This is a genomic window from Corynebacterium sp. HMSC075D04 (assembly GCF_001815635.1).
In the GTDB taxonomy this organism is placed as follows: Bacteria; Actinomycetota; Actinomycetes; order Mycobacteriales; family Mycobacteriaceae; genus Corynebacterium; species Corynebacterium coyleae.
In genome coordinates this window covers 1-54,491 of the sequence record NZ_KV821342.1, presented here as the reverse complement: position 1 = coordinate 54,491, position 54,491 = coordinate 1, and the positions used below count along the sequence as shown (strand labels likewise).

Below are 54,491 nucleotides of genomic sequence, written 5' to 3'. Positions count from 1 at the left end.
CGGTGACCCACAAGGGGGCGAAGATCGGAGAGCGTGCCTCGGCACCCCCGAAGCGGCGCGGGCGCAGCATAACGGAGGCGCTGGGAGAGCTAGACGGTGCGGAGGGACCGGAAGGCGGGTCTGATTTGGGTGGCCCAGCGGATGGGCTCACCTTTGACGACTAGGGTCCAGGCTTTAGGGCCGTAGCGGCACGCGGGGTACCGGCCGGTGGGTGGTCCCCGGCGGTTGCCCCGCCATCCGGGTCCGTTTCGCCCGGATTCGGTTGACCGCCGAGTGCATGGCGGGGTCTGTGGTGTTTACGTGACGGGTGCCGTCGGCCTTGACCAGCACGGCGGTGCCGGTTGTGGGGTCGTAATCCATGTAGCCCTTGTTAAAGGAGCCGTCCCGGTGGTCATTGTTGCACCGGTGATGGGTGGGGCACAGGCCGGTGAGGTTGGTGATGTCGGTGCTGCCGTACCGCAGCCAGGAGATGATGTGGTGGGCTTCGCACTCGCTCATGGCGGTGGTGCAGCCGGCCCATGAGCACACGCCTTGGATGGCGAACATGGCGATGCGTTGCGCAACAGACGCGAGCCGTTTCGACCTGCCCAGGTGCAGCGGCACTCCGGTGAGGCCGTCGACGGTGAGTAAGAAGTCGGAGGTGCCGTCCATGCCGAGGCGTACCAGGTCGAAGGCGTTGAGTTCCACGCCGACGTTGGTTTGGAACAGGGTGGTGGCGTCGGCGTCGGCAAGATCGTCCAGCGTCACCGAGACCACCACGGAGGCGGCACCGCCGTTGGCGGCCTGCTCGCCGTGTTCGTATTGGCGCATGATGTCCATGAACTGGTCGTATCGGCGCTGGCCGCGGGTGCGGGGGTCGCGGTCCTGCTGGTGTTCAGCCGGGATGTTGGAGTTTGGTGCGAGCCCCTTGTCGGTGAGTGCTTTGTAGAGGGCGTAGTCGCCTGCGGTCATGTGAAGGCGCACGTCGTAGGTGCCGTCGGAGTTTTCCTTGCCCAGGGTAGCCTCGCGCTTTTCAAAGCCAGCGTTGGGGTTCTTCTTTGCGTGTGGCTTGTTCGCCTTGTCCACGAGGCGCTTCACAAATAGCCGCAGGTCCTTTTCGCTGCGTGTCTTCGCTTCCTCCATGGCGCGGGCGTAGATGCTCATGCGTTCGCCCTCGGCGGCCTTGAGCAGTTTGTCGAGTTCTCGCCGGATGATGTCCTGCTTGGCGGCGGGGACCTCGCCGGCGCGACGGCGGGCGTCCTCCTGGTCTTTGCGGCGACGCTCGGCTTCCTCGTCGGCGGCCTTGCGGGCGGCTTCTTCGGCGGCGGCGCGCTCCTCATCGGTCGGCTCATCGCCGGTGCCAAACAGGTCCCCGAGGAAATCGTCCAGGTCGGGCTCGGGCGGCGGGGGCGGGGCGAACATGGCTTTGGCTCGGGCGAGCCGGTTGTAGGCCTCGCCCTTGGAGATGCCCAACGTCTCCATGAGGTAGGCGTCCGGGTAGTTCGCCCCGACGAGTTTGCCGGCGTCGGCGAGCACGCAGGCGTGGGCGAAGGAGGCGTCGACGTAGGCCTTCTTATCCATAGCTTGTTCGAGGCGTGCGATGTCGCGGGCGATGGTAGTGAAGGGGAGGGACGTGGGGTCGTCGAAAAGCAGGCGCAATTGCGTCAGGCTGTCTACGACCTGGTCAACGAGCCGAGACACGTTGTTCATGTTCCCTCCTTCAAGTAGTTGAGGGTCAATCTATCAACGCGCTCGATGTGACAATCAAACGTTCGAACACCCGTTCTATTGCAACTGCTTGACCAGGTGCGCTGCCGCCGCAAGTCCGAGTCGCGGATTCGCCTCGCGCACGTCCTTCACCGCGCGCACATACTCGGCCTCTGGGGCGGTGCCGGTCTCCGCGAGCACCCCGCGCGCCCACTCGATTGCGGCGTCCATGTCGGGGAAGAAGCCGACGAGCGACTCCTCCGGGGTCGGCCCGGCATTGACCACACTGTTGAAAATGTTTCGTAAAAAGCGGAACATGGGCTCCACTATGCCTGAAGGTGATTCGGTCTATCAGCTGTCTAAGCGCCTGCAGTGGATGCAAAACCGCGAAGTAACATCCACGAGCATCCGCGTCCCGCGCTATGCCACCGTCGATTTCACGGGCATGATCTGCGAGCGCGTTTGGCCCCGCGGCAAGCACCTCTTCATGCAGTTCGCCAAAGACGGTCACCAGGCGCAGATCCTGCACACGCATCTCAAAATGGAGGGCACGTGGTCGATACATCGCGCCGGAACACGCTGGAAGAAGCCCGCTCATGCGGCTCGCGTGGTGCTTTCGCTTAGCGACGACCCCCAGCCCGACATCGAACTCGTCGGCTTTTGGCTCGGCCTCGTTCGGGTGTTCCCAGCCCGCCAATACGAGCAGGAGATGGGGTATCTCGGTCCGGATTTGCTCGATCCGGATTTCGACCTGGCGGAGGCAGTCAGGCGCATCGAGGCACAGCCGAACCTCGAAATCGGACGTGCCCTGCTGGATCAGCGCAATCTTGCCGGCATTGGGAACGAGTACCGCGCGGAGATCAACTTCCTCGCGGGTACGCACCCGAGGGAACGGGTGGGGGAGGTGGACGTCGAAAAGCATGTGCGTCTTGCGCGACGGCTGATGTGGGCGAATAAAGACGCCCCCGTCCGCGTGACCACTGGGATCAAGCGGGCGGGGGAGACGAGTTACGTGTTCGGCCGCAACAACAAGCCGTGTAGGCGCTGCGGCACGCTCATTGAGAAGGGATTTCTCGGCGGCGACGGCGACCTCGAGCGGGTTATTTGGTGGTGTCCGCGGTGTCAGCCGGAGCCCTGATATATTCCATTTCTGGAAAAGGGGGGCGAGATATGGACTTTGAATTTTTGAGAGAAAAACGTCCGTGGGAGAAGCGAGAAATCGGCCGGCTCGGAGAATATTTCGCTGGTAGTGCCAGTGTTCCTGCGGAAGCCGCGGAGATGATTATCTGGCACGACGAGTTAGCTCGACGGACTGCTGCTGCCTGTGCAGGTTTTGCGCAGGAACTTTTTGGCCAGGAAAACCAAAGTCCGGACATTGTCAGTGCTTATCGAGTGAAATCGCAGGCGACTATTGGTGACAAAATCAGACGGTCGAATGAGGACAAAACGAAGAAGGTTCAACTCGGCCGGATGTGGGATTTCGCCGGGGCTCGAATTACGGCCAACGTGTTGCACGACGATTTGCGCCATCTCTCATGGGAGCTGCAGCAGGTGCTGCGGGCAGAGGGGCATCGTGTGATTGAGCGTGACTATATCGCCCGTGCGCAGCCCGGGGGTTACCGGGCTATTCATCTGGTGGTTCAGTCGGCTGCGGGTAATGTCGAACTCCAAATGCGAACCTTGCTCCAGTCGGAGTGGGCGAACACCTTTGAAAAGTTAGCGGACAAAACTGGGCGAAAGATCCGATACGAAAGCGATGCGCGGCCAGGGAATAAAGAGCGAGCCAGGGTTTTTGATGCGCTAGTTGCGATTGCGCGTGATATTCACCATATGGAACGGCAACGAGCAGCGACGCGTCGGAGTAGTTCGAACTCGATGAAGCAGTTAGCGAATATCCCGATGGGTCTGCCATTGAACTCGAGGCTGCATGAATTGCGGGCGGAAGCTTTTCGAGCATTGTCGTACTCGGAGACTGCTACGAGTCAGCATGCCTCGAGTATTCTGAGCCTCATTGAATCTTTGCGAGCCCTATCGCAACGTCTCAGTTCGTACGAGGTAGAAGAGTGAGGGGGAGACGATGAAGCACTTCCTTATGGTGTTCAACCGCAAGACCGGCGCGCTTCGGATGAAAGAGTATGCGGATGTACGTGATGCGATCCTGCAGCGGCTTGAGGAAGAACAGGCCAACGACAATCCAGATGTCGAGATTGTTGTGATCGGGGCGCCGTCCTTAGAAGACTTGAAGGTTACGCACTCCCGATACTTCGCGGTCGATGAACTTCCCGATGTTGCTTCGTATTGGGCGCAAGGCGAGAAGGTTTCTTAAAGGGGAGAGGGCGACCGTCACTTTCGTGATCGGTCGCCCTCGAGCGGGTTATTTGGTGGTGTCCGCAGTGTCAGCCTTTTTCGCCTCCCAGTCGCTGAGCGCGCGGCGGATGAAGAACACCAGGAATCCGAGGATGATCAGGATGAGCACGACGTAGATGACGTTGGAGTAGGTGTCCGCGTACTCGGTGGCCTTTTCCCAGTTGTCGCCGAGGATGTAGCCCAGGTAGATCAGGATGGCGTTCCAGATGCCGGAGCCAAGCGTGGTCCACAGGCCGAAGGTGAGAAGGTTCATGTTGCCTAGGCCTGCTGGGATGGAGATCAGGGAACGCACACCCGGGATGAGGCGACCGATGAACACGCTGGGTTTGCCGTATTTGTTGAAGAAGTCCATCGATGCGTCCACGTCGGAGGCGCGCACGAGCCACATCCAATCGGCGATCTTGCGCAGGCGCTCCAGGCCGAGCCAGGCGCCGACGCCGTAGAGAATGTATGCGCCGATGACGGAGCCGAGCACGGACCAGATGAACACGCTGACCATGTTCAGGGATCCCTGCGCGACGGTGAAGCCTGCCAGCGGCAGTACGACCTCGGACGGAATGGGTGGGAAGAGGTTCTCCAAGAGGATCGCAATGCCGACACCGGGGGCGCCAAGGGTTTCCATTAGGCCGACGATCCAGTCGATGATGCTCTGCATTGGGCCTATCTTGCCTTATTCGACCTCAAGGTTCCAAGTGTGCACCGGCGCGTCTGCCTGGGAGTTTTTGATGTACTGCCGCAAAACCCGTGCGAGGCCTTCGGCGCGTTCGCTGGTGGCGGGTTTGGATCCGGCGGCGGCGCGGCTCAGGGCGTCGAGTTGCCAGGTCGCCCCGTTTTGGCCGGTGCGCACGCGGCCCTCGATGATGCCGAGGTATTCGTCTGCGCAGGATTGGTCCACGTCAAGGGCTCGCAGCCCCTCGTAGGCGAGGTCGAGCAGATGCTTCTCGACGAGCTCACGTACCGGAACCGAACCCAACGTCGGCCATTCCATCTCGGCGTTGATGCCGTGCTTGGCGCCGGCGAGGAAGTTACGGTTTGCGGCGTCGAAGGTGAGGCGCGACCACACAGGTCGGGTCTGGTTGCTTAGGGCTTTGACCAGGCCGTAGTAGAGCGCAGCGTCGGCAACGATGTCCTTGACGGTCGGGCCAGCGGGAAGCAGGCGGTTTTCCACGCGGATGTGGCTGAGTTCGCCCGCCGGATCGTAGATGGGCCGGTTCCAGCGCCAGATCGTGCCGTTGTGCAGGTTGAGGTAGTGCAGGCCGGGGTTGTCGCCGTTCATGAACGGGGTGCCTGCGTCGGCGCGGCCCTCGGGCAGCAGCGGGGAGAAGTAGCGCACGTTTTCTTCAAACAGGTCGAAGACGCTGGTGATCCAGCGTTCGCCGAACCACACACGCGGGCGCACGCCTTGGTTGATCAGTTCTTTGGTGCGTGTATCGATGGACTGTTTGAACACCGGGATGCGCGACTCGTGCCACACCTTGTGGCCGAGGAACAGCGGTGAGTTTGCTGAGAGCGCGACCTGCACACCCGCGATGGCTTGGGAAGCGTTCCACGCTTCCGCGAACCGGTCTGGTGCCACCTGGAGGTGTAGCTGCATGGATGTGCAGGTGGATTCGGGGGCGATGGTCTCAAAGTAGTGGGTGTATTTCTCGTCACCCCGCAGGTCAATCTTGACCAGTTCACCGCGCGATTCCAGGATCGAGTTGTTCAGTCCGGCGTAGCGGTTTTCCTGCGTCATCCACTCGTCGCTGTCGAGAAACTGCGAGGTCATCGTGGGCAGTGTGCCGATCATCGCAAGGTGCGACCCAGCTTGCTGCGCTGCCTCGCGCACGCGGGCAAGTCGCTTCTCCACGCCACTAGCCAGCTCCGCTAGCCCTTGGCCCTGAATATCCAAGGGTGGGTGGTTCATCTCCACGTTGTAGGCGCCGATTTCGGCCTGGTACTCGCTATCAAGTAGCGCGAGCACGGCTTGGTTGTTGGGGTGGGGGAGCATGGTGTCGTCGACAAGATTGAGCTCCAACTCCAGCCCGATCGTGCCGTGATCGACGAACTCGGCGCCCTGGAGGTGCCGGTCGAAGCGCTCCAGCTCATCCTCGAGCCGACGGCGGTACGTGGTGCGCTGGCGTGGCGTGTAGGACTCGGATGAGATGGCGTCGCCCATTAGCGGTGCTCCCTGTACCAGGTGATGAGGTTGTCGGTGGATTGGTCGCCGGAGGCGGGCTCTTCCTCGCCCGCAACGGCAGCGGCGAGGTCATTGGCCTGAGCCTTGCCCAACTCCACGCCCCACTGGTCGAAGGCGTTGATGCCCCAGATGGCGGCCTCCACGAACACGATGTGTTCGTACAACGCAATCAACGCGCCGAGGGAGTGCGGGGAGAGTTCCTCCGCCAGGATCGTGGTGGTGGGGCGGTTGCCAGGCATAACCTTGTGCGGCGCAAGTGCATGCGGGACACCTTCTGCTTCGATTTCCTGCTGGGTTTTGCCAAACGCCAGCACCTTCGTCTGCGCGAAGAAATTACCCATGAGCAGGTCGTGCATGGAGCCTTCGCCGGTGGCGGTGGGCAGATCAGCGCGTGGTTTGGCAAAGCCGATGAAGTCCGCCGGAATCAGTGTGGTGCCCTGGTGGATCAATTGGAAAAAGGCGTGTTGGCCGTTGGTGCCGGGCTCGCCGAAGAAGATTTCGCCGGTGTCATAGGTGACCGGGGTGCCGTCGATACGCGTGCGCTTGCCGTTGGACTCCATGGTCAACTGCTGCAGATACGCCGGGAAGCGGGCGAGGTCCTGCGCGTACGGCAACACCGCATGGGTCTGGGCCTGGTAGAAGTTGCGGTACCACACGTTGAGCAGCCCCATGAGTACAGGCACGTTGCGCTCGAAATCGGTGGTGCGGAAGTGCTCATCCATCGCGTGGAACCCGGCGAGGAACTCGCGGAAACGCTCCGGGCCGATGACCACCATCAGCGACAGGCCGATTGCGGAATCCACCGAGTAGCGGCCGCCAACCCAGTCCCAGAAGCCGAACATGTTGTTCGTGTCAATGCCGAACTCGGCGACCTTCTCCGCGTTGGTGGACACGGCCACGAAGTGCTTCGCAATCGCGGTGTCGTCGCCATCGAAAGCCTCGAGCAGCCAGCGCTTCGCCGCATGCGCGTTAGACAGTGTTTCCTGCGTAGTAAACGTTTTGGAGGCGACGATAAATAGCGTCTGCTCCGGGTCAGCGTCAGCGAGCACCCGGGTCATATCGGCCGGATCCACGTTGGAGACGAACTCCGCGCTCACCCCAGCATCCGCGTAGGTACGCAACGCCTGAGCAGCCATGGCTGGCCCCAGGTCGGAGCCGCCGATGCCGATGTTGACCACCTTGGTAATCGGCTTGCCCGTGTGGCCGAGCCAATCGCCAGAGCGCACCGACTCCGCAAACGCACTCATGCGCTCCAGCACATCGTGCACGTCAGCGGTGACATCCTGGCCGTCGACGATCAGCGCCCGATCCGCCGGGGCGCGCAGCGCGGTGTGCAGCACAGCCCGGTCCTCGGTGGTGTTGAGGTGCTCGCCCGAAAACATTGCAGTGATGCGTTCGGTCAGGTCGGCGTCGTCGGCAAGTGCAATCAGCGCCTCCATGACACGCCCGTTGAACAGGTTCTTCGACAGATCCACGTGCAAACCGGCGGCGTCGAAAGTGAAGCGCTCGGCGCGCTGCGCGTCGGCCCGAAACAGATCACGCAGCGTCGTGCGAGACGTTTCAGCATGGAGTTTTTCGAGCTTTTTCCAGCTCGGTGCGGACGTAATGTCGTGCATTGCAGCCTCCCAGGCGGCGGTGATCATCTCCAGCGTTCAATGCAAACTACGGTAGTCAAAACCTGTCGTGCCTTCCGGGTAACACCCCACCACCCGGCAAATCTGGATAATGGCGCCCATGAGCATCGTCAAGATCAACGCGATTACTGTCCCCGAAGGCGCCGGCGAGGAACTCGAGCGCCGCTTCGCTGCCCGCAAGCACGCCATCGACTCCCAGCCCGGCTTCGAAGGCTTCCAGCTTCTGCGCCCGGTCAAGGGGGAGGAGCGCTACTTCGTGGTCACCCGCTGGGCCGACGAGGAGTCCTACAACGCCTGGTGGGAAGGCGCAGGCCGCGCCGGGCACGCTGAAAGCGACAAGGGCGGCGATAACGGTGAGGCCCCGCGCAAGCCGGTGTCACAGTCTGCTGAACTGCTGGAATTTGAGGTCGTGCTCGATTCCACCGAGCAGGACTAGCCGTCCGGAGCGCTAGCCCCAAGTGCGTTAACCCAACTTGCCCCGGCCGAGCCGCAGCAGGATCTGTGCCAGGCCGGGGCCTTCCTCGCCCAACTCGTCCTGGAACTGGTTAATGATGGCCACCTCGCGAGTGTGGACAAGACGCGTGCCGCCCGAGCCCATGCGTGTCTTACCAATCGCGGCGGAAATCTGGCTGCGGCGCTTCACTGCGTCGAGGATGACGCGGTCAAGTCGGTCGATTTCCTTGCGGTATTCCTGGATCTCCGCGTCCGAAAGGGGATCGTCGGTGCCGGATGGCATGCGGATTTCAAGCTCACTCATGGCAGTAGATTATGCCAGTTCGAACACACGGTCAGGGTCGTGTCGGCGGCGTTAGTACAGTGACTGCCATGACTGATGTGACCCTTGGCCTGAACCCGCAGCAACAGGCGGCCGTCGTGCACGAAGGTAGCCCGCTGCTTATCGTCGCCGGCGCTGGTTCCGGCAAAACTGCGGTGCTGACCCGCCGCATTGCCTATTTGCTGCAAAACCGTGGGGTGGCGCCGTGGCAGATCCTTGCCATCACCTTTACTAATAAGGCCGCAGCGGAGATGAAGGAGCGCGTCGGCCAACTCGTCGGACCTGAGGCGGAACGCATGTGGGTGGCCACGTTCCACTCGGTGTGCGTGCGTATTCTGCGCCAGCAGGCTCAGTTGGTGCCGGGGCTAAACACCAACTTCACTATTTATGATTCGGACGATTCACGTCGCCTGCTCGGCATGATCGGCAAAGACATGAACTTGGATCTGAAGAAGTTCTCGCCGCGCGTGCTGGCCAACGCGATTTCGAATCTGAAAAACGAGTTGGTGGATCCGGACCAGGCGCAAGCACAGGCGCAACGCACCCACAACCCGTTCGAGACCACGGTGGCGAACGTGTTCGCGGAATATCAGCGCCGCCTGCGTCAATCCAACGCGCTCGATTTCGACGATCTGATCGGCGAGGTAGTCCGCATCTTCAAGACGCATCCGCAGGTTACGGAGTACTACCGGCGTCGCTTCAGGCATGTGCTTGTCGACGAATACCAGGACACCAACCACGCTCAATACGAACTCATCCACACCCTGGTGGGCGACGGCCCCGACGCGCCCGAGCTGGCGGTGGTGGGCGATTCTGACCAGTCCATTTACGCCTTCCGTGGCGCGACGATCCGCAACATCGAGGAGTTCGAGCGCGACTACCCCGATGCGGAGACGATCATGCTGGAGCAGAACTACCGCTCCACGCAGAACATCTTGAGTGCCGCGAACGCTGTCATCGCGCAGAACGAGGGCCGCCGCCCGAAGAAGCTGTGGACTGACCACGGCACGGGGGAGAAGATCGTCGGCTATGTCGCGGACAACGAGCACGACGAGGCCCGCTTCATCGCCACGGAAATCGATGCCCTGTCGGATCGCGGCGTGCCGTACTCGGATATCGCAGTGATGTATCGCACCAACAACGCCTCGCGCGCGTTGGAAGACATTTTCATCCGCTCGGGTATTCCGTACAAGGTAGTCGGCGGGACCCGCTTCTACGAGCGCCGCGAGATCCGCGACATCGTTGCTTACCTGAAGGTGCTAGAAAACCCGGACGACACGGTGAGCATGCGGCGCATTGTCAACGTGCCAAAACGCGGCATTGGCGACAAGGCGCAAGCCATGGTGGCGCTGCACTCGGAGCAAAACAATCAAAGCTTTGGGCGTTCGCTTATCGACGCCACTGAGGGCAACGTGGACATGCTGGCCAAGGCCGCCACGAACTCCATTACCCGCTTCGTGGACATGATGAGGGGGCTCCGCCAGGACATGCCGAACATGGTCAATGAGGTCACCGGCATGCCAGACCTCGGGCAACTGGTCGCCCAGGTGCTTGATGCCACCGGCTACAAGGCAGAGCTTGAAGCCTCCAACGACCCGCAGGACGGGGCGCGCCTGGACAACCTCAACGAGTTGGTCTCTGTCGCCCGTGAGTTCTCCTCGGACGCTGCGAACCAGATGGCGTACATGACCGATGAAGAAATCGACGAGGTTATGCAGGAAGGCGAACCCGCGCCGGGATCACTGCAGGCGTTTTTGGAGAAGGTTTCGCTCGTCGCTGATGCGGATCAGTTGCCGGACAACGAGCAGGGCGTGGTCACGTTGATGACGTTGCACACTGCAAAGGGCCTGGAGTTCCCGGTGGTGTTTGTTACCGGCTGGGAGGACGGACAGTTCCCACACCTGCGTGCGTTGGGGGATCCAGCGGAGCTCGCCGAGGAACGTCGCCTGGCGTATGTGGGGATTACGCGCGCCCGCGAGCGGCTATATCTGACGCGTGCGATGCTGCGCTCATCGTGGGGCTCTCCGGTAACCAACCCGGCCAGTCGCTTCCTCGCAGAGGTCCCGGAGGACCTCATCGACTGGCGCAGGTTGGAACCGGAGCGCTCCTTCAACGCGGATGCGTGGGGCTCGCCCTCGCGTCCACGCACGCAGATGCGCTCTGCGCGCCGTGCACCGAAACAGACGGTGCACAAGAATTTGAACTTAGTGGCCGGAGACCGCGTCAACCACGCGAAGTACGGGTTGGGCACGGTCCTCACCGTGGAAGGTTCCGGCGTGAGGGAGACGGTGACAATCGATTTCGGGTCGTCTGGCACCGTCAGGCTGATGACCATCGGCGGGGTGCCGATGGAAAAGCTTTAGATCCGGATACCCTGCTGGGCCAGCCAGACCTCGGGGTCGGCGTGGTTCACACCGTCCGGCTTGACCTCGAAGTGGAGGTGCGGGCCCGTGGAGTAGCCCTCGTTGCCGATGGAGGCGATCTTCTGGCCCGCCTTGACGCGCTGGCCGACCTGCACGTCGTAGTAACGCATGTGGCCGTAGACGGTCTCTTCGCCACCGTCGTGCTTGATCACGACCCAGTTGCCAAAGCCCTGCGCCGGACCTGCTGCGGTGACGGTGCCGTCCATTGCCGCGTAGATCGGGGTGCCTTCCGTGTTGGCAATGTCGATGCCACGGTGGAACGTGCCCCAGCGTGGACCGTAACCGGAGGTGTAGCGGCCAGACGCCGGCATGACCACGGTGCGGCCATCTGCGGTGCGGCCGCGCTGCGGTGCGACCCAGTCCGTGCCATCGGCAGGAGCGAACGCGGCCGACAGCGGCGCATCGAGGGCGCGCGGGTCGTACACGATCTTGTAGCCGCCGGCGGTCACGGTTGCACCGTTGTCCAGGATGGCGTCTGCAGCCTTTGCAAGGGCGCCCAAGGCGTCGCCCTGGTTGCCGATAGGTGCGCCACCGACAGTGAGGGTCAGTGCGTGCGCTGGCGACGCTACAAGCGTCAGCGCCAATGCTGCAGCGGCTGCCACGGAGGCACCGGGGAACATACGACTGGTTTTCACAGTTTTACCTTCTCTACGCAGGTCTGGTTCGGCGCAGCTTTGGCTACGCGCACAGCAGGTCAATTTAACGTGTGTCCACCCGCGAAGCAATGGCGTGACCTGCACGTTTGTTCTAATTGGGTGTAGATATGTGGTATCGCTGCAGGCAGGTGCGATGTTACTGAAGTGAAATTTGTTGCGGATGTTAATTGCCTGTGGGGGTGGATGGTGTACCCCCGCATGCTCCGAAAAGTTGGACACCCAACAATGATAAAGCCCCGCCGAAGCGGGGCAGAAGTCTGTGTGTGGCCTAGAGCTGGATGCCGCGTGCGGCCAACCAAGGCTCCGGGTCGACAGCGGTTGCGCCGTCCGGCCAGATTTCAAAGTGCAGGTGCGAGCCGGTGGAGAAGCCCAGCGAACCCATGCCGGCGATGTCCTGGCCGGCATGGACCTGCTCGCCGACGCCTACGTACAGAGACTGCATGTGGCCGTAGACGGAAATGGAGCCGTCCTCGTGGCGGATGCGGATCCACTGGCCGTAGCCCTGGGCCGGGCCGGAGTCGATCACAGTGCCATCGGCAACTGCGCGGATCGGGGTGCCTTCCACGTTGGCGATATCGATGCCGGAGTGCATCGAACCCCAGCGCATGCCGAAGCCGGAGGTGTAAGCGCCGTCGGCCGGGCGGACGACCAGCGGGGCACGTGCTGCTTCGTCTTGGCGAGCGACCTCGTCAGAGTGCTGGACTGCCTTGTTGAGCTGGTCGGTAAGGTTCTCAACCGGCTTGTACTCCGCGATCGCCAGGATCTGCGGGGTTGCGGCGTCGCTGTCTGGGGTGCCGGCAATTTCGTCGGTATCGGCTGCGAGCTGGATGGAGTAATCCGCGTCCTGGCTCTTGTCCGAGGTGAGAGCGCCTGCGGCGAGGCCGGAGAAGCCGGCGGTGGAAACCGCGCCAGTGGCGGCGGCGACGACAGCTGCGCGACCCGTGTTCGGCGTCTGCTTACGGTGCTTGCCGCCCTGCTTCTTCGAAATGAACATGTGCCCTCTTTGAGATTTCCCGTTGGCCCGAATTCCCCCTGCTAGTGCTGTTTCCGGCAGGGGAATCGTAACCTTCCTGTTATCTACGAGTGGTTACTGTAACGAATTGGTTTCATCGGGGCAAGATGAATCTGAAAATTGTCTTAATCGTTCGCTGTCTTCGCAGTGTTACATCCCGGTTGCATCCACGTCATGTGTAGTCGTATGTGAATGGTGTGACTCTCCGGACGGGTGGGGCAAATTGGAAGATCGGGTGTCCTTCCCCAGAAGTGGGGGTGAGGAGTGGCAGAGTTGGCGGGGATGAGCACCACACCGAAACCACGCCCGGCGTCGTCGACAAGCGGGCGCCGCGCGCGCAACGCCAGCATGTCCAAGCGCAAGATCACCGGTATTAAGAAGCGGTCTGCCCCCGCAAAGGTCCCGGAGACGACCGAAGAGCGGATCAAGCACTACCTGCCGTATGTCGCTGTGCCGAATGCTGTCGTCGGGCTCGGGCTGCTTGTGGTGTGCTTTGCCGTCATCCTCATCGCAGGTTGGCGCCTGACCTACCTGCCTGCCGCGGTGGGGGAGAGCTGGTTCGTCTTCCATGGAGTGCCAGTGCGTATCGACGACATCGAGCTCGCCGCCGTACCCCTTTTGCCAGCCATCGGTGTTGTCGCACTCGTGGCGCGCCGCATCCGTGCGGCTACGGCGGGACGAGTGAGCATCCTGGACCTCCTCGTGCTGCTTGGTCTTGTCATCGGCTTTGCGCTGGTGTTCAGCGGCATCGCGTTGTTCATGGTCGCTGACGCGTCGGCCGTCTATCCGGTGGCCGCACCACACCCCGTGGCCGCGCTGCTTTGCCCGGTCATCTTGCACCTCATTGGTTACTGCATCGGAATCCGCAACGTGGTGTGGCATGCGCTCGCGAAGCGTGCGGGGGTTCCCGCGGAAACCGTTGATGCAGGTGAGGCTGCAGGCAAGATCGTTGTACGCCTGCTGAGTGCAGCCGCAGTGATCTACCTTGCGTTCCTCGTTGCAGGTTTTGGTGAGGTTCGCGAACTGCTCGGCCAGTACCCATCCCTCGGGTGGGGCGGCGGTATCGGCCTGTTCGTGCTCTGTGTGGCGTACCTGCCAAATGCGGCTATCGGGGCGCTGTCGGTCATGCTCGGCGGGTCCTTTACCTACGGTGCCGGTTCGATAAACCTCTTCGACGCAGTCCAGATCCCGTACCCACCCCTGCCCCTGTTTGGTGCGATCCCGGCGGAGGTGCCCGCGTGGGCGCCGGTGCTGTTGGTGGTGCCGGCGGCGGTGCTGGTGCATTACTTCGTCGCAAAGCAAGTGTCTCTGACTGCTATTGCAGCAACTGCCACGTGGTGCGCCCTATTCGGCGCGGCCGCAGGCGTCTTCTCCTCAGGGCAAGCAGGCGCTTATGGGGTCATCGGCGTGGACCCTTGGGTGCTGGCGCTACTGCTATTTGTATGGGTTGCCGTCACCGGTGCAACCGTGTTGGGGGTAGCTGCGCTAAGGCAACGCACACCTGCGAACACTGACAGCTAGACTGCTTCGCGTGAGTGATTCAGTGAAATCAATTGCTGTGCTCGTCTCTGGAACGGGTACGTTGCTGCGATCCATGATCGACAATGCGCAAGGTCGCTACCGCATCGACATTGTGGTGGCGGATCAAATTTGCCCAGCGATCCAACGTGCGAAGAACGCGGGTATCCGCACCGCAGTGGTGCCAATGGAAACCAACCGCAACGCGTGGAACGAAAAACTTGCCGCCACGCTTGCGTCCGTGAAGCCAGACCTTGTCGTTTCGGCAGGCTTCATGCGCATCCTGGGCAAGCCCTTCCTTGAGAAGTATGAAGGTCGAACCATCAACGCGCACCCGTCGTTGCTGCCATCATTCCCGGGCGCACACGCTGTCCGGGATGCTCTGGAATACGGTGTGAAGGTCACCGGCTGCACCGTCCACTACGTCGATTCCGGACTGGATAGCGGCGAGATCATCGCCCAGCGAGCCGTTGAGGTGCTGCCGGACGACACCACCTCCACGCTGCACGAGCGCATCAAGAAGGTCGAGCGCGAGCAGATCGTGGAACTGCTCCATAACGCCCAAGTAGTAAACGGAAAGGTCCTTTTCTCATGACGAATGCCGCGAAGCGGGAAATCAAGCGCGCGCTGATCAGCGTCTACGACAAGACGGGGCTGGAGGATCTGGCTCGCGCGTTGGGCGAAGCCGGCATAGAAATCGTCTCCACCGGTTCCACCGCGAAGCGCATTGCAGACGCAGGCGTGCCGGTGACCGAGGTCGCAGAGGTCACCGGTTTCCCGGAGGTACTCGACGGCCGTGTGAAGACGCTGCACCCGCGCGTGCACTCGGGCATCCTGGCAGACCTGCGTAAGGACGACCACAAGGCGCAGCTTGAGGAGCTGGGCATCGAGCCGTTCTCGCTCGTCATGGTCAACCTGTACCCGTTCGAGGAAACCGTCGCCTCAGGTGCCAACTTTGACGAGTGCGTCGAGCAGATCGATATCGGTGGTCCGTCGATGGTGCGCGCGGCAGCCAAGAACCACCCGTCTGTCGCGGTTGTGACCTCCCCGAAGCGCTACGCCGACGTTGTGGAGGCCGTGAAGAACGGTGGCTTTACGCTCGACGAGCGCCGCGAGCTCGCCCTCGAGGCGTTCACGCACACTGCGCGTTACGACGCCGCCGTGTCCTCCTGGCTCGCCTCCCAGCTCGAGAGCCAGGCTGCATCCCAGGCTGCGTCTGGTGCGCAGACCACGGAACTGCGCTACGGCGAGAACCCGCACCAGGCAGCCCGCCTGGAAAGCGACGGCTGGGGCATTGCCGCTGCGAAGCAGCACGGCGGCAAGGCAATGAGCTACAACAACTACCAGGACGCTGACGCCGCATGGCGTGCGGCTTGGGATCACAACCGTCCGTGCGTCGCGATTATCAAGCACGCCAATCCGTGTGGTCTCGCAGTTTCCGACGAGTCCATCGCGGATGCACACAAGAAGGCACACGCCTGCGACCCTGTCTCTGCTTACGGCGGCGTGATCGCTGCGAACCGCGAGGTTACCCTTGAGCTTGCAGAGCAGATCCACCCGATCTTCACCGAGGTGGTCATCGCCCCGTCTTTCGCGCCGGAAGCACTCGAGCTGCTGCGCACGAAGGAGAACCTGCGCCTGCTGGAGGTCACCCCGGAGCAACTCACCGAGGAACGCAAGCAGATCACCGGTGGTTGGCTGGTCCAGGAGCGCGACCAGTTCCAGGCCGACGGCGACGCCGCCGCCAACTGGAAGTTGGTTGCCGGCGACGCTGCCGACGAGCAGACCCTCGCCGATCTTGAGTTCGCGTGGCGCTCGGTGCGTTGCGTGAAGTCCAACGCCATCCTGATTGCCAACGACGGCGCATCGGTGGGCATCGGCATGGGCCAGGTCAACCGCGTCGATTCGGCCAAGCTGGCCGTTGACCGCGCGAACACACTGGACGAGGGCCGCAACCGCACCAACGGTGCCGTGGCAGCCTCCGACGCGTTCTTCCCGTTTGCCGACGGATTCCAGTTGCTTGCAGACGCCGGTGTGAAGGCCGTTGTCCAGCCCGGCGGATCCATCCGTGACGAGGAAGTCATCGCTGCAGCCAAGGAAGCCGGCGTGACCATGTATCTCACCGGCACCCGCCACTTCGCCCACTAACCCTCTGAAGGAGAGTACCTCCGTGTCCTCCAAGCTCGCCGCGCTTGCGCTCACCGCAGGTATTTCGCTTCCGGGCCTGCCGGCCATTCCCACCTACTCCGCGATTGATCAGATCCCGGTTGTAGGCCCGGCCATTGTGCAGACCTACAAGCAACTGCCGCCGCAAGTGCAGCGAGCCATCCACCTGCCGTTGCCGCTGACGGCACCGGCCGCCGCGAAGAGACAGCCGACGGGCAAGAGTGCCACGGAGGTTCAAGCGCAGCTTGATCAGCTTGTGCGCGACGTTGTTGCGCGACATGGTGGCCGCGCGACAGCATCTGTCGGTGGCATTACCGCAGGGGATAACCGCCCGGAGCCGGCATTTTCCACTATGAAGGTCCCGGTGGCTATTGGTGCGCTGCGCAAGAGCCCGGCAGCCTACCCGGATGCTGAGGTCGCCGTGACCCGCTCCGATAACCCTGCCGCGCACCGTATGTTTGGCCAGGTATCGGGCGCGGAACTCGACGGCATCATCGCCGAGGCAGGATCGCGGACCACCAACTCCGCGGGATACCAGATGGGCACGCTGTGGACCACCAGCGACCAGGCGGCGTTTGCATCGGGCCTGCGCTGCGTGAAGGGGCATGAGCCGGTGCTGGACATGATGGGGCGCGTCGTCGATTATCAGCGCTGGGGTGTAGGGCGCATCCCTGGTGCACGCTTCAAGGGCGGCTGGAACTACTACGAGAACGGGCACCTCGCCCGCCAGTTTGGCCTCATCCCTGGGCCGAACGGGGATATCGCAGTGGCGATCACCGTGCACAGCCCGAAGGGGCACGAGGGTAGTTTCGCCATGCTCAACGAGCTGGCGGACGGCATCGCAGCAATGCGCGGCGATCTGCCGACGGCCCGCTGCTAAACATGACGCCGCGACTGAGGTTTGCTGCAGCGCTGGTCGCCGCTGGGCTTGCGCTCAGCGCGTGCGGGGCAGGGGAGCGGGCCTCAGAACCAGCGACGGAAACTGTGACGGCAACCCACGTAATTACGCCGAGTTCACTCGCACCCTCGCCCGTCCCCGCGCCTGTTCTGGAGCAGTTGCAACCGCAGCTCCAAGCAGCAGTCGATGCCGTGGTTGCTCAATACGGGGGAACGGCAGAGCTCGCGGTGTCTGACGGCCGGGACGCAGTAGGATCGCCGGAACAAGATCCGCAGGTAGCGTGGTCAACTTCGAAGGTTCCGATCGCGGTCGCTGCGCTTCGCAAAGACCCTTCGCTACTTCCGGTTGCGGAGTCTGCGATTACCGCCTCAGACAACTTCGCAGCAGAAACACTGTGGGCGACGGTTGAGCCTGCGGAGGTAGAAGCAGTGCTGCGTGAAGCAGGAGTAGATCTCCCGATGAACACCGTTGTGCTCAGGCCTGGATTCACGGCTTTCGGTCAAACGCGATGGGGCACTCGTGAGCAGGCAGTGTTCGCCTCCAACCTGCGCTGTGTGGCGGGGGCCGACGAGGTACTCGACATGATGCGCAAGGTAGTGCCGGAGCAGCGCTACGGTCTGGGGGTTTTGCCGGATGTTGCCTTCAAAGGTGGCTGGGGTCCGGGGGACGACGGGAAGTACACCGTGCGCCAGCTCGGCCTGTACAACGGCTACGGCATCGCGCTGACAGTTTCGCCCGCCGACGGCACCTATGCGACGGCCCAATTGATGGCAACTGATCTCACAAACGCTGTGCTCGAGCTGCAATTGGGCTCGCCAAATCCTGACTGTTCGGAGGCTGGACGATAGACTGCGGGGACAAACACCCCCGTAGCTTGGAGATTCCACGATGTCGAACCCAAATGCCAACCCCAACGATGAGTGGGCGGCATACACCCCGAAACCATCCGAATACGACGAGTGGGGACAACCACAGCAGCATATGCCCACCCAGCAGTTCCCGGCGCAAAGTTGGGAACAGCAGCAGTGGAGCCAACCTGCGTACGCGCCGGCGCCCGGCCCACAAGAGCCGAAGTCATCGAACCGGGTGCTCTACATCATCATTGGCGTGCTCGCCGTTGCCCTCCTGGCGGTCCTTGGCGCGTTCGCCGCGTGGAGCTTTGGCGGATCGTCCAGTGGCTCCAAGGAGCCGGTGACCTCCACTGTTGTGGAAACGTCGACGCGTGCTCCAGGTGGGGTCGCGACTGACGGCGCAAAGCCATCGGCGGCACCGTCGTCGGCAAAGCCAGACACTGACCGGAAGAACCGTACCTTCGGGGTTGGCGTGCCGGAAACGTCCGTCACAACTGAGGGCTTCGCGCGTGCCGTAGGTGATGATTTCCGCGCGTACTACGCGGAGCACGGAAAGACGCCGACCTCGCTGCGTAGCCTGAGCCCGAAGACCGGCCAGTACTACATGATGTCCTGCTCGCCAGCGCAGGGCGGTTTCCGCTGCACCGGCGGCAACAACGCCTCCGTCTTCATCAGCGAGCAGTAGAAGGAAACCGGGATGCAGCATTACAACCTGTACAAGACGCTCGAACTTGATCCGTCGGCTTCGAGCGAGCTGCTTGTCGACGAGCTCACGCAACGCCTCGACAGCGGCCTCACCTCCAACCCTGGTGGCGAGGAGGAATTGCGTCTGGCTCGGGAGATTCTGGGAGACCCGACTAAGCGCCAGATGTACGACTCTCGCTTGAAGGCCGACAGTGGCATGCCCATGAACGTGCAAAGCCTTCGGTCGCTGGCCGCCATGGCGTCACCGGCTGCAACGGCTGCACCGACCGCACCCGAAGCACCAGAAGCCCCCGAAGTTTCCGAACCAGCCGTTGTTCCCGGCTCTGGCGAAGGGGACAACACACCGGAGAAGTCGTTCGATGTGAAGCGTTGGTGGCCTATTGCTGCTGTCATTGCGGGTGTGCTCATCATTGCGCTGGTAGTTCCTCAGCTGGTTGGCTCTGGAGTGGGCTCGAGCGGACCTGAGAAGCTCGCCAACGAAATCGCCCAGCTTGATGAGGACGATAGGGCCGACTGGATGAATCAGCACGCCGCTGCTGGCCGTGCAGCGTTGCTTGAAAACAAGCTTGAGAACACGAGCATCGGATCATCCGACGATGCCGAGTACGCCGCGGGGGAGAGCTACGACCTGAAGGACCTCGTCGCAAAGAAACAAGGTGACGATGCGTCGGAGAATACCGACTACCTCGACCGTCTTTACGGGTTGAGTGGGATCAAGGAGGCGCGACTCGTTGGGATCAACACGGAGGTGAAAAACAAGGACGTCCATGCGACATCGGTCAATACCCAACTGTTTCTGTTCGCTCGAGATGGCGGCGACTGGAAGCTCTACGACATCTTTGACTAACACGGCGAGAGAACGAGGAGATTGAACATGAATAAGACGAAAGCAATCGCACTTCTTGGAGCAGGGCTGTTGACAGTTTCGCTGAGTGCCTGTGGCGGCGCGGATGAAACCGAAACGGAAGTGCTTGACCCAACTAAGCACGCAACTACGGCTGCGGAATCCCTTAAGCCACAGTGGAACAACAACGCACGCATGGCCGTCGATCCGTTAGAGGCGGCGCCTGAAGCAGCACGTGACTTGCCAGAAACAAGGTCACTTGGGATCGACAACCTCGACGTGTTCAATCCGACATTCAATCAGGCGGTCCCTGCAAAACTCGCTGTCACATCCTGGGACAAAGAAACCCGTGCGCTCGATCTGGACACGGGAGCGTTGTACGACGTCTCCCCGAAGAAGTTCGATGGCTCTGAGGACAAACGTATGACCACGACGATGATGCTGGTTGCCGACGACGGGAAGACCAAAGGCGCCAGCTTTGTGAAGACTGTGGAGAGTACGCAGGGCCTACAAACGGAGAAGGTAAGCCTTTCGACGTTCCTCGACGATTTTGCATCCTTTGACGAGCCAACCCTCACGGAAGTGGATTCGAAGAACCTCGACGCTAAGTCCGCCGGAATTATCGCGGCGAGTGCGGAGAAGATCTATCTCGCGAACATTCCGGAGGCCGGCTCGAAGAAACAAATCGATGTCGTTGCGGTGGATATCGCCTCTGGCCAAGAAACAAGGCATGAGCACATCGAGACCAATAATTTCTTCCGCGTGCTCGCGCAGAGCGGGGAGCCCGTGCTGTATTACGCAAGCAACGATGGGGATTTGAGGCGCCGAAACCTAGAGTCGGGCGAGGACGTTGAGATACGTAAAGGTTTCGCACCCGAAGCCGTGTGGCGTATCGGCGACGATGCCCTTGTGTACGGCAAGGATACTGCGGAACAGGAGCGCTGTACCGATGAGCCAACGAAGCCTTGTGAAGCGAAATTCCTTTATGTCAGCGGTGGCAAGGCAGATGAGGCAATGAGTGTGGAAACCAGAACCTACAGTTCTGTACCTGTGGTGCGGCGCAGCGGTGACGTCATTACGGCTATCTTCACCTCGCGAGCCGAGGGCATAGTAAAACTTCTCGTTCTGAAGCCCGAGTCTGGAGAAGTCCTGCTCGAATTGGGTAAGGATGAACTCAAGAAGTTGGACTTCGTCGACGCGATTTCGGACGGGGAGTCGATCTTTACCTACGACGGCAATCGAACTTCCCCGCGCGTTGCTCAAAGCGATGTGAAGACTAAGGAACTTATCACCGCTGATGCGGATGTGTTCCCGATTGATTCACCGTCAGGGGCCCGGATTTGGGGCGTGAAGCGAGACGACGGGGATTGGTTCGAGGCCCGCGTCGCGGTCGAGGATCTCGACAAGTTCTAAACTACGCGTCCTCGTCGCGCGATACTTGCGCGACGAGGCTGAGCATGCGCTCGGCGCGGCGATCCGGAAGGTCCGTATGCAGCACGTCCAGGACGGCATCGGCGATGGTGACGGAGGGGGCGGGCAGGGCGTCGTCGACAAGCGGATAGGGCGCCACGCCGGTGTTGTCGCGCATCTCGATGGCGGCGAGCGTCATGTGGAACGGTAGGTCGATGCGGGGGTCGTCGTCGCCAACGATCTGCGCCGCCAGGTCGCGGAAGATACCCTCCAGGCGTTGGCGTGCCTCGTGGTACTCGTCAAACTCCTCCGACTCCAACACCGGCAATTGGTAGAGCCGGCCGACGTTCCAATTCGAGGACAACAAGATACGGGTCTCGGCGGCGACGAGCGCCCAGAGCTTCACGGCTGCAGTTTCGTCGGTCTTGGCCAAGTCTGATGCGAGATCCAGCGAGGGCTGCAGCGTCCCCATGAGCAGCGTGAGGAAGATGTCGCGCTTGGAGGGGAAGTGGTAGTACAGCGACGCCTGACGGATGCCTACGGCGTCAGCAATGTCGTGAGTGGAGGTAGTTGCGAAGCCTTTGCGTGTGAAAAGTTCGGATGCGGCATCGAGGATTTCTTCGCGGGCGGTTGCGCCTTTGCGCCGTGGGCTTTGCTTGCGTGGTCGTCCGACCGAGTTCGCCATACCCTGCCTACCTTTCTGGGATACGCCACTACTTTAGAAGAAAAACACCCGCTCTCAACCCTCGCGGGGAGGGGAGTGCGGGTGCTTAGAGCCGAAGACTCTTACGCTGTCATCGTCAACCGGCTAATTAGCGGGTGGTGAACGGCAGAAGAGCCATCTCGCGCGCGTTCTTCACAGCGGTAGCGACCTGGCGCTGCTGCTGCGGGGTCAGGCCCGTGACGCGGCGGGAACGAATCTTGTGACGGTCGGAGATAAACAGACGCAGGGTCTCAATATCCTTGTAGTCGACGGTCTCGATGCCCTTTGCCTTCAGCGGGTTCTTCTTCGGGCGACGGGACTGCTCAATGCGCGGCTTACGCGAATTGTTGCGCTTCATAATTTGAGTCCTCCTTACCACGAAGACTTACGGACGCCAGGCAGCTCACCGCGGTGAGCCATCTCGCGCATACGGACACGGGAAACACCGAACTTGCGGAGGTAGCCGCGGGGGCGGCCGTCACGCGAGTCACGGTTGCGCACGCGCACCGGGGATGCGTCGCGCGGCTGACGGTTGAGCTCAAACTGAGCGTCCAGACGATCCTCGTCAGAGGTCTCCGGGTTCTTGATGATTGCCTTGAGCTCGTTACGACGCTCCGCGTAGCGGGCGACGATCTCTTTACGCTGCTCGTTCTTAGCGATCTTAGACTTCTTCGCCATGGATTATCGCTCCTCGCGGAATTCGACGTGCTTGCGAACTACCGGATCGTACTTCTTCAGCGTGATGCGGTCCGGGTTGTTGCGCTTGTTCTTGCGGGTGACGTAGGTGAAGCCGGTGCCCGCGGTGGACTTCAGCTTGATGATCGGGCGGATATCGTTACGTGCCATTAGATCTTCTCACCTCGTGCACGGATCTGGGCTACGACGGACTCGATGCCGTCGCGGTCAATGATCTTCAGACCCTTCGTGGAAACGTTCAGGGTGATGGTACGGCCCTCGGAGGGCAGGTAAAACTTCCGCTTCTGCACGTTGGGGTTCCAACGGCGCGAGTGGCGGCGGTGCGAGTGCGAGACGGTCTTGCCGAACGACGGCTGACGTCCCGTGACCTGGCAATGTGCCGACATGGGTTTCTTCCTTACTCTTCTTACCGCCCACGACTCGATCACGATGTGAGGAAAGCGCCAGGTGAGAAGCGGTGTGAGGGTCCGCTACCGGCGCAAATGCAATCGGTTGACGTAGGCGTATATGTGTACTTCGACAACAGCGAGAGACAACCCTACCGTCTTTGCGCCATTTCTCATAATCGCGTTTTGCGTAGTATGACACCCGTGAATGAACCCACCTATCGGAGAATCGTCGCTCTCGACGTCGCTCGAGGTATCGCAATTCTGGGCACATTGGCAACGAATATCTGGATCTTTGCCACCTGGCACCAGATGGACAGCGTCATGGAGCAGTATTTCGATCCGAACTTCACGCTCTGGGATGAGGTTCGCGCCGCTTCCACGAATGGAACTGCAGCAGAGGCCGCCGACGCGTTGTTCAATGCCGCAAGCGCGTTGGTCACGGACGGCAAGTTCCTGGGACTGCTCACCATCATGTTCGGCATCGGCATGGAGATCCAGCGCCAATCTGCAGCGAAACGAAACCAGCGCTGGCCCGGGCTGTATTACTGGCGCGCAATCTTCCTTGTGGTCGAAGGGCTACTGAACTACATCTTCATCTTCGAGTTTGATGTGTTGATGGGCTACGGCCTGACCGCCCTTGCGGTCGCGCCAATCATCGCGCGAAGCGAGCGCGTGCAAAAGGTATGGATGTGGCTCGCGCTGAGCGCACATGTCCTTGTCATGGTGCTGTTCTCCGTGGGCACCTATCTGCTCAACAGCATCCCGCTCGACGAGATCGAGGGTGGCGAGGATATCCCCACGTTTGACCAGTCGTTTGCGCTCTACACCGCAACCGACAGCTATCCGGCGATGGTGCAGGCGCGTATCGACGACTTCTTCGGCGGCAGGTTCGAAATCCCAATCATGTTCGTGATGGGCATCGGTGTGTTTCTCCTCGCGGCCAGGTTGTACCGCGCTGGATTGTTCCAACCTGCCGGGGCGGGGTTGCGTCGCAAAGTGATGCTTGTTGGCCTTGGTGTTGGTATCCCGCTGGACTGGGGGCTGCGCTTGTTTGCCACCGGCGCATCTGCTTCGTTGACGCGCTACGTCACCTCGACGGTAGTGGCGTTCGGTGTCCTCGCGCTCATCGCGGCCTTCTACATCCGCCGCGACAACACGCTTGGTGTGGTGGGAACCGGTTTGGCTGCAGTCGGTCGCACCGCGCTGACGTGCTACATCCTGCAGAATGTGCTCGCCTCTGTGGTGTTCTACGACTTCGGGTTTGGTCTAGCCCGGTACGTAGAGGGGCCTGCCGGCACCTTGCTCGTGTGTGGGGTTTATCTCGCGTTGTGTGCGCTGCTTGTTGCCTTCAGCATGTTGTGGCTGAAGCGCTTCCAGCGTGGACCGTTTGAAATTGTCATGCACCGGGCTGTCGACATGGTTGCGGCTAAGCAACGGCCAGCAGTGCAGCGGTAGCGGCAGTCACGGTAGCGGGTGCCAGGAGTAGGCCCCACAGGATGAAACCGCGCCACGGTACTGGGGCCTTTGCGCGGCGGAGTTGATCTGCCCACAGCAGTGTGGCGAGCGATGCCCATGGGGTGATCACCGGGCCGACATTGACGCCGATCAGGAGAGCCAGCACGCTGGCCGGATCGCTGACTGCAGGTTCGAGCATCAAAAACGCAGGGATGTTGTTGATCGCGTTCGCTGTGGTCGCGCCAGCAGCTGCAATTGCTAAGGGGTGTGTGCCGGCGAGTTGCTGCACGGCGGACGAAATATCGCTGATCTGCAGGGCCAGTGTCGCCACCGCGGAGAAGGCAGTGGCAAGGCTGAGCGCCGACCATGGGATGAGTGGAGCAATGCCGCCGCGCCGTCCGGTCGGGCCCACCGCACACCACATTGCGGTGGCGGCGACGGTGCTCGTCAGCCAGTAGGGGATCGGGCTGAGGAGTGCGAGGACGGTGACGCCCAGTACCGCGAGGGCGCCCGTTGGGCGTGGGAGGATCGACGACGCTTCGGGCATAGGTTCGGCTGCTGCGCTGCGGTATATCGCCCGGGCTGCGTAGGACGCTGCCACTGCGACCGCCACTGCCATGGCTGCAGGGGCGGCGGCGAGTTTCACGTATTCACCGGTGGTGGAAAACGCGTCGCCGCCCACCGCCAGCAAATTCGTCAAGTTGGAAACCGGCAAAGGCATGGACGCAAAGTTGGCAATCCACACCACGGAAAGCGCCACCGCCGGCACCGGGAGGCGGAAGCGGGAGGCGAGTTGCACCGCCAGCGGCGTCAGCATGATCGCAGTGGTGTCGAGTGAGAGGAACGCCGTTGCGGCGACACACAGTGCGAGAAACCCCGCCAGAACGATCTCTCTGCGTGACGTCGTGCGCTGCAACGCGCCAACCAGCCACTCGAAGGTGTGCACACGAGCAGCGAGATTGACGACGACAGACATGCCGGCCGCGAAACCGAGTACTGGAACAAGCCGAAGGGCAACTTCAGTGGCGTCGTTCAGGGACACTGCGGCGAGCACGGCGAGACTGGCGATTGCTGCCAGCGGCAAAGAAAACGAGGAAAGATTCATGGCGGGGTTGAGGGTAAGTGGTGGATGAGCAGGGCGGAGGTCGTCGATAAGCAAGTTGCAATGATTAGGTCGCAGCGTAAGTGAGCTGTATGCTATTTCGAGTTGTCCGGCAACCGTCGGATGAAAAGACCATTTCGCACCCAACTCGGGCACGATCCTTAATGTAAGGAACCGACCCGTAGTTCAATCCTGAGGGAGACGAATACTAATGAGGAAAGACATTCACCCGGATTACCACCCGGTGATTTTCCAGGACGCGAACACGGGCCACAAGTTCCTGACGCGCTCCACCCTGACTTCCGCACGCACCGAGCAGTGGGAGGACGGCAACGAGTACCCGCTCATCGTGGTTGACGTGACCGCAGAGTCTCACCCGTTCTGGACTGGCGCTCAGCGTCTCATGGACACCGCTGGCCGTGTTGAGAAGTTCAACCAGCGTTTCGGTGGCATGGCACGCCGCAAGAAGAAGTCCGCTAACTAAAGGGCGTAAAGGAGCACAATCATGGCAACCCCTAAGTTCAAGATGTCCCGCGCTAACACGCGCATGCGCCGTTCCCAGTGGAAGGCCAACAACCCTGACTTGGTCAACGTCAAGATCGACGGCCGCGAGGTGCAGATCCCGCGTCGTCTGGTCAAGGCAGCTCAGGCTGGCCTGATCGACGTCGAGCAGTTCTAAGCTTCCGCAAGGTAAAACTCGCGCAAAAATACCGGGTTCCCACAGGTGGGGCCCGGTTTTTTAATGCCGTTTTCACTCTTAGAGGAAAACAAGTCATAATATCCGCATGAAAATTCTCGTTGCCGATGACGAACAGGCTGTGCGCGAGTCACTGCGTAGGTCGCTTCGTTTCAACGGATACGACGTTGTCCTCGCCGTAGATGGTGAGGATGCGCTCGACCAGATCCGGTTAGAACAGCCGGATCTGACCATTTTGGACCTTATGATGCCAAAGCTTGACGGCCTCGGTGTCTGCCGTACGCTGCGTTCTTCGGGCTACGATGGCCCGATTCTTATGCTGACGGCGCGCGATGGTGTCGCGGACCGTGTGGCTGGCCTCGACGCTGGTGCGGACGACTACCTGCCTAAGCCGTTTGCGCTTGAGGAGCTGCTGGCCCGTGTCGGTTCGCTGCTGCGTCGCTCCCGTGCGGAGTCGCGCCACAGTGAGCAGAAGGATTCGACCACGCTGAAGTTCGAGGACCTGACCATGGATACCTCGACGCGTGACGTGTTCCGCGATGGCCGACCGATCTCGCTGACTCGTACGGAGTTTGCGTTGCTGCACTTGCTGATGCAGAACCCACGCCACGTATTGGCCCGTCAGACCATTCTTGAGGAAGTGTGGGGCTACGACTTCCCAACCTCGGGCAACGCCCTGGAGGTTTACATCGGTTACTTGCGTCGTAAGACTGAGGCTGGCGGTGAATCTCGCCTTATCCATACTGTGCGTGGTGTGGGTTACGTGCTTCGGGAGACTGCTCCGTGATGTTGCGCGTCGCGTCTGGCGATGCCTATGAGACCCGCCTCGGGGCAGGTCATTCCTTGCGCCTGAAATTGGCGGTGTTGTCCGGCTTCATTGTCGCGGCTGCGATTGGGCTCACGACGATGCTTGGCATGTGGCTGTCTACCAAGACCCACGAAGGCGTGTTGGATACCGAACTGCGGAGCAAAACGTTGGGGTTGGCGCGCCAACTCGACGGGGCGCCGGAGGACCAGATTCGTTCTGAGATTGCGGCGTTTCGGCGTTCGAACCCGTTGACAAGCGTTGCGGTCTCGGCGGCAGACTCTAACCTGTTTTGGGGCGATCCCATTTCCATTTCGGGGCCGTATTTGCGTACGGAAAGCGGCGATGCGGTGTCCGTGCGTTCAGTCAACGGTAAGCGCGTTGTCGTGCGTCAAACACCGGATGGGATGGTGGTTGCCGCGTCCCGGACAGAGGACCCATACAACCGCATCTCTGGGAGCCGAGCGGCGGCTGGGCTGGTCGTTATCGGCGTAGGCAGCCTGGTGGCGTGGATTTCTGGTGCGCTCATATCGGCGGTGGGTCTGACTCCGGTGCGCAGGCTGCACCGCGAGCTAGACAACGCCAATGAGTCGAGCGGGCCACGCGAACTTCCGGTGGAGGGCGACGACGAATTTGCGGAGGTTACCTCTTCCATCAACTCCTTGGTGAGGTCGTTGGAGGAGTCCAAGAAGCGTCAGGCGCAATTGGTGGCGGATGCGGGCCATGAGCTCAAGACGCCGTTGACATCGATGCGCACCAACATTGAGTTGTTGATGATGTTGCATAACTCCGGCCGTCAGGACCAGATTTCGGCCGAGGACCGGGCCGATCTGGAACGTGATGTGCTTGCCCAGATGGAAGAGATGTCGATCCTGATCGGCGACCTGGTCGACCTTTCCCGCGACGAGTCGCATGAGACCGAGCCGGAGGATTTTCGCCTCGACGAGGTGCTCGAAGAGGCGCTGGACCGTGTGCGTCGTCGTCGCCCCGATGTGACGTTCTTGTTTCACGCCGACCCGTGGGTCATTCGTGGTGATCGTTTTGCCATGGGACGTGCTCCGATCAACTTGATCGATAATGCTGCGAAGTGGTCGCCGGAGGGTGGTGCAGTGCGTGTGTCGCTTAAGGCGGCGAAGCGCAACGCGGTGCTTATTGTCGACGACTCGGGCCCCGGCATCCCACCCGAGGAGCGCGAGAAAGTCTTTGAACGGTTCTACCGTTCCCCGGAGTCGCGCGCTATGCCGGGTTCTGGCCTGGGATTGGCGATTGTGAAACAGGTGATGGACCGCCACGGTGCGACAATCGTGGCGGAAGAGTCGGATGACGGTGGCGCCCGTTTCCGGGTGGTGTTCCCGGGACGTCCTCCGGAGGACGAGACGGCTGAGGATCTTATAGTCGAAGACGAGAACGAGACCCGCGTCATCCCGAAGAAAAGCTACAGCTAAACCTGTACAGAAAACGTACAGAAAACGCTACGTTCTATTTGGTGAGGTCGCAAGCACCGCCACAGCGCGGTAGGGCATACTCGCAATCCATGAGCAACACGCGTGATTTCGGAGAGCACCCCAACGAAGAAACCTCGAGCTTTCCGCACCAGACAACTGAAAACTACGCACAGGCACCATATGTGCCAAGCGGTGGCGTGTACACGGTGCCGCCACAATCCCAGGCCCCGAAGCGTCGCGCAGGCGTAGGAACCGCCTTTGCGGTTGCGTTGGTGACCGCCCTCGCGGCCGGTGCCGGTGCGGGTTACGTTGCGGGGTCGGCGGGATCGTCGCAAAGCGCAGATGCTCCGAGTGGAGAGCAGGCGCAAGAAAACGCCCTGGAGAATCCCTCTGTGTCGAATGCCGCGGAGGCTCCAGATGGATCGGTAGAGAAGGTGGCGGCGCAGGTGCTGCCGTCGGTGGTGTCCATTGAGGTGGCCACGCGCTCTGGTGGGGCGGAGGGATCCGGCTCCATCATTTCCTCTGATGGGTATGTGCTGACCAACCACCATGTGATTGCCGCAGGTGCGCAGCCGGGGACCGAAATTCAAGTCACGCTCAACGATGGTTCTCGCCACCGCGCGCAGTATGTTGCCTCCGATGTGAACACCGACATTGGCGTGCTCAAGATCGAGGGCGTAGACAACTTGCCGGTGGTGCAGTTCGGCAATTCTAACGACCTGCGCGTGGGCCAGCAGGTCGTGGCGGTCGGCTCGCCGTTGGGTCTGTCTGCGACGGTGACCTCAGGTATTGTCTCTGCGCTCAACCGGCCGGTGCGCGCGAGCCAGGGTGGCGGCGAGAGCTCGCTGATGGACGGCATCCAGACGGATGCGGCGATCAACCCCGGTAACTCGGGCGGCCCGTTGGTGGATATGAACGGCAACCTGATCGGTATGAACTCGGCGATTGCGTCGCTGTCCCAGAGCAGCTTTGGCGGAGAGAGCTCCGGCGGTTCGATCGGTCTTGGGTTCTCCATTCCGTCGAACTTTGCCAAGCGAGTGGCGGACCAGCTGATCCGTAATGGTGAGGCGACGCAACCGATGCTGGGTGTGCAGGTCAGCATCGCCCAGGCCATCACTGGCGGCGCTGTGGTTGCTGCGGTGGAGCCGGGCAGCCCCGCGGAGCAGGCGGGCCTGAAACGGGGAGATGTGATCACGCGGTTGAATGACCGACTTATAGATTCAGCCGACGCGTTGATTGCCGCTACCCGTTCACAGGACTTTGGCCAGACAGTGACGCTGCAAGTGGAGCGTCAAGGAGAAGGTGAGCCGATTCCGGTAGAGGTGACCCTCAGCACAGAGTAAGTTCTTTAGAGACTTGCAATAATTTCTCACCGCGCTGACGGACGGGAGCCCGTTTTACGATGACTGAACTGTATGACTCGGTTGATCTTGCTGATCTGGACATGAACGAGCCGGACGATGCAACCCTTCGTGCCTCTGAGCTGGAGCAGGCTGCGCCGGAATCGCCGCGTGCCATTGTTGTGCTGGTGGGGGATCGTCGATACGACGCCCCCGGCGACAACACCGACAAGATGGTGGTGGAGCTCCTTAGCGAGTTCAATTACCGGGTTGACGGTGTGGTGCGGGTGAAGTCGAAGAAGTCCGACATCCGCAAGGCGATTGAGACCGGTGTCGTCGGTGGTGTGGACTTGGTGCTCACGCTCGGCGGTACGGGTGTTGGCCCGCGCGATAAGACGCCGGAGGCGACGCGCGGCATCATCGATAAGGTGGTGCCGGGGGTGAGCCAGGCGATTCGGGCGTCGGGGCAGGCATGTGGCGCGGTTGATGCGTGCACCTCCCGCGGCATTTGCGGTGTATCCGGCTCTACGGTGGTGGTGAACCTGGCGTCGAGCCGTCAGGCGATTCGCGATGGCGTATCGACGATTGCCCCGCTGGTCACCCACCTCATCGGCGAACTCAACCAGTACTCGGTGTAGATAGCGCGCGGTGACAGTGCAGATGGAACGCAAGAGAAGAAGAGTCGTGCGTCGTGCGGATGTGGATTACGACCGCACGGCGGATAAGGCGCCGTCGCAACAACGCAAAAGCCCGGCGTTCGACGGCGAGCGCGAAGTGCTACTCGATGACGAAGAGCCGGGCTTGACTGGCCGCGCCTTCTACGAAGAGCAGCGGCCGCCGCATCACGGGGATTAGTTCAGCGGCTTCTGGGTGGAGTTCGGGTTCTGGTTGGACAGCAGGTCGCGGATTTCCGCGAGCAGCTCGGTCTCGGTCGGAGCCGGCTCCTCTGGGTCGACGCCCTTGTGACGCTTCTGTGCCTCGTCGAGCTTGTTCATCGGCATGACCAGCAGGAAGTAGATCACTGCAGCGATGAGCAGGAAGTTGATGATTGCGGTGATCAGTGCACCGAAGTCAACGAAGGTAGCCTCGTTGCCCTCACGGACGAAGAAGCCGAGGCCGGAGTAGTCCACGCCGCCGAGGGCTGCGAGGAACGGGTTGATGATGGAATCGGAAAATGCGGTGACGACAGCGGTGAAAGCTGCACCAATCACAACGCCAACGGCAAGGTCAATGACGTTGCCGCGCATGATGAAATCTTTAAAACCTTGAAGCATGTTAGGGAATACTAGGCGGTTGTATATGACGACTCAAAAGTAAGGTCAATGGGCCATCCAGCGAGGCTGCAGCAACGGCTTCCGCTTGAGACTGCCGAAATAGCACAAGAACTGTACCTTTCTCACCTGATGTGACCACGCGCCCGCCAGTTGCGACAGTGCGCGGCCCTTGTGCGATCACGTCCACCCGTGCACCGTGATGCAGCAGCGGAATGATGTCTGATTCCGCGACCGGAACTGGCACCAGAGAGAACTCTTCGCCGGGTGGTTCCTCCGCAACCAAGGTTGCGGTGAGATCCGGTCCGACAAGGCGTGTGGAGGTCACCACCTCACCAGCTGATGCCGCCGCGGCAAGAAGCTGGCCCTCCGCCAGCGCGAGATCAGACAGTGCCCCCTGCGGTACTGCGTCAGCTGGAAGTCGCCGCAGGGCTACGTCCTCGCCGGTGAGGGTCGTGCCGGGCGCAACCTCACGGGCAAAGACAACCACCGCTGGATCATTGCGTGACACACCGACGATGACGTGCAACGCCGCGGCGATGACAAGCACCACCGCAACGATGCGACGAATGATGACAGACCGGCGGTATCCGGGCGTGCGCAACTGCGCGAACTGTGCGTGAAGGTCCATAGGTATCTGACGGACCCTGCACTACCCCGGTTCCCTCAGACCCTAAAAAATCCGCTTGGGGTGATGATGTAGTCCACGGGTTGGTCGTGGTCGTCGCAAGGCACGGCGTCCACGATGTCCTCGTCGTAGACCACCGCCGCCACCGGTACGTCGAGTCCTGCAAGCGCACGGTCGTAATAGCCTTTGCCTTTACCTAGGCGCATCCCGCCTCGGTCCACCGCGAGTGCCGGCGCGACGATCAACCCGCACGAGCGCAGCACCCGGGAGGTGAATCTCGCGCCGGTGGGCTCGACGACTCCGAGCGCACCGGCTGCACCGGCGTCGTCGGCTGCGGCTGGGGACCACGCCAGCTCGCCGCTGCTGAGCGAGATTGGCAAGAACACCGTGCGGGCGGGCCCGGTAAGACGTGTCGCGAAATCGGCTGGGCCCGGCTCAGTAGCCAACGGGTTGTAGGCCGCGATGTTGGTCCCCACCGCATTCGTCTCACGCAAACACGCCAGTGTGTGCGACACAATCGCGTCGTCAAGTGACTGCTTACGTGCAGTGTCTGCGGCTAATTCGCGCCGGGTGGAGAGGTGAGCTCGTCGCAAAGCATCTTTTGCATTAACGGCTGGTGTGGATTGAGACACGGAACTCCTTGGGTCGCTCACCGGGTTTACAGGGGCGTCAGGTTAAGCTCATGACTTATGCGGAATTCTACTGACCACACTGCTGCGGCCCCGGCTGCCACGGACGGCAACGCGTTTTCGTTGAAGACGGTTGTTGTTCCTGCTGCTGGTATGGGGACGCGTTTTTTGCCGGCGACGAAGACTGTGCCGAAGGAGTTGCTGCCGGTGGTGGATACTCCGGGCATTGAGTTGATCGCCCAGGAGGCTGCGGCCTGTGGTGCGCAGCGTTTGGCGGTGGTGGTGGCGCCGAATAAGGAAGAGATCATGCGCCACTTCGGTGACTTTGCCGAGTTGCAGGATCTCATGGTCGCGCGCGGCAAGGAAGAGCAGGCTGAAAAGGTTGCTCGTGCTGGCGAGCTGATTCAGGCTGTTGCGGTTGAGCAGGATCAGCCCCTCGGCCTGGGTCATGCTGTGGGGTGTGCGGAGCAGGCGCTTGACGACGACGAAGATGCCGTGGCCGTCATGTTGCCGGATGATCTTGTGCTGCCGATGGGGGTGATGGACAAGATGGTCGAAGTGCGCAATCGCCTCGGTGGGTCTGTGCTGTGCGCGTTTAACGTCTCGCGTGAAGAGGTGTTTAACTACGGCGTGTTTGATGTTGAGGATGCGGGGGAGTCCTTTGATGGCATCGAGGTGTTGAAGGTGCGTGGCATGGTGGAAAAGCCTGCCGTGGAGGATGCGCCGTCGACGCTTGTGGCTACTGGCCGGTACTTGTTGGATCGTGGCATTTTTGATGCGTTGCGTCGTATTACCCCGGGTAAGGGTGGCGAGCTGCAGTTAACTGATGCGATTGAGTTGATGATCTCTGAAGGCCACCCGGTGCATGTGGTGGTTCATGAGGGCAAGCGCCATGACCTGGGCAACCCGGGTGGTTATATTCCGGCGAATGTGGACTTTGGTCTGCACGACGAAAAGTACGGGCCGGCGTTGTACACGGCGTTGAAGAAGATCATCACCGAATACGAAGCAGAACACCCCGAACTGACAAACTAAGGCGAAAGTAAGGCGGGTACATCCATGCGCAGCGTTGAGGAGCAGCTTGCAGCGGTGATTGATGCTGCCGTTGCGCCGGAGCCCATCCGCGTCGCACTCACTGATGCCCTCGGGCTGCGGTGCGCGGAGGAAATCGCCGCCACCCGCCAGGTTCCCGGTTTTGCTCAGGCTGCCATCGACGGGTTTGCGGTTCGCGCCGTCGACGTCGGCGGTACCGCAGGTCTGCGCAGGCGACCAGCAGCTGGCGCCGAGGATGAGTCCGAAGCGGACGCCGAAGAGCAGAAGGCCCCGCGCCCGGCGCCCGATCGTGCGCTGCCGGTCGTCGGTGAGGTGCCCGCCGGATCTCAGAAGCCGCTGCGCCTCCAACCGCGCCAGGCGGTGCGTGTGGCCACGGGCGCACCACTGCCCACCCTGGCTGATGCTGTGCTGCCGCTGGAGTGGACCGACCGCGGCCGCAAGCGCGTGACTCCGCTGCGCCCCGTGCGCACCGGTGACTTTGTGCGCAAGGCCGGCGACGATATCCAGCCCGGCGACGTTGCCGTGCGCCAGGGCACCATCTTCGGTCCCGCGCAGGTGGGACTGGCGGCTGCGGCCGGTCGTGACAAGGTGCTCGTCTACCCGCGCCCGCGAGTGACGGTGATGAGCTACGGTCTGGAACTCGTCGATTTGGAGCGCGATCCTGGTTTGGGTCAAGTCTTCGACATCGCTTCTTACGCTGTGGCTGCCGCTGCTGAAGAGGCTGGCGCTGAGGTGCAACGCGCGGGCATCATCAACGCGGAGCCGCGCCGCATGCGCGAGACCATCGCCGGTTACGTGGATAAGAGCGAGTGCATCATCATCACCGGCGCCGTCGGTGGCTCCGGTGCTGCGGCGATCCAGGAGATCCTGCGCGAGATGGGGCAGATCGACACCACCCGCGTTGCCATGCACCCTGGCTCCGTTCAGGGCTTCGGCGTGCTGGGGGAGGAGAGGATCCCGGTGTTCCTCTTGCCCTCGAATCCGGTGAGCGCTCTGGTGATTACGGAGACCATCGTCCGGCCACTCATCCGCCGTGCCCTCGGGGCGCCGACGATCACGCGTCAGACGGTGCGTGCGCGTTCGTTGCGTCCGATGGAGTCCATCGACGGTCGTCGGGGCTACATTCGCGCCCGCCTCATGCGAGACAGCGAGACCGGCGAGTACCTCGTGGAGCCGCTGAGCGTGCTCGACGCCGGCCCGACCCACTTGCTGGCTGGGTTTGCGGAGGCCAACGCCATGATCCACTTGCCAGAGGGTGCCACCCACGTGCGCCCGGGCGACGAGGTGGACGTCGAGTTCATCCGGCAGCGCAGCTAGCGTGTTTGCCATGTTTCGCCCGCCCACACCGGGCTGGCCAGAACTGACCCCTGCCGTCGGGCTGCCGGACGGTGCGCGTGTGCAGTTGCGTCCGCTGCGCGGTAGTGATGGGGCGGATTGGTGTGAGACGCGCGTCGTCGATAGGCAATGGCTCGCGCCTGTCGAGCCCACAGTGGACGGCACCTGGGAGGACGCCCACTCGCATGCAGCGTGGCGCAACTCGTGGCTCAACCTCAAACGCATGGCGCAGCAGGGCACGGTGGTGCCGATGGTCATCGAGGTCGACGGCGCGTTTGCCGGCCAAGTGACGTTGGGCAACATCCAGCACGGGATCGTCTCCGAATGCTGGATCGGCTACTGGGTGCATTCGCCATATATGGGGCGCGGGGTTGCGTCGGCGGCGTGTGCACTCGGCGTGGATCACGCCTTTGGGCGCGTGGGCCTGCACCGTGTGACGGCGACGTATCTGCCGGGCAATCCTGCCTCTGGCAAGGTGCTGCGCACCAACGGCTTTGTGGAGGAAGGCTATTTGCGACGCAACCTGCACATCGACGGGCAGTGGCGTGACCATCACTTCGTCGCCATCAATATCGACGACTATCCCACGACCGCGGTGCAACGGCTCCGCCGCGCGGGTCGGCTTGTCTAGGTTGTCTGGTTTTTGAATTCCTTTCCGCGACCACGGCGCGCCAACCCGCCGAGTATCGGTTGTGCCGATACCGTGGCGTGAAGTGTCTATTGGGTGCATATAGTTGCGGAAAGGTCTGTGATGGGCAGCTCGAGCTTATTGATCGTTTTGATCCTCATCGTGTGGGTGATCGTGCTCGCGCCGTTGGCGGTGGGGAATAACAAGCCGATTCGCCGCTCCGGTGAGGGCTACGAAGAGACGCGCGTGCTGCACAAAGGTGGCGACGCCCCCATGGCAACCCGCCGTCGCCCGAAGCTGACCCAGGCTGACATCCACCGCCACGACGACGCAGATGACGATTACGAGGTTGTCGAGGCTGTCGCCGAGGAGGAGCAGGTGCTTATCGACGACGCCCCGAACCTGCGCCTCTTCAAATCCGCACAGGCCGAAGACGCTGCCCAGGACGACAACACCGTCGATGGCGAAGTTATCGAGCACGTCGCCGACGAGGCTGACGCTGAATCCCAGGACGAGGCTGCACCCGCCGAGTCTGAGGAATCTGTCGAGACCGCTGAATCTGCTGAGACCGCCAGTGTTGTCGCCGCAGAGGCTGGCGGCTCGACCGCAATCTCCGTGCTCGTCCAGAACGAAGAGGGCGCTGAAGACACCGCTGAAGAAGCTGTCGAGGAAGAGCGCTACGAGCTCGACGAGACGTACACCTCGCCGGTGGACCTGGGCTACGCCACCGCAGACACCGTCACAGACGCAGACACGGACACAGGCGCAGAGGCTGAGGTCGCTGACGCTGAAGGTGCGGAGGGCGCAGAGGACAACGCGGACGCTGTCGAGGCCGTCGACGCTGAGGATGCTGTGGACGCAGACACAGACGCTGAAGACGCGGCCGAAAACGATGTCGTCGACGAGGCAGACATCGCATTTGCGGCGTCGCGTCGTGGCCGCGGTGGCTACGACCCACAGCGCGAGCAGGCAGCCAAGGCCACGCGCCAGCAGCGCCGCCAGCGCACGCTGCTCGGTCTGCTTGCAGCGTGTGTGATCACGTTTGTGGCCGCGTTCGTCGCCGGTGGCTGGGTGTGGGCGCTCAACATCGTCGCGCTCGGCCTGACCGCGTGGTACATGATCGCACTGCGCCACACCGTGCTGCAGGAGCGCGCACTGCACCAGCGTCGTCTCCGCCAGCTGCGTCGCGCGCGCCTGGGTGTCGCTCTGGGTGATGAGGCCAACTCGCGCGAGCGCGTTGCTCGTCGTTACTCGGGTTCGGTGATCCTGGATCTTGATGACGACAGCCCCGACTTCGACGCACTGCCCGTTTCTCGCTTCACTCCGCCAGAAGACGACCACGACCGGGCCGACTACCGCGATATCCGCGACCGCTTCGCTGCACGCGCCAGCTAGGGCTTATAACCAGGCGATTTAACCACATCGGGTTGCAGGAGTAACGTGGCAATCGCCTTCAAGAGGCGCCCTTGAGGGGCTATAGCTCAGTTGGTAGAGCGTCGCGTTCGCAATGCGAAGGTCAGGGGTTCGATTCCCCTTAGCTCCACTTTCCGCCCCGCACGATAGAACGATCGTGCGGGGCTTTCGCTATGGAAAGGATTGGTCACAGTGTCCGCGCAGTGCTCATCGTTGCGCTGCTAAACCTCGCGTACTTCTTCGTTGAGTTCGTCGCTGCGATATCGATTGGTTCCGCATCATTGTTTGCGGACTCGGCCGACTTCCTCGAAGACACCGCTATCAACCTGCTCGTGTTTGTTGCGGTTGCATGGCCTGCTTCGAGGCGACGCGCTGCCGGCAGTGTCCTCGCCGCCCTGATCTTGATCCCGGCGGTGGCAGCCGTGGTGACTGTGGTGGTCAAGATTTTGAACCCAGAGCCACCCTCACCGGAAGGGCTGACCGGTGTTGCGCTCGGCGCGCTGGCGGTCAACCTGATCTGTGCCGTGATCCTGCTGCGGCTGCGCGACGAAGGCTCGTCGCTTGCCACCGGCGCGTGGCTCGCGGCACGCAACGACGCGTTGGCCAACGTGCTCATCATCGTCGCGGGATTGCTGACCTTCGTGTGGCACACCGCGTGGTTCGACATCATCGTCGGCGCGATCATCGCTGCGGTGAACTTTTCGGCAGCGAAGGAAGTGTGGGAGGCCTCCCGTGAGGAGTACGACTCGGTCGAGGACGCCTTCGCCAAAATGGACGACGACTAGTCCCACACTCCGGATCTGCCGCGCTTCCACGTGCCGATGAGGTTCGTGTCCAAGATGCCGGTGGACTCCATCAGCGCGTACATGGTCACCGGTCCGACGAAGGTGAACCCCCGCTTCTTCAGGTCCTTCGCTAACTGCGCAGACTCGTCGGATTGTGTCGGGACTTCCGCCATCGTGCGCGGGGCAGGGGTTGTTTCCGGCTTGTAGGACCAGATGAACTCGCCCAGGTGCGTGCCCTCCTCGTGCAGGGCAAGTGTTGCCTTGGCGTTGGTCACGGCGGCTTGGAGTTTGCGACGGTTGCGGATCAAGGTGTCGTCGTCAAGCAAATGCTCAATGCTCATGCCCGCGACCACCTCCGGGTCGAAGTTTGCGAAGGCGTCGCGGAACGCATCGCGCTTTTGCAGGATCAACCGCCACGACAAACCCACCTGGAAGCCCTCGAGGCAGACGCGCTCAAACATGCCCCGCTCGTCGCGTACGGGGTCGCCCCACTCGGCGTCGTAGTAGTTGCGCAGCAGGGGATCGGTTGCCGCCCACGGCGGGCGGGCACGGCCGTCTTCGCCGACGACGGGCCATCCTGCGGTGTCTGGAAGTTGGTCAGTTTCGTTCATCTTGTTTTCACTCATAACTATTGGACTCGTTTCTACCCCGTTTGGTTCCACGGGTACGCTCGTTGGCATGAATAGGCCTGCCGTACGCGACTTTGCGCTGCTCCTTCTGCGTCTTGTCCTCGGCACCGTATTTGTCGCCCGCGGGTTTCAACACTGGTTTGACACCGGCATGGCGCAAACCGGGCGCGATTTCGCGGCACTCGGGGTGCCGCAGCCACAACTGTCCGCATACCTGACTGGTACCGCTGAACTTATCGGTGGGGCGTTTTTGGCAGTGGGGCTGCTCACCACAATCGTCGCGTCGGTGCTGGCGCTGCTCGTGCTCGCTGCGGGGTATTTCGTGCACCTGGATAACGGGTTCTTCGTGGAAAACGCCGGGATCGAGTACCCGCTGGTGCTAGCTGCGGCGTTGTTTATCATCATCGTGTTCGGCACCGGTCGTGCGAGTTTGGATGGGGTGTTAACGCGTGCTTAGCCACGAGGAAGTTCAGGCAGCGCTGTCTGCGCGTATCGACGGCGAACCGGCGGGTATCGACGACGCCGTCGTCGACGCACACCTGGCGAGCTGTGATGAGTGCCAGGCCTTCCTCGACCAGGCCCTGGTGCTCTCCCATGAGTTCGTGCCGCAGGAGCGTCCCGCGATGGCCCCGCCGCAGGATCTGTCAGAGGTGATCCTGGCAAGCGTGGACGACGAATGGCGCAAGCTCTCGCAACGGCGCGCTTTCGGCCTTGCCATCGGGCGCACTCTGCTTTTCGCCATGGCGGTGGCGTGGGTGCTGTGGGCCATCAGCCTCATCGTTGCGGGTGGGGAAGAGCCGGTGGTGGCGTCTAGCGCGTCTGTACGCCTCGGTGTGGCGCTCGCGCTGGCGTTTACGGCGTGGAAGCCGCGTCAGATCCCGGGCGTGCTGCTGATCGTGGGGTCGATGTTCACCTTCACGGTCGGCTTCGCGGTGCGCGACGCGGTCCTTGGCGCGGGTGAGTTTGAACCCGCTGCGGTACTCATCCCGTTTGTCAGCGTGATCGCGCTGGTGTGGACGTGGTTCGCGGATCGCGGCGGGGAAGTGCGCCGAGCGTGGCGCATTCTCGGCGCCAACCCGTTGTAGTTATTTCCAGCTGGTTATTTCCAGCTCGGCAGCCACATGAGGGATTCGTAGTAGGAATCCGGGATGCGCAGGCCGTAGAAGATCGGGGACCAGTAGAAGAAGCTTGCCGCGACCAAGGCGATGTAGACCACGGCAGCGAGTTGGCCCCAGCGCATCTCAAAGCCTGCGACCTTGTTGACCCAACTCCACGTCACGGGTCCGCCCTTCTTCGCAAGGTTGCCCACCGCCAGTGCAAGCAGCACCGCCGTAAACGGCACGAGAGCAGTGGCGTAGAAGAAGTACATCTGGCGGTCGAATGCAGCCAGCCACGGGAGGAAACCGGCGGCGAAGGCGATCACCGGAACGATGACGCGGAAGTCCTTGCGGGTCAGCCAGACCCAGCACGCCCAGAGCAGGACTGGCACGGTGAGCCACCAGATGGCAGGGGTGCCGAACATGTAGATCATCTCGCGGCAGGTGCCATCGCCCGGGGCGACCTTGCACTCCAAGTCAGTGGCGGAGTAGTAGAGGATCGGGCGCGCAGAGACGAGCCATGCCCACGGCTTGGAATCCCACGGGTGAGAGTGCCCACTCGAGGAGGTCAGGGATGCGTGGAAGTTCAGGACGGAGAAGTGGTAGTACAGCCAGCCAGCGACGGAATCGGGCAGGTTTGTCAGCCAGGGCCAGTCGGAGCCGGCGATGGTGCCGTCGGCAAGCGAGTGGCGGTACACAGAGGTCTCGGATGCGAACCAGGCGCGCCAGGACCAGATGTAGAGCAGTGCCGGGATGAGCACGATCGAGGCGAGTGCGGCTGGGACGTCGCGAAGCAAGGTGCCAGCGACCGGCTTTTCCACGCCGTAGCGGCGGCGCAGGTAGAGGTCCCAGAACGACGACAGCAGGCCGAAGAACATGATGTAGTACAGGCCTGACCACTTCACCGACAGCGCAAGACCAAGGGCGACACCGGTGGCGAAGCGCCACCAGCGGAAGCCCATCCGTGGGCCGAACGGGCCGGTGCCGTCCAACTTGCCGGCCAGCCAGGCATCGTGCCAGCGGTGGTGCACCTCGCGCATGTCGCCGGCGAGCGTCCAGGCGGCAATGACGATAAACAGGACCTGGAAGATATCCAGCATGCCGAATTTGGCTGCGACGAGCAGGACGCCGTCGAAAAGCGCGATGATGCCCGCGACCACACCGATAGAGGTGGACTGGCTCACGCGGCGCGCGATGAGGAACACGAACACGATCACCGCGGTGCCAAACAGTGCGGTGATGATGCGCCAACCCAAAGGCGTGTAGCCGAAGATGGTTTCGCCCATCGCTAGCAATTGTTTGCCCAGCGGCGGGTGCACGACCAGGCCGTAGCCCGGGTTCGACTCAATGCCGCCGAGTACCGGGTTGAAGGAGCTGCGCACCATGTCCCAACCCTGCGGTACGTAGTGCTTCTCGTCGAAGACCGGGGTGCCGGAACTGGTCGGCTGGGTCAGCCCCAGGAACCTGGTAAACAGCGCGAGGACACCGATCACGCTGGCGGCGATGGTGTCGCGGCGTGTCCACGGCACCGATACGGGTGCCGTGGGGGCCGGTCGGCTCGGGCGGACTTTGCGCGCCGCGCCTGGTTCGTCTGACGCCGGGGTGGCGTTGGAAGTGCTCGCGATAGTGGTCACGGACGAAGATACTAGCGCCTGACGCGTATGCTTCAGGCTTATGTCCGCCGAGCATGATCGTGAAACCCAGTTCCCAGCTACCGGAGTGGTGCTCGCCGCCACACCGCTGGGCAACATCGGGGACGCCTCTCCACGGCTCGTGCAGGCCCTTGGTCGGGCCGATATCGTCGCTGCGGAGGACACGCGTCGCACCCGCGCGCTGGCTGCGGCACTCGGTGTGGAGATCACCGGGCGCGTGGTGTCCAACTTCGACCACAATGAGGACGCGCGCTCGCGTGAGCTTCTCGACGCCGCCCGCACCGGCACCGTCCTCGTCGTCACGGATGCCGGCATGCCGATTGTTTCCGACCCAGGGCATTCGATCGTCGCCGCCGCCCACGACGCCGGCATCCCCGTGACCTGTATCCCGGGCCCGTCTGCGGTAACCACGGCACTTGCGCTGTCCGGGCTCAACGTCGGCCACTTCATCTTCGACGGCTTCGTGCCCCGCAAGGCCGGTGCGCGTCGGGCCTGGCTGGAATCCCTTATCGACGAGCGTCGCGCCGTCTGCTGCTTCGAATCCCCGCACCGCATCGCGCAGTTGCTTGACGACGCCGCCGACGTCCTCGGCGGTACACGCCGCGCCGCGGTGTGCCGGGAACTGACCAAAACCTATGAAGAGGTCAAGCGCGGCACTCTTGCAGAACTTGCCGAATGGGCAGCAGACGGCGTACGCGGGGAGATCACGCTTGTGATCGAAGGCGGGGAGCCTGAGCAGCCGGAAGCGGAAGATTTGGTGGGGAAGGTGCTTGAGCTCGTCGAGAAGGGCGAGCGTATGAAGGACGCTGCGAAACAGGTCGCCAAAGCGCACGGCGTGAAAGTAGGGGACCTGTATGATGCCGCGCTCGCTGCGCGCGGTTGAGTAAGTTCTCGCGACAACTCGGTTAGCACAAAGGTGTTATTTACGTTAGCCTGCTTGGGCACTTTTAAACACCTGAAAACTTCAAAGGAGTAACCGTATGTCTCAGCGAGACTCACAAAGGGATCCACACGATCCCGATGCGGAGACGCAGAGCACTGATCAATACGCACCCCAAGAAACTTCTGCAGCCAGCGAACTTGCTGCGCTGCTCGACGCCGACCGCGACGGCGTTGCGACGGACTACGTCGACCCGGAAGAGCGCATGGAGCGTGCCGCGGATGCAGAAGATGCCCCAGTGAACTGGGGCATTGTCATTCCGTTGGCCATTATTGTCGCGGCAATTGTCGGCTGGGGCCTGGCTGCCCCCGACAGCTTTTCCAACTTCGCCGATGCCGCCTTCACCTGGGTGATTGACAACCTGGGCTGGGCATTCGTCCTCGGCGGCACCATTTTTGTCATTTTTGTCATCGTGATTGCGGCGTCGAACTTCGGCACCATTCGCCTCGGCACCGCAGACGAGCGACCAGAATTTAAGACCACGTCATGGATCGCCATGATGTTCGCCGCCGGCATGGGCATCGGCCTGATGTTCTACGGCGCCGCAGAACCACTGGCGATGTACCTCGACGGCGTACCCGGCCACAACGAACGTGAAGTAGGCGCTGCCATGGCACAGACCATGTTCCACTGGACGCTGCACCCGTGGGCTGTGTACGCCATTCTCGGCCTGGCCATTGCGTATTCGACGTTCCGCCTTGGCCGCAAGCAGCTGCTGTCGAGCGCTTTCATCCCGCTGATCGGACAGAAGGGTGCTGACGGCTGGCTCGGTCGTCTCATTGATGCGTTCGCTGTGTTCGCCACCATCTTCGGCACCGCCTGCTCCCTGGGCCTTGGCGCGCTGCAGATCAGCTCCGGCCTGGAGGCGTCCGGCTTCGTGGACAACCCATCCACCAAGCTGACTATCGGTATTGTCTCCGTGTTGACCCTGGCGTTCCTGCTGTCCGCAATGTCGGGCGTGTCCAAGGGCATCCAGTGGCTGTCTAACGCCAACATGGTCATCGCCGCGATCCTGGCGATCTTCGTCTTTGTCTTCGGCCCGACCGTTGCGCAGCTGAACATGCTGCCGACCGCATTTGGTAACTACCTGCAGAACTTCTTCGAAATGGCAGCCCGCACCGCAGAGAGCTCCGACGGCCAGGCTGGTGACTTCCTCTCCGGCTGGACCATCTTCTACTGGGCGTGGTGGATCTCCTGGTCGCCGTTCGTCGGTACGTTCCTGGCTCGCATCTCCCGCGGCCGCACCGTGCGCGAGTTCTGCCTCGGCGTCCTGCTCGTCCCGGCTGGCCTGTCCACCGTATGGTTCGCCATCTTCGGCGGCACCGCCATCAAGATGGAGCAGGATGGCCAGTCCATCGTCGGCGGCGGCTCCAACGAGGAACAGCTGTTCAACCTGCTGCACGCCCTGCCGGGCGGCTACGTTGTCGGCGTGTTCGCCCTGTTGCTGCTGGGTACCTTCTTTATTACCTCCGCAGACTCGGCCTCGACCGTGATGGCGTCCATGACCCAGTCCGGCAAGACCGAAGCCAAGCCGTGGCTGGCCGCTATGTGGGGCGTGGCTACCGCATTCGTCGGTCTGACCCTGCTGATCTCCGGTGGTGCTGACGCGCTGAACTCTCTGCAGTCCGTCACCATCGTGGCCGCAACACCGTTCCTGTTCATCCTTATCGCGCTCATGTTCGCGATTGTGAAGGACATGTCCAACGACACCATTTACCTGGATAAGAAGGAACACGAGCGCTTCGCCCGCCAGCTGGCTATCGAGCGCCGCATGCACCGCGACCAAGCGCAACTCGACGCACGTCGCGAGCAAATGAAGAAGATGCTGAAGCCGCGCGCGAAGAACTAACGCGTAGCGTTTCGCACCTTCGTTGCTGGCCCCGCGGAGCAGTTTCATTGCTTAGCGGGGCCATAACTTATGCTGGGAGCCATGACTGCTGCTGATTCCACCCAGAACGTTCTTGTGTGTGTGGCCTGGCCGTACGCAAACGGCCCGCGCCACATCGGACACGTCGCCGGCTTCGGCGTCCCCTCCGATGTCTTCGCCCGCTACCAGCGAATGTCCGGCAAGAACGTGCTTATGGTCTCCGGCACCGACGAACACGGCACCCCGCTGTTGGTCCAGGCGGATAAGGAAGGCGTCAGCGTCAAGGAATTAGCGGACCGCTACAACAAGCAGATCGTCGAAGACCTCGCAGGCCTTGGCCTATCCTACGACCTGTTTACCCGCACCACCACCCGCAACCACTACGCGGTGGTCCAAGAACTGTTCCGCGGGTTGGACGCTAACGGCTACATGGTGAAGGAAACCACCAAGGGGGCGATCTCCCCGTCGACGGGCCGCACACTGCCGGACCGCTACATCGAGGGCACCTGCCCAATCTGTGGCGCAACCGATGCCCGCGGTGACCAGTGCGACACCTGCGGCAACCAGCTGGACCCGGCAGACCTGATCAACCCGGTATCCAAGATTAACGGCGAGACCCCGGAGTTCGTCGAGACTGAGCACTACATGCTCGACCTGCCGGCGCTCCACGACGCACTCGAGGCGTGGCTGTCCACCCGCGAGGACTGGCGCCCGAATGTGTTGAAGTTCTCCCTGAACCTGCTCGAGGACATGCGTCCGCGCGCCATGACCCGCGACATCGACTGGGGCATCCCGATCCCAGTAGAGGGCTGGCAGGACAACCCGTCGAAGAAGCTCTACGTCTGGTTCGACGCCGTCGTCGGTTACTTGTCTGCCTCCATCGAGTGGGCCCACAACATTGGCAAGCCGGAAGCTTGGAAGGACTTCTGGCAGGACCCAGCCACCGAGGGCTACTACTTCATGGGCAAGGACAACATCACCTTCCACTCCCAGATCTGGCCGGCGGAGCTGCTTGGCTACGCGGGCAAGGGCTCCAAGGGCGGCGAGGTACACAGTCTTGGCGAGCTCAACCTGCCCACCGAGGTTGTCTCTTCTGAGTTCCTCACCATGTCGGGCTCGAAGTTCTCCTCGTCGAAGGGCGTGGTCATTTACGTTAAGGACTTCCTCAAGGAGTTCGGCCCGGATCCGCTGCGCTACTTCATCGCAGTCGCAGGCCCGGAGAACAATGACACCGACTTCACCTGGGACGAGTTCGTCCGTCGCGTGAACAACGAGCTGGCCAACGGCTGGGGCAACCTGGTCAACCGCACCGTGTCCATGGCGCACAAGAACTTCGGCCAGGTGCCCGCGCCGGGCCCGCTGGAGGCGTCCGACGAGCGCATTCTGAACCTTGCGGAAGAAACCTTTGCTACCGCCGGTGCGGACCTGAGCGAGGCTCGGTTCAAGAACGCGATCACCAAGATCATGCACGTCGTTGGTGAAGCGAACGCCTACATCGCCGAGCAGGAGCCGTGGAAGCTGGCTAAGGACGAGTCCCAGCGTGAGCGTCTGGCCACCGTGCTGTGGACCGCGCTGCAGGTGGTGTCCGATTGCAACGCCATGCTCACCCCGTTCCTGCCGCACACCGCCCAGAAGGTCCACGAGACCTTGGGCCGCACCGGCGTGTGGGCTGCTGAGCCGCGCATCGAGGAGATTGTCGACGACGCCGACTTCGACCTCGTCGGCGTCGGCCTTCCGGAGAAGGGGCAGAAGTACCTGACCATCACCGGTGACTACACCCAGCAGCAGGCCGTGTGGCAGCGCGTGGAGGTCACCCCGGGCACCGAGTTGGCTAAGCCGCAGCCGCTGATTGCCAAGCTCGATGCTGAACTTGGCGAGACCGGCCCGGAGTGGGCGCCGGTGCAGAAGTAGGCCTAGAGAAACTGGTTGAGGAACCCGGTGAGTTTGCCGGGTTCTTCGTCTTCAAAGCGCTGGTCCACGACGACGAGCGGGGCGGTGTACTTCTCGTCCGCGCCGCCGGGATTTTTGACGACGACAAGATCGGTGCCGTAGTCGTCGATAAGCAATTGCCACGAAAAGCCCTCCCGCACGAGCGCCTCGCCGAGTGCGGTGCCGTAGATGCGGGCGGTTTCGCCGCGAGGAAACGCACGCTGCACATCGCGAGGAAGCGCCAGGTAATCGGCAAGTTCCTCCTCGAAAGAGGCGACGATATCCGCCGGGGAACCGTTGATGCCACGCCCGGCGGCTTCGGCCAGGTCGGCCTCAATTTGGGTGCGGGTGGCTGAGTCAATGTCTTCAAATGCCATAGGGTGCATCGTATGAGCAAAAAGAAGCCACGTCCCACTCCCGTGCCCGCCGAGCCGATTGCCGGGCTCGTCGATGCACACACGCACCTCGCGTCCTGCGGCGCACGTACCGCGGAAGAGATCGACGCGTTTGTCCAGCGTGCCGTAGCCGCCGGGGTCGAGCGCATCTGCACTGTCGGCGATGGCCTCGACGAAGCGGAGCTTGCGCTTCAGGCCGCACATCTCAACGAGCGCGTGTTTGCCGCGTGCGCGATCCATCCGACCAGGGCGCATGAACTTGACGACGACGCGCGTGCCCGCCTACAGACCATGGCCGCCGACGCGCGTTGCGTCGCGGTGGGGGAGACCGGCATCGATACGTACTGGCTCAAACACGACGCGGAGCGCACCGCACCGCTGGACGTACAGGAGGAGGCGTTTCGCTTCCACATCGACCTGGCGGTGAAGACCTGCAAGGCGCTGATGATCCACAACCGCGAGGGTGATGCGGAGATCATGCGGATTCTCGACGACGCCCCGCGCCCCGAACACGTCATCTTGCACTGCTTCTCCTCGCCACTGGACGTGGCGCGCGAAGCGATCGAGCGTGGCTACGTGCTGAGCTTCGCCGGAAACGTCACGTTCAAACGCAACGAGGAACTGCGCGAGGCTGCCCGACTGGCGCCTGCCGGCCAGTTGTTGGTGGAGACGGACGCGCCGTATATGACGCCGGAGCCGTTGCGCGGCGCGCGCAACGAGCCATCGCTTATCGGCCACACCGCGAAGGTATTGGCCGAAGTCCGCAACATGGATGTGGCCGATGTGGCACGTGATATCAGTGAGACGTTTTCACGCGTCTACGGGGTGTGACCTGGAACATTAGTGCGCGTCGGTCCTTGTGTCCCGGCGGGCGTTACCGTATTGTTACCGAAGTTGCTTTACGTTAACCCCTCGGAGGAAGCGCGCATGTCTCGTCAGATCAAGCGGATCAACCCGAAGAACTCCGCCGCAAAACGCGTCGCGGTTGGCACTGTCGCCGGCGCCGTGCTCGTCGGTGGCGCGGGCACCGCGCTGGCCTCCCAGAAGCAAATCACCGTGGATGTCAACGGTGAGGAAACCAACGTCCGCACCTACGCCGCCGACGTCGCAGGCGTACTGCAGTCCGCGGGCGTTGACGTTGACCCGCAGGACCTTGTCTACCCAGCGCCGGGGGAGAAGATCTCGCGTGGCGATACCGTCACCGTGCGCACCGCCAAGCCGGTCGCCGTTGTCGTCGACGGTGTTGCCCAGCAGATCACCTCGACCGCCAGTACCGTCGGCGAACTGCTCGAGGAAGCCGGCGTTACCTCCGCCGCGGGCGTGGACATCGACCGCGACGAGACGGTCACCGAAGGCCTCAACGTGGACGTGACCACCCCGAAGATCGTGGCACTTCGCGACGGCGGCAACCTCACCTACGTCTCCGCCGCCGCCAAAACCGTCGGCGACCTGCTGTCGGCGCGTGGCGTCACCTTCGATAGCGACGACCGTTTGAACCATGCGCTCGCCGACGCGATCGTGCCGGGCATGGAAATCGTCCTCGACCGCGTCAACACCATCGACCGCCCAGAGACCGTCGCGGTGGAAGAACCCGCCGAATACATTGACGACGACACCCTCGACGAAGGCACCGAAGAAGTCCGCGAAGAAGGCGTGCAGGGCGAAAAGCAGATCATCCACCGCACCGTGACCGTCAACGGTGTTGTCGAATCCGAAGGCGTTGCCGAGGAGAAGGAAACCAAGAAGGGCAAGCCTGCCGTCATCGCACGCGGCACCAAGCCGGCCGGCAACACCGGCGCAGCGGCACCTGCCGTGGCGAACGGCTCCGTCTGGGACGCCATCGCAGCCTGCGAGTCCGGCGGCAACTGGTCCATCAACACCGGCAACGGCTACCACGGCGGCCTGCAGTTCAACCCAGGCACCTGGGCCGCCTACGGCGGCACCGCCTTCGCGCCGACCGCCGACCTGGCCACCCGCGAACAGCAGATCGCCATCGCCGAGCGCACCCAGGCCGCCCAGGGCTGGGGCGCGTGGCCTGCCTGCACCGCCCGTCTGGGCCTGCGCTAAATGGCGGGCTCGCAGCTGCTCGGCCCGGCCGAGATCCGCGAACTCGCGGCAGAACTCGACGTCACGCCTACCAAGAAACTGGGGCAGAACTTTCTGCACGACCCGAACACCGTGCGCATGATCGTCGGTGCCGCAGAGCTTTCGCCTGACGACGTCGTTGTGGAGGTTGGCCCGGGGTTGGGGTCGCTGACGCTTGGGCTCGTCGATACGGTTTCGCGGGTCGTCGCGCTTGAGATCGACCCACGTCTCGCCGGGCGTCTGCCTGCAACCGTTCAGGCGCGTGCGCCCGAGTACGCCGAACGCCTCACCGTGATCACCACCGACGCGCTGAAGGTGCGCCGCGACGACCTCGACGTCGAGCCAACAGCGCTGGTAGCCAACCTGCCGTACAACGTCTCCGTGCCAGTGCTGTTGCACCTGCTGGAGGAGTTCCCCACGATCAGGCGCGTGCTGGTCATGGTGCAAAAGGAAGTCGCCGACCGCCTCGCCGCGGTGCCCGGCTCCAAGATCTACGGCGTGCCGAGTGTGAAGGCCGCGTTCTACGGGGACGTCTCGCGCGCCGGCACGATTGGCAAGCACGTCTTCTGGCCCGCGCCGAACATCGAATCGGGGCTTGTGCGCATTGACGTCAACGACGACAACCCGCGCGAACTTCGCGAGCGCGTCTTCCCGATCGTGGACGCCGCCTTCGCGCAACGTCGCAAGACGCTTCGCTCCACACTTGCGGGCATCTACGGCTCGCCCGCAAACGCCGAAGCGGCCCTTCGCGCAGCGGGAATCGACCCAGGCCTGCGTGGTGAAAAACTTACCGTGGCCGACTTTGTACAGTTAGGCCATGCGTAAGTACGTCGCCTCCGCACCAGGCAAGGTCAACCTCCACCTCGGAGTAGGGGAGGCCCGCGCCGACGGCTACCACGACCTAGTCACCGTCTTCCACGCCGTGGACCGTCGCGAAGTGGTCACACTCGTCGCCTCCGACACGCTCACGGAGGGCCCCATCGTGCGCTCCATGCAGACCACGTTTTACGTCGACGAGCCGGAAGAGAGCATCGACGGGCCAACCAACCTGGCGTGGCGCGCGGTCAACGCAGTTGCTGAGCGTGCCGGGATCGCCCTTCCGGAGGTTCACATCGAGGTGGCCAAGCACGTCTTCGTCGCTGGCGGGATGGCGGGCGGTTCCGCCGACGCTGCCGCTGCACTGGTCGCCGCGAACGCGCTCGTGGCTGATCACGGCGAGCCGCTTACGGCTGAGACGTTGCACGAGTTGGCAGCGTCGCTCGGCGCTGACGTGCCATTTTCGCTCATGGGTGGCACAGCACTCGGTACCGGCCGGGGAGATGAACTCGTCGAAATGCTGTCGCGCGGGCGCTTGAACTGGGTGTTCGTCAACCCCAAGGTGGGCATTTCCACCGGCGGAGCATTTTCGCTTCTCGACGACCTGCGTCACGGCAACCCAGCCCTCGTCCCACACCTCAACACCGCAGACCTGTCCCAGGCGTTGACCTCGGGCGACGCGGCGCGGATGGCAGAGGCGCTGCACAACGACCTCGACGCGGCAGCGCTGTCGATGCGCCCGCAACTCAAGCGGCTTATCGACGTCGCAAGCGAAGCAGGCCTGCGTGCAATGGTGTCCGGCTCCGGGCCCACGGTCGCGGTGCTGTGCGAAAGCCTCGAGCACGCCCAATGGGTCGCCGAACACTTGGCGGAGCGATTCGAGGGCTACGAAATCTTCGTCGCCGAAGGACCCGACCGCGGCGCGGTGCTCGAGACCGCCGATTAGGCAGGGTGCGTAGACTATGCACCCGATATGGCTAACCTGATCAACCTTGAAAACGTCTCCAAAACGTGGGGGCTGAAAACCCTGCTCGACGGTGTCTCCCTCGGCGTGCAAACCAACGACCGCATCGGCATCGTCGGCGTCAACGGCGGCGGCAAAACCACCCTGCTTGAAGTGCTCACCGGCATCGAGAAGCCAGACGCGGGCCGTGTCTCCCACAACTCAGACCTGCGTATGGCGGTGGTCACCCAGCGTTTCGACCTCGACGAAACCCTCACCGTCGGCCAAGCTGTCGTCGAACCACTCGGGCTGCAGACCTACGAGTGGGCCTCCAACGCCAAGGTGCGCGAAGTTCTTCAAGGCACAGGCGTTGCCGAACTCGGCCTGGACACCCCGGTAGGCAACCTCTCCGGCGGCGAGCGTCGCCGCGTCAACCTCGCCGCAGCACTCGTCCAAGACTTGGACCTGGTGGTGCTCGACGAGCCGACCAACCACCTCGACGTCGAAGGCGTGCAGTGGCTCGCTGACCATTTGTTGTCGCGCAAGGTGGCGGTGGTCGTCGTCACGCACGATCGCTGGTTCCTCGACACCGTGGCCACCCTGACCTGGGAGGTGCATGATGGCACCGTCGACGTCTACGAAGGTGGCTACAACGACTGGACCTTCGCGCGCGCCGAACGCGCACGCCAGGCCGACGCCATCGAACAGCGCCGCCAAAACCTCGCGCGGAAGGAACTCGCGTGGCTGCGCCGCGGCGCACCTGCCCGTACCTCGAAGCCGCGCTACCGCATCGAAGCCGCAGAAGCCCTGATCAAAGACGTCCCGCCGCCGCGCGACACCGTCGAACTCATGGCGTTTTCTAAGCAACGCCAGGGCCGCGTCGTCATCGAACTCGAAGACGCACGCATCGACGCCCCCGACGGCCGCACGCTCGTCGACCACCTCACGTGGCGCCTCGCCCCAGGCGAGCGCATCGGACTTGTCGGCGTCAACGGCTCCGGCAAAACCACCTTGCTGCGCACGCTTGCCGGCGAATACCCACTCGCCGCGGGTAAACGCATCGAAGGCCAAACCGCACGCATCGGCTGGCTGCGCCAGGAACTCGACGACCTCGACCCTGAGCGCCGCGTCATCGACGCCGTCGAGGATGTCGCCACCTACATCTCCTTCGGCAAAGGCGAAATGTCCGCCTCCCAACTCGCCGAACGTCTCGGCTTCTCCCCGAAACGCCAACGCACCCCCGTGCGCGACCTCTCCGGCGGCGAACGCCGTCGCCTCCAACTCACGCGCGTGCTCATGGCCGAGCCGAACATCTTGCTTCTCGACGAGCCCACCAACGACCTCGACATCGACACCCTCCAAGAGTTAGAAAACCTCCTCGACTCCTGGCCAGGCACGCTCGTGGTTATCTCCCACGACCGCTACCTCATCGAACGCATCGCGGACACCACCTACGCCCTGTTCGGCGACGGCACCTTAACCAATCTGCCCGGCGGCATCCAGCAGTACCTGGACCGCAGGGCAGCCGAGGACACCGCGACCGGACCGTTGGATTTGGGGGAGCGGGGGCAGGAGGTCGTCGACAAGCAAAAGGGTCTCAGTTCGCAGGAAGAGCGCGAGATCCAAAAGCAGATGAAGTCTCTGGAGCGCAAGATCGCGAAGGAAAGCGAGCGGGCAGAAGCACTCGAAGCCGAGATCACCGCCCTGTCGCAAGCCGGCGACTTCGACGCCATCGGCGCCAAAACCAAAGAACTCAACGCCGCCAAAGACACCCGCGAGGAACTCGAAATGGAATGGCTCGAACTCGGCGAGCAGCTTGAAAGCTAACTCCGCGTAGGGTGGGGCGCATGATTCTGATCAACGTACGATTCAAGCCCCTGCCCGAACACGTCGAGAACTTCCGCGAACTGGTCAAAGACTTCACCGACGCCTCCCGCGCCGAAGAAGGCAACATCTTCTTCGACTGGTACCGCAACGAAGACAACCCCGACGAATACCTGCTCATCGAAGCATTCCACGACGACGCCGCCGAAGCCCACGTCAACTCCGACCACTTCAAGGCAGCACAGGAATTCTTCCCGACCATCTTGGCGGAAACCCCGACCATCATTAACACTCTCATCGAAGGCAAAACCGAATGGGACAAGATGGCGGAATTCAAAGTCGACTAGGGGTAACCCGGGTGTGACGATGTGTGACGAGGTGTCACCCAGGGCGCTTTTATGCCCTAATATCACCCACGTCACATTCCCGTCATTGAAAGGAGTGCCCCCGTGACCGCTCCAAACCCCAACACCGGCGGCTCAACCGCAGCCGACGTACCCACCAAGCCGCCAGCAGCGGCACGAGGCATCGGCCCCATGGTCGGCGCCATCTTCCTGATGGCCACCTCTGCCATCGGGCCGGGCTTCCTCACCCAAACCTCCGTCTTCACGGTCCAGATGGGCGCGGCGTTCGCGTTCGCCATCCTGCTGTCCATCATCGTGGACATCGTCATCCAATTGAACGTCTGGCGCATCCTCGGCGTTTCCGGCCTGCGCGCCAGCGAACTTGCCAACGCGGTGCTGCCGGGCCTCGGCTGGTTTTTGGCCATCCTCGTCGGCATCGGCGGACTCGTCTTTAACATCGGCAACATTGCCGGCACCGGCCTCGGCGTCCAAGCGCTTACCGGCGACACCGTCGACCCGAAGATCGGTGGCGCCATCTCCGCCATCATCGCCATCTGCGTGTTCCTCTGGAAGCGCGCGGGTGCCGCCCTCGACGTCCTCGTCGGCATCCTCGGCGCACTGATGATCCTGCTCATGCTCTACGTCGCCATCTCCTCAAACCCGCCAGTAGCGGAGGCGATGCGCCAATCCGTCGCCCCGGACGCCGTGGACTTCAAGGTCATCACCACACTCATCGGCGGTTCCGTCGGCGGCTACATCGTGTTCGCCGGCGTGCACAGGATTATCGACGCCGGCCACACCGGCCCCGAAAACCTCGACTACATCTCCCGCTCCTCGGTCACCGGCATCATCGTCACCGGCATCATGCGCGTGCTGTTGTTCCTCGCGGTGCTGGGTGTCGTCGCTACGGGCGTTGCTCTGTCCAAAGACAACACCGCGGCAGACGTCTTCTACCAAGCCGCAGGCGACATGGGACGCCGCATGTTCGGCCTCGTCCTGTGGGCCGCGGGCCTGTCCTCGGTCATCGGCGCATCGTTTACCTCGATCTCGTTTTTGACCAAGCAGGGCTTCGACCCGAAGAAGCGCGGCTGGCTCACCGTCGGCTTCATCGTCATCTCCACCGTTATCTACCTGTTCGTTGGCTCTGCACCGCAGAAGCTCCTCATCTTCGCAGGCGCCTTCAACGGTCTGATCCTGCCGATCGGTTTCGCCGTCGTCCTCTACGTCGGTTTCTTCCGCAAGGACCTGCTGCGTGGCTACAAGCCGCCGATGTGGATGCTGGTCCTTGGCGCCATCACGCTTGTCGGTTGCGCTTGGATGGGTTGGAGCTCCATCAGCACCTTGCCCACACTGTGGGCGTAGTCTGAAGGGCATGCAGCCTGCCTCTATGACCCCAGCGCAAGCCCGCGCGTTGTTCCGCACCACCGATGTGCCGACGACGGCGGGCTTTTCCGCTGGTTACGCCCAAGCCAACCTGATCGCGCTGGATAAGAAGTACGCGTTCGATTTCCTGCTGTTCGCGCAGCGCAACCCGAAGCCGTGCCCGATCCTGGGGGTGTTGGAGCCGGGGCAGGTGGCGTCGTCGCTACTCGCGGGTGGCGATATTCGCACCGACATTCCCGCCTACCGCGTGTTCAAGGACGGCTCGCTTATCGACGAACCCCTCAACGCCACCGAATACTGGACCGACAACACCGTCGCGTTTCTCATCGGCTGCTCATTCACCTTCGAGGCAGCGCTGCTGGACAACGGGGTGCCCGTGGCGCACATCGAGCAGGGGCGCAACGTGCCGATGTATATGACCAACATCGACTGCGAACCCGCCGGGGTGTTCTCCGGCAAGATGGTCGTCTCCATGCGACCGATTCCCGCGTCGCAGGTGTCCGATGCCGTGCGGATCACGTCGCGCTACCCAGCCGTGCATGGTGCGCCCGTGCACGTGGGGGATCCGGCCGCAATTGGTATCGCTGATCTCGGTTCGCCCGACTTCGGCTCCGCCGTGGACATTCCGGCCGGGACCGTGCCGGTGTTCTGGGCGTGTGGGGTCACGCCGCAGTCGATTGTGATGTCGTCGAAGCCCGATCTGGCAATCTGTCACGCGCCGGGCAAAATGCTCGTCACCGACGCCCGCGACCTCGCCTACCAGGTGCCTTAGGGGTTATCCACAGGGGCGTTTTTGTGAATCTCACAGGCTCGCAGAGGTGGGTTGCGGGTTTGGTCTAGCGTCTTGGGCATGAATTCGTTCGAGGTGTTAGTGCAGGCGATGTCGGCCGCAGCGTTAGAGACGCTGGCTGACTTCGACCTTGAGGTTGCACTCGCCTCGGGCTTCGCGCCGGATCGTGCGCGAGCCTGGGCACGGCTGCGCGATGTGTACTTCGGGCGCACCAAATTCACGCGCAAACAGGCGGTGGCCGCTACGCGTGCTCGGGCGTTCTCGTTGGACGAGCTCGCACTGATCGAGCGGCGTATCGC

Annotated in this window: 60 protein-coding genes, 1 tRNA gene and 1 pseudogene (1 of these 62 running past the window's edge); 42 read left to right on the top strand and 20 right to left on the bottom strand. The window is 62.4% G+C overall.

The annotated features are described in order from the left end of the window. Positions 1–164: the 3' end of an ATP-dependent helicase gene (locus HMPREF3048_RS06895; RefSeq protein WP_070771673.1), read on the top strand. Its footprint begins 4,510 nt before the window's first position; 164 of the gene's 4,674 nt are visible here — the last part of the coding sequence; the start codon falls outside the window, past its left edge; it ends in the stop codon at positions 162–164. Positions 165–174: 10 nt separating this feature from the next. On the opposite strand, the gene HMPREF3048_RS06890 is transcribed toward HMPREF3048_RS06895, so the two are convergent. Beyond that, positions 175–1,689 (bottom strand): HNH endonuclease signature motif containing protein, encoded by a 1,515-nt coding sequence (locus tag HMPREF3048_RS06890; protein ID WP_070771672.1) that lies wholly within the window; start codon positions 1,687–1,689, stop codon positions 175–177. Positions 1,690–1,764: 75 nt separating this feature from the next. Then, a complete protein-coding gene (locus tag HMPREF3048_RS06885) occupies positions 1,765–2,004 on the bottom strand; it encodes a hypothetical protein (RefSeq protein ID WP_070771670.1) in 240 nt (79 codons plus the stop codon). Between the two features lie 10 nt (positions 2,005–2,014). Here HMPREF3048_RS06885 and HMPREF3048_RS06880 point away from each other — a divergent pair, with 10 nt between their 5' ends. The 3 genes from HMPREF3048_RS06880 to HMPREF3048_RS06870 are packed head-to-tail and all read left to right on the top strand — an operon-like array spanning position 2,015 to position 4,012. After that, positions 2,015–2,824: a DNA-formamidopyrimidine glycosylase family protein gene (locus HMPREF3048_RS06880; protein ID WP_070771686.1), complete on the top strand. Its 810-nt coding sequence runs from the start codon at positions 2,015–2,017 to the stop codon at positions 2,822–2,824. 32 nt (positions 2,825–2,856) lie between these two features. Continuing rightward, the gene (locus HMPREF3048_RS06875) at positions 2,857–3,753 is read left to right on the top strand and encodes a RelA/SpoT domain-containing protein (RefSeq protein ID WP_070771668.1); all 897 of its coding nucleotides are present in this window, start codon (positions 2,857–2,859) and stop codon (positions 3,751–3,753) included. A gap of 10 nt (positions 3,754–3,763) precedes the next feature. Next, positions 3,764–4,012 carry a hypothetical protein gene (locus HMPREF3048_RS06870; RefSeq protein ID WP_070421444.1) on the top strand — a complete coding sequence of 83 codons (249 nt, stop codon included), beginning with the start codon at positions 3,764–3,766 and terminating at the stop codon, positions 4,010–4,012. Between the two features lie 48 nt (positions 4,013–4,060). On the opposite strand, the gene HMPREF3048_RS06865 is transcribed toward HMPREF3048_RS06870, so the two are convergent. Genes HMPREF3048_RS06865 through pgi form a run of 3 tightly spaced genes read right to left on the bottom strand, consistent with a single transcriptional unit; the run spans position 4,061 to position 7,848 of the window. Beyond that, positions 4,061–4,708, bottom strand: coding sequence for a DedA family protein (locus HMPREF3048_RS06865; RefSeq protein ID WP_070570954.1), 648 nt, complete (start codon positions 4,706–4,708; stop codon positions 4,061–4,063). Positions 4,709–4,723: 15 nt separating this feature from the next. Further along, complete coding sequence (locus HMPREF3048_RS06860; protein ID WP_070771667.1) at positions 4,724–6,211, bottom strand: glutamate-cysteine ligase family protein; 1,488 nt, start codon at positions 6,209–6,211, stop codon at positions 4,724–4,726. Further along, positions 6,211–7,848 carry a glucose-6-phosphate isomerase gene (gene pgi, locus HMPREF3048_RS06855; protein WP_070771685.1) on the bottom strand — a complete coding sequence of 546 codons (1,638 nt, stop codon included), beginning with the start codon at positions 7,846–7,848 and terminating at the stop codon, positions 6,211–6,213. Before pgi ends, HMPREF3048_RS06860 begins: the two co-directional genes overlap by 1 nt. Positions 7,849–7,966: 118 nt before the next feature. Here pgi and HMPREF3048_RS06850 point away from each other — a divergent pair, with 118 nt between their 5' ends. Beyond that, on the top strand, positions 7,967–8,302 hold the full coding sequence (locus HMPREF3048_RS06850) for an antibiotic biosynthesis monooxygenase family protein (RefSeq protein WP_070483701.1): 336 nt from the start codon (positions 7,967–7,969) through the stop codon (positions 8,300–8,302). A 27-nt stretch (positions 8,303–8,329) separates the two neighbouring features. Here the strand turns inward: HMPREF3048_RS06850 and HMPREF3048_RS06845 are convergent, their stop codons facing one another. After that, the gene (locus HMPREF3048_RS06845; protein WP_070483699.1) at positions 8,330–8,623 is read right to left on the bottom strand and encodes a chorismate mutase; all 294 of its coding nucleotides are present in this window, start codon (positions 8,621–8,623) and stop codon (positions 8,330–8,332) included. A gap of 68 nt (positions 8,624–8,691) precedes the next feature. On the opposite strand from HMPREF3048_RS06845, the gene pcrA reads away from it, so the two are divergent. After that, positions 8,692–11,004, top strand: coding sequence for a DNA helicase PcrA (gene pcrA, locus HMPREF3048_RS06840; RefSeq protein WP_070421439.1), 2,313 nt, complete (start codon positions 8,692–8,694; stop codon positions 11,002–11,004). On the opposite strand, the gene HMPREF3048_RS06835 is transcribed toward pcrA, so the two are convergent. Then, on the bottom strand, positions 11,001–11,699 hold the full coding sequence (locus tag HMPREF3048_RS06835) for a M23 family metallopeptidase (protein ID WP_224212937.1): 699 nt from the start codon (positions 11,697–11,699) through the stop codon (positions 11,001–11,003). The two genes, pcrA and HMPREF3048_RS06835, sit on opposite strands and share 4 nt — an antisense overlap. Positions 11,700–11,988: 289 nt before the next feature. Beyond that, a complete protein-coding gene (locus HMPREF3048_RS06830) occupies positions 11,989–12,714 on the bottom strand; it encodes a M23 family metallopeptidase (RefSeq protein WP_070421437.1) in 726 nt (241 codons plus the stop codon). A gap of 300 nt (positions 12,715–13,014) precedes the next feature. Between HMPREF3048_RS06830 and HMPREF3048_RS06825 the strand changes: the two genes are divergently transcribed. From HMPREF3048_RS06825 to HMPREF3048_RS06790, 8 genes are read left to right on the top strand one after another with little or no spacing between them, the layout of a single operon-like run. Further along, positions 13,015–14,253, top strand: a complete 1,239-nt coding sequence (locus tag HMPREF3048_RS06825) for a cell division protein PerM (RefSeq protein ID WP_092101891.1) — start codon at positions 13,015–13,017, stop codon at positions 14,251–14,253. A 10-nt stretch (positions 14,254–14,263) separates the two neighbouring features. Beyond that, positions 14,264–14,845, top strand: coding sequence for a phosphoribosylglycinamide formyltransferase (gene purN, locus HMPREF3048_RS06820; RefSeq protein WP_371325687.1), 582 nt, complete (start codon positions 14,264–14,266; stop codon positions 14,843–14,845). After that, positions 14,842–16,398: a bifunctional phosphoribosylaminoimidazolecarboxamide formyltransferase/IMP cyclohydrolase gene (purH, locus tag HMPREF3048_RS06815; protein ID WP_070771665.1), complete on the top strand. Its 1,557-nt coding sequence runs from the start codon at positions 14,842–14,844 to the stop codon at positions 16,396–16,398. The genes purN and purH overlap by 4 nt, the downstream gene beginning before the upstream one ends. Before the next feature lie 22 nt (positions 16,399–16,420). Then, complete coding sequence (locus tag HMPREF3048_RS06810) at positions 16,421–17,296, top strand: serine hydrolase (RefSeq protein WP_083284827.1); 876 nt, start codon at positions 16,421–16,423, stop codon at positions 17,294–17,296. Between the two features lie 2 nt (positions 17,297–17,298). After that, positions 17,299–18,162, top strand: a complete 864-nt coding sequence (locus HMPREF3048_RS06805) for a serine hydrolase (protein ID WP_210384761.1) — start codon at positions 17,299–17,301, stop codon at positions 18,160–18,162. Positions 18,163–18,202: 40 nt separating this feature from the next. Beyond that, entirely contained in the window at positions 18,203–18,850 is a 648-nt protein-coding gene (locus HMPREF3048_RS06800; RefSeq protein WP_070771662.1) for a lipase chaperone, read from the top strand. Between the two features lie 12 nt (positions 18,851–18,862). After that, positions 18,863–19,717, top strand: a complete 855-nt coding sequence (locus HMPREF3048_RS06795) for a J domain-containing protein (RefSeq protein ID WP_070771660.1) — start codon at positions 18,863–18,865, stop codon at positions 19,715–19,717. Positions 19,718–19,744: 27 nt separating this feature from the next. Beyond that, positions 19,745–21,127 (top strand): hypothetical protein, encoded by a 1,383-nt coding sequence (locus HMPREF3048_RS06790; protein ID WP_070771659.1) that lies wholly within the window; start codon positions 19,745–19,747, stop codon positions 21,125–21,127. 1 nt (position 21,128) lies between these two features. Here HMPREF3048_RS06790 and HMPREF3048_RS06785 read toward each other — a convergent pair whose 3' ends face one another. From HMPREF3048_RS06785 to rpmB, 5 genes are all read right to left on the bottom strand, one after another. Further along, on the bottom strand, positions 21,129–21,809 hold the full coding sequence (locus HMPREF3048_RS06785) for a TetR/AcrR family transcriptional regulator (protein ID WP_070421430.1): 681 nt from the start codon (positions 21,807–21,809) through the stop codon (positions 21,129–21,131). A 127-nt stretch (positions 21,810–21,936) separates the two neighbouring features. Beyond that, entirely contained in the window at positions 21,937–22,188 is a 252-nt protein-coding gene (rpsR, locus tag HMPREF3048_RS06780) for a 30S ribosomal protein S18 (protein ID WP_180950003.1), read from the bottom strand. Between the two features lie 11 nt (positions 22,189–22,199). Beyond that, positions 22,200–22,505: a 30S ribosomal protein S14 gene (rpsN, locus tag HMPREF3048_RS06775; RefSeq protein WP_034999472.1), complete on the bottom strand. Its 306-nt coding sequence runs from the start codon at positions 22,503–22,505 to the stop codon at positions 22,200–22,202. A 3-nt stretch (positions 22,506–22,508) separates the two neighbouring features. Continuing rightward, positions 22,509–22,673 (bottom strand): 50S ribosomal protein L33, encoded by a 165-nt coding sequence (gene rpmG, locus HMPREF3048_RS06770; protein WP_006841072.1) that lies wholly within the window; start codon positions 22,671–22,673, stop codon positions 22,509–22,511. Next, positions 22,673–22,909, bottom strand: coding sequence for a 50S ribosomal protein L28 (rpmB, locus tag HMPREF3048_RS06765; protein WP_042409504.1), 237 nt, complete (start codon positions 22,907–22,909; stop codon positions 22,673–22,675). The genes rpmG and rpmB overlap by 1 nt, the downstream gene beginning before the upstream one ends. Before the next feature lie 204 nt (positions 22,910–23,113). On the opposite strand from rpmB, the gene HMPREF3048_RS06760 reads away from it, so the two are divergent. Next, a complete protein-coding gene (locus HMPREF3048_RS06760; RefSeq protein ID WP_168167343.1) occupies positions 23,114–24,367 on the top strand; it encodes a DUF418 domain-containing protein in 1,254 nt (417 codons plus the stop codon). Here HMPREF3048_RS06760 and HMPREF3048_RS06755 read toward each other — a convergent pair. After that, positions 24,339–25,472, bottom strand: coding sequence for an SLC13 family permease (locus HMPREF3048_RS06755; protein ID WP_070771683.1), 1,134 nt, complete (start codon positions 25,470–25,472; stop codon positions 24,339–24,341). The genes HMPREF3048_RS06760 and HMPREF3048_RS06755 overlap by 29 nt on opposite strands. Positions 25,473–25,680: 208 nt before the next feature. On the opposite strand from HMPREF3048_RS06755, the gene HMPREF3048_RS06750 reads away from it, so the two are divergent. The 7 genes from HMPREF3048_RS06750 to HMPREF3048_RS06720 all read left to right on the top strand — a co-directional run bounded on the left by HMPREF3048_RS06750 (position 25,681) and on the right by HMPREF3048_RS06720 (position 30,611). Beyond that, complete coding sequence (locus tag HMPREF3048_RS06750; protein ID WP_070421427.1) at positions 25,681–25,953, top strand: type B 50S ribosomal protein L31; 273 nt, start codon at positions 25,681–25,683, stop codon at positions 25,951–25,953. Between the two features lie 21 nt (positions 25,954–25,974). Continuing rightward, on the top strand, positions 25,975–26,148 hold the full coding sequence (gene rpmF / locus HMPREF3048_RS06745) for a 50S ribosomal protein L32 (protein ID WP_070421426.1): 174 nt from the start codon (positions 25,975–25,977) through the stop codon (positions 26,146–26,148). Positions 26,149–26,254: 106 nt separating this feature from the next. Next, complete coding sequence (locus HMPREF3048_RS06740) at positions 26,255–26,953, top strand: response regulator transcription factor (RefSeq protein WP_070421425.1); 699 nt, start codon at positions 26,255–26,257, stop codon at positions 26,951–26,953. Further along, complete coding sequence (locus tag HMPREF3048_RS06735) at positions 26,953–28,416, top strand: sensor histidine kinase (RefSeq protein ID WP_070771655.1); 1,464 nt, start codon at positions 26,953–26,955, stop codon at positions 28,414–28,416. The genes HMPREF3048_RS06740 and HMPREF3048_RS06735 overlap by 1 nt, the downstream gene beginning before the upstream one ends. 89 nt (positions 28,417–28,505) lie before the next feature. Beyond that, a complete protein-coding gene (locus HMPREF3048_RS06730) occupies positions 28,506–29,759 on the top strand; it encodes a S1C family serine protease (RefSeq protein ID WP_083316794.1) in 1,254 nt (417 codons plus the stop codon). A 59-nt stretch (positions 29,760–29,818) separates the two neighbouring features. Then, positions 29,819–30,394 carry a MogA/MoaB family molybdenum cofactor biosynthesis protein gene (locus HMPREF3048_RS06725; RefSeq protein ID WP_070421423.1) on the top strand — a complete coding sequence of 192 codons (576 nt, stop codon included), beginning with the start codon at positions 29,819–29,821 and terminating at the stop codon, positions 30,392–30,394. Positions 30,395–30,404: 10 nt separating this feature from the next. After that, positions 30,405–30,611, top strand: coding sequence for a hypothetical protein (locus tag HMPREF3048_RS06720; protein WP_224212929.1), 207 nt, complete (start codon positions 30,405–30,407; stop codon positions 30,609–30,611). On the opposite strand, the gene mscL is transcribed toward HMPREF3048_RS06720, so the two are convergent. Genes mscL through HMPREF3048_RS06705 form a run of 3 tightly spaced genes read right to left on the bottom strand, consistent with a single transcriptional unit; the run spans position 30,608 to position 32,287 of the window. Beyond that, on the bottom strand, positions 30,608–31,030 hold the full coding sequence (gene mscL, locus HMPREF3048_RS06715) for a large conductance mechanosensitive channel protein MscL (protein ID WP_070421421.1): 423 nt from the start codon (positions 31,028–31,030) through the stop codon (positions 30,608–30,610). The genes HMPREF3048_RS06720 and mscL overlap by 4 nt on opposite strands. Before the next feature lies 1 nt (position 31,031). Next, positions 31,032–31,658 carry an SAF domain-containing protein gene (locus HMPREF3048_RS06710; protein WP_070451744.1) on the bottom strand — a complete coding sequence of 209 codons (627 nt, stop codon included), beginning with the start codon at positions 31,656–31,658 and terminating at the stop codon, positions 31,032–31,034. Between the two features lie 35 nt (positions 31,659–31,693). Next, positions 31,694–32,287 carry a 5-formyltetrahydrofolate cyclo-ligase gene (locus HMPREF3048_RS06705; RefSeq protein ID WP_070771652.1) on the bottom strand — a complete coding sequence of 198 codons (594 nt, stop codon included), beginning with the start codon at positions 32,285–32,287 and terminating at the stop codon, positions 31,694–31,696. Between the two features lie 57 nt (positions 32,288–32,344). Between HMPREF3048_RS06705 and HMPREF3048_RS06700 the strand changes: the two genes are divergently transcribed. The 6 genes from HMPREF3048_RS06700 to HMPREF3048_RS06675 all read left to right on the top strand — a co-directional run bounded on the left by HMPREF3048_RS06700 (position 32,345) and on the right by HMPREF3048_RS06675 (position 37,498). After that, the gene (locus tag HMPREF3048_RS06700; protein ID WP_070421418.1) at positions 32,345–33,319 is read left to right on the top strand and encodes a UTP--glucose-1-phosphate uridylyltransferase; all 975 of its coding nucleotides are present in this window, start codon (positions 32,345–32,347) and stop codon (positions 33,317–33,319) included. A gap of 24 nt (positions 33,320–33,343) precedes the next feature. Continuing rightward, positions 33,344–34,654, top strand: a complete 1,311-nt coding sequence (gene glp, locus HMPREF3048_RS06695) for a molybdotransferase-like divisome protein Glp (protein WP_070421417.1) — start codon at positions 33,344–33,346, stop codon at positions 34,652–34,654. 10 nt (positions 34,655–34,664) lie between these two features. Continuing rightward, positions 34,665–35,303, top strand: a complete 639-nt coding sequence (locus HMPREF3048_RS06690) for a GNAT family N-acetyltransferase (protein ID WP_070421481.1) — start codon at positions 34,665–34,667, stop codon at positions 35,301–35,303. Positions 35,304–35,441: 138 nt separating this feature from the next. Further along, positions 35,442–36,695, top strand: coding sequence for a divisome protein SepX/GlpR (gene glpR, locus HMPREF3048_RS06685; RefSeq protein WP_141758877.1), 1,254 nt, complete (start codon positions 35,442–35,444; stop codon positions 36,693–36,695). A 75-nt stretch (positions 36,696–36,770) separates the two neighbouring features. Then, positions 36,771–36,843, top strand: a tRNA-Ala gene (locus tag HMPREF3048_RS06680). 43 nt (positions 36,844–36,886) lie between these two features. Continuing rightward, positions 36,887–37,498, top strand: a complete 612-nt coding sequence (locus tag HMPREF3048_RS06675) for a cation efflux transmembrane domain-containing protein (protein ID WP_070614870.1) — start codon at positions 36,887–36,889, stop codon at positions 37,496–37,498. On the opposite strand, the gene HMPREF3048_RS06670 is transcribed toward HMPREF3048_RS06675, so the two are convergent. Next, the gene (locus HMPREF3048_RS06670; protein ID WP_246818869.1) at positions 37,495–38,124 is read right to left on the bottom strand and encodes a DNA-3-methyladenine glycosylase I; all 630 of its coding nucleotides are present in this window, start codon (positions 38,122–38,124) and stop codon (positions 37,495–37,497) included. The two genes, HMPREF3048_RS06675 and HMPREF3048_RS06670, sit on opposite strands and share 4 nt — an antisense overlap. Positions 38,125–38,176: 52 nt before the next feature. Between HMPREF3048_RS06670 and HMPREF3048_RS06665 the strand changes: the two genes are divergently transcribed. Both HMPREF3048_RS06665 and HMPREF3048_RS06660 read left to right on the top strand, forming a co-directional pair. Then, the gene (locus tag HMPREF3048_RS06665) at positions 38,177–38,584 is read left to right on the top strand and encodes a DoxX family protein (RefSeq protein ID WP_070483670.1); all 408 of its coding nucleotides are present in this window, start codon (positions 38,177–38,179) and stop codon (positions 38,582–38,584) included. Further along, positions 38,577–39,212 carry a zf-HC2 domain-containing protein gene (locus HMPREF3048_RS06660; protein WP_070771648.1) on the top strand — a complete coding sequence of 212 codons (636 nt, stop codon included), beginning with the start codon at positions 38,577–38,579 and terminating at the stop codon, positions 39,210–39,212. Before HMPREF3048_RS06665 ends, HMPREF3048_RS06660 begins: the two co-directional genes overlap by 8 nt. Positions 39,213–39,226: 14 nt before the next feature. On the opposite strand, the gene HMPREF3048_RS06655 is transcribed toward HMPREF3048_RS06660, so the two are convergent. Further along, a complete protein-coding gene (locus HMPREF3048_RS06655) occupies positions 39,227–40,858 on the bottom strand; it encodes a dolichyl-phosphate-mannose--protein mannosyltransferase (protein ID WP_371326165.1) in 1,632 nt (543 codons plus the stop codon). Between the two features lie 40 nt (positions 40,859–40,898). Here HMPREF3048_RS06655 and rsmI point away from each other — a divergent pair, with 40 nt between their 5' ends. The 3 genes from rsmI to metG all read left to right on the top strand — a co-directional run bounded on the left by rsmI (position 40,899) and on the right by metG (position 45,594). Continuing rightward, positions 40,899–41,759 carry a 16S rRNA (cytidine(1402)-2'-O)-methyltransferase gene (gene rsmI, locus HMPREF3048_RS06650; protein WP_070771646.1) on the top strand — a complete coding sequence of 287 codons (861 nt, stop codon included), beginning with the start codon at positions 40,899–40,901 and terminating at the stop codon, positions 41,757–41,759. 97 nt (positions 41,760–41,856) lie between these two features. Further along, complete coding sequence (locus HMPREF3048_RS06645; RefSeq protein ID WP_083279308.1) at positions 41,857–43,665, top strand: BCCT family transporter; 1,809 nt, start codon at positions 41,857–41,859, stop codon at positions 43,663–43,665. A gap of 81 nt (positions 43,666–43,746) precedes the next feature. Continuing rightward, positions 43,747–45,594: a methionine--tRNA ligase gene (gene metG, locus HMPREF3048_RS06640; protein ID WP_246818868.1), complete on the top strand. Its 1,848-nt coding sequence runs from the start codon at positions 43,747–43,749 to the stop codon at positions 45,592–45,594. 2 nt (positions 45,595–45,596) lie between these two features. On the opposite strand, the gene HMPREF3048_RS06635 is transcribed toward metG, so the two are convergent. Next, on the bottom strand, positions 45,597–45,989 hold the full coding sequence (locus HMPREF3048_RS06635; RefSeq protein ID WP_070771642.1) for a DUF3806 domain-containing protein: 393 nt from the start codon (positions 45,987–45,989) through the stop codon (positions 45,597–45,599). 12 nt (positions 45,990–46,001) lie between these two features. Here HMPREF3048_RS06635 and HMPREF3048_RS06630 point away from each other — a divergent pair, with 12 nt between their 5' ends. The 9 genes and pseudogenes from HMPREF3048_RS06630 to HMPREF3048_RS06590 form a co-directional block, all read left to right on the top strand. Beyond that, entirely contained in the window at positions 46,002–46,838 is an 837-nt protein-coding gene (locus tag HMPREF3048_RS06630) for a TatD family hydrolase (protein WP_070771641.1), read from the top strand. Between the two features lie 96 nt (positions 46,839–46,934). Beyond that, complete coding sequence (locus HMPREF3048_RS06625) at positions 46,935–48,074, top strand: resuscitation-promoting factor (protein ID WP_070771639.1); 1,140 nt, start codon at positions 46,935–46,937, stop codon at positions 48,072–48,074. Continuing rightward, positions 48,075–48,917, top strand: a complete 843-nt coding sequence (rsmA, locus tag HMPREF3048_RS06620; RefSeq protein ID WP_070771637.1) for a 16S rRNA (adenine(1518)-N(6)/adenine(1519)-N(6))-dimethyltransferase RsmA — start codon at positions 48,075–48,077, stop codon at positions 48,915–48,917. Beyond that, complete coding sequence (locus tag HMPREF3048_RS06615; RefSeq protein WP_070771636.1) at positions 48,910–49,854, top strand: 4-(cytidine 5'-diphospho)-2-C-methyl-D-erythritol kinase; 945 nt, start codon at positions 48,910–48,912, stop codon at positions 49,852–49,854. The genes rsmA and HMPREF3048_RS06615 overlap by 8 nt, the downstream gene beginning before the upstream one ends. A gap of 27 nt (positions 49,855–49,881) precedes the next feature. Beyond that, positions 49,882–51,678, top strand: a complete 1,797-nt coding sequence (locus HMPREF3048_RS06610; RefSeq protein ID WP_070771633.1) for an ABC-F family ATP-binding cassette domain-containing protein — start codon at positions 49,882–49,884, stop codon at positions 51,676–51,678. 20 nt (positions 51,679–51,698) lie between these two features. Continuing rightward, on the top strand, positions 51,699–52,022 hold the full coding sequence (locus HMPREF3048_RS06605) for a putative quinol monooxygenase (RefSeq protein WP_070614884.1): 324 nt from the start codon (positions 51,699–51,701) through the stop codon (positions 52,020–52,022). Positions 52,023–52,211: 189 nt separating this feature from the next. After that, entirely contained in the window at positions 52,212–53,381 is a 1,170-nt protein-coding gene (locus tag HMPREF3048_RS06600) for an NRAMP family divalent metal transporter (protein ID WP_083279318.1), read from the top strand. Positions 53,382–53,391: 10 nt separating this feature from the next. Then, positions 53,392–54,174, top strand: coding sequence for a putative hydro-lyase (locus tag HMPREF3048_RS06595; protein WP_070771630.1), 783 nt, complete (start codon positions 53,392–53,394; stop codon positions 54,172–54,174). 78 nt (positions 54,175–54,252) lie between these two features. After that, a pseudogene (locus HMPREF3048_RS06590) lies at positions 54,253–54,491 on the top strand (hypothetical protein); the annotation flags it as partial.

Excerpts from the sequence above, each read along its gene's own strand:
- glp (WP_070421417.1), top strand. The coding sequence starts at position 33,344 with ATGCGCAGCGTTGAGGAGCAGCTTGCAGCGGTGATTGATGCTGCCGTT.
- HMPREF3048_RS06800 (WP_070771662.1), top strand. The coding sequence starts at position 18,203 with ATGTCGAACCCAAATGCCAACCCCAACGATGAGTGGGCGGCATACACC.
- HMPREF3048_RS06725 (WP_070421423.1), top strand. The coding sequence starts at position 29,819 with ATGACTGAACTGTATGACTCGGTTGATCTTGCTGATCTGGACATGAAC.
- HMPREF3048_RS06805 (WP_210384761.1), top strand. The coding sequence starts at position 17,299 with ATGACGCCGCGACTGAGGTTTGCTGCAGCGCTGGTCGCCGCTGGGCTT.
- HMPREF3048_RS06595 (WP_070771630.1), top strand. The coding sequence starts at position 53,392 with ATGCAGCCTGCCTCTATGACCCCAGCGCAAGCCCGCGCGTTGTTCCGC.
- HMPREF3048_RS06860 (WP_070771667.1), bottom strand. The coding sequence starts at position 6,211 with ATGGGCGACGCCATCTCATCCGAGTCCTACACGCCACGCCAGCGCACC.
- HMPREF3048_RS06755 (WP_070771683.1), bottom strand. The coding sequence starts at position 25,472 with ATGAATCTTTCCTCGTTTTCTTTGCCGCTGGCAGCAATCGCCAGTCTC.
- HMPREF3048_RS06875 (WP_070771668.1), top strand. The coding sequence starts at position 2,857 with ATGGACTTTGAATTTTTGAGAGAAAAACGTCCGTGGGAGAAGCGAGAA.
- HMPREF3048_RS06610 (WP_070771633.1), top strand. The coding sequence starts at position 49,882 with ATGGCTAACCTGATCAACCTTGAAAACGTCTCCAAAACGTGGGGGCTG.
- HMPREF3048_RS06890 (WP_070771672.1), bottom strand. The coding sequence starts at position 1,689 with ATGAACAACGTGTCTCGGCTCGTTGACCAGGTCGTAGACAGCCTGACG.
- HMPREF3048_RS06665 (WP_070483670.1), top strand. The coding sequence starts at position 38,177 with ATGAATAGGCCTGCCGTACGCGACTTTGCGCTGCTCCTTCTGCGTCTT.
- HMPREF3048_RS06865 (WP_070570954.1), bottom strand. The coding sequence starts at position 4,708 with ATGCAGAGCATCATCGACTGGATCGTCGGCCTAATGGAAACCCTTGGC.
- HMPREF3048_RS06690 (WP_070421481.1), top strand. The coding sequence starts at position 34,665 with ATGTTTCGCCCGCCCACACCGGGCTGGCCAGAACTGACCCCTGCCGTC.
- HMPREF3048_RS06880 (WP_070771686.1), top strand. The coding sequence starts at position 2,015 with ATGCCTGAAGGTGATTCGGTCTATCAGCTGTCTAAGCGCCTGCAGTGG.
- HMPREF3048_RS06750 (WP_070421427.1), top strand. The coding sequence starts at position 25,681 with ATGAGGAAAGACATTCACCCGGATTACCACCCGGTGATTTTCCAGGAC.
- mscL (WP_070421421.1), bottom strand. The coding sequence starts at position 31,030 with ATGCTTCAAGGTTTTAAAGATTTCATCATGCGCGGCAACGTCATTGAC.
- HMPREF3048_RS06830 (WP_070421437.1), bottom strand. The coding sequence starts at position 12,714 with ATGTTCATTTCGAAGAAGCAGGGCGGCAAGCACCGTAAGCAGACGCCG.
- HMPREF3048_RS06870 (WP_070421444.1), top strand. The coding sequence starts at position 3,764 with ATGAAGCACTTCCTTATGGTGTTCAACCGCAAGACCGGCGCGCTTCGG.
- HMPREF3048_RS06825 (WP_092101891.1), top strand. The coding sequence starts at position 13,015 with ATGAGCACCACACCGAAACCACGCCCGGCGTCGTCGACAAGCGGGCGC.
- rpmB (WP_042409504.1), bottom strand. The coding sequence starts at position 22,909 with ATGTCGGCACATTGCCAGGTCACGGGACGTCAGCCGTCGTTCGGCAAG.
- rpsN (WP_034999472.1), bottom strand. The coding sequence starts at position 22,505 with ATGGCGAAGAAGTCTAAGATCGCTAAGAACGAGCAGCGTAAAGAGATC.
- HMPREF3048_RS06605 (WP_070614884.1), top strand. The coding sequence starts at position 51,699 with ATGATTCTGATCAACGTACGATTCAAGCCCCTGCCCGAACACGTCGAG.
- HMPREF3048_RS06710 (WP_070451744.1), bottom strand. The coding sequence starts at position 31,658 with ATGGACCTTCACGCACAGTTCGCGCAGTTGCGCACGCCCGGATACCGC.
- rsmI (WP_070771646.1), top strand. The coding sequence starts at position 40,899 with ATGTCCGCCGAGCATGATCGTGAAACCCAGTTCCCAGCTACCGGAGTG.
- HMPREF3048_RS06785 (WP_070421430.1), bottom strand. The coding sequence starts at position 21,809 with ATGGCGAACTCGGTCGGACGACCACGCAAGCAAAGCCCACGGCGCAAA.
- HMPREF3048_RS06885 (WP_070771670.1), bottom strand. The coding sequence starts at position 2,004 with ATGTTCCGCTTTTTACGAAACATTTTCAACAGTGTGGTCAATGCCGGG.
- HMPREF3048_RS06645 (WP_083279308.1), top strand. The coding sequence starts at position 41,857 with ATGTCTCAGCGAGACTCACAAAGGGATCCACACGATCCCGATGCGGAG.
- pgi (WP_070771685.1), bottom strand. The coding sequence starts at position 7,848 with ATGCACGACATTACGTCCGCACCGAGCTGGAAAAAGCTCGAAAAACTC.
- HMPREF3048_RS06740 (WP_070421425.1), top strand. The coding sequence starts at position 26,255 with ATGAAAATTCTCGTTGCCGATGACGAACAGGCTGTGCGCGAGTCACTG.
- HMPREF3048_RS06850 (WP_070483701.1), top strand. The coding sequence starts at position 7,967 with ATGAGCATCGTCAAGATCAACGCGATTACTGTCCCCGAAGGCGCCGGC.
- rpmG (WP_006841072.1), bottom strand. The coding sequence starts at position 22,673 with ATGGCACGTAACGATATCCGCCCGATCATCAAGCTGAAGTCCACCGCG.
- HMPREF3048_RS06635 (WP_070771642.1), bottom strand. The coding sequence starts at position 45,989 with ATGGCATTTGAAGACATTGACTCAGCCACCCGCACCCAAATTGAGGCC.
- HMPREF3048_RS06675 (WP_070614870.1), top strand. The coding sequence starts at position 36,887 with ATGGAAAGGATTGGTCACAGTGTCCGCGCAGTGCTCATCGTTGCGCTG.
- HMPREF3048_RS06790 (WP_070771659.1), top strand. The coding sequence starts at position 19,745 with ATGAATAAGACGAAAGCAATCGCACTTCTTGGAGCAGGGCTGTTGACA.
- HMPREF3048_RS06625 (WP_070771639.1), top strand. The coding sequence starts at position 46,935 with ATGTCTCGTCAGATCAAGCGGATCAACCCGAAGAACTCCGCCGCAAAA.
- HMPREF3048_RS06615 (WP_070771636.1), top strand. The coding sequence starts at position 48,910 with ATGCGTAAGTACGTCGCCTCCGCACCAGGCAAGGTCAACCTCCACCTC.
- HMPREF3048_RS06700 (WP_070421418.1), top strand. The coding sequence starts at position 32,345 with ATGCGGAATTCTACTGACCACACTGCTGCGGCCCCGGCTGCCACGGAC.
- HMPREF3048_RS06735 (WP_070771655.1), top strand. The coding sequence starts at position 26,953 with ATGTTGCGCGTCGCGTCTGGCGATGCCTATGAGACCCGCCTCGGGGCA.
- HMPREF3048_RS06845 (WP_070483699.1), bottom strand. The coding sequence starts at position 8,623 with ATGAGTGAGCTTGAAATCCGCATGCCATCCGGCACCGACGATCCCCTT.
- HMPREF3048_RS06670 (WP_246818869.1), bottom strand. The coding sequence starts at position 38,124 with ATGAGTGAAAACAAGATGAACGAAACTGACCAACTTCCAGACACCGCA.
- HMPREF3048_RS06630 (WP_070771641.1), top strand. The coding sequence starts at position 46,002 with ATGAGCAAAAAGAAGCCACGTCCCACTCCCGTGCCCGCCGAGCCGATT.
- HMPREF3048_RS06600 (WP_083279318.1), top strand. The coding sequence starts at position 52,212 with ATGGTCGGCGCCATCTTCCTGATGGCCACCTCTGCCATCGGGCCGGGC.
- purH (WP_070771665.1), top strand. The coding sequence starts at position 14,842 with ATGACGAATGCCGCGAAGCGGGAAATCAAGCGCGCGCTGATCAGCGTC.
- rsmA (WP_070771637.1), top strand. The coding sequence starts at position 48,075 with ATGGCGGGCTCGCAGCTGCTCGGCCCGGCCGAGATCCGCGAACTCGCG.
- metG (WP_246818868.1), top strand. The coding sequence starts at position 43,747 with ATGACTGCTGCTGATTCCACCCAGAACGTTCTTGTGTGTGTGGCCTGG.
- rpmF (WP_070421426.1), top strand. The coding sequence starts at position 25,975 with ATGGCAACCCCTAAGTTCAAGATGTCCCGCGCTAACACGCGCATGCGC.
- pcrA (WP_070421439.1), top strand. The coding sequence starts at position 8,692 with ATGACTGATGTGACCCTTGGCCTGAACCCGCAGCAACAGGCGGCCGTC.
- HMPREF3048_RS06730 (WP_083316794.1), top strand. The coding sequence starts at position 28,506 with ATGAGCAACACGCGTGATTTCGGAGAGCACCCCAACGAAGAAACCTCG.
- HMPREF3048_RS06795 (WP_070771660.1), top strand. The coding sequence starts at position 18,863 with ATGCAGCATTACAACCTGTACAAGACGCTCGAACTTGATCCGTCGGCT.